Below are 57671 nucleotides of genomic sequence, written 5' to 3'. Positions count from 1 at the left end.
ACAATAACGGAAGCATTGCTTTCTTCCATTCCGTTTTCATGGAAAAAGTAAGTAGCGGCAGCAGCCCAAATAAGAGCAACAATGCCCTCGGTAATCATTGCACCGTAAAACACCGGACGTCCATGCCGTTCCGAGGTCATACAACGTGCCATCAACGGGCTTTGCGTAGCATGAAAACCCGAAATGGCACCACATGCAATACTCACAAACATAATCGGAAAAATAGGAAGCTCACTTGCTTCGGGATTTGTATTTTGCAAACCATCCCAAAGTTCAGGCAAAGCCGGATGGTTAACGTAGAGCATCACCAAAATGCCTACTGCCATAAACAACAAGGCAACCGCAAATATAGGATATATTTTACCTATTATTTTATCAACAGGAAGTAGGGTCGCCAAAATATAATAGAGGAATACAACCACAATCCAAAACGTAGCATCCAAACTTTCCGGAGTGAGTTTTGCCAACAGTCCGGCAGGCCCCGCAACGAAAACCGACCCCACCAGAATCATTAAAATGACAGTGAATCCTCTCATCACCTGCTTGGTAGTCAGTCCCAAATAACGTCCTATTATTTCCGGCAGACTTTCACCTCCATTACGCAAAGAAAGCATTCCGGCAAAATAATCATGCACTGCACCCGCAAAAATACTTCCCAACACAATCCACAAGTATGAAGAGCTACCAAATTTCGCTCCCATGATTGCTCCGAAAATAGGACCTAATCCGGCAATATTAAGAAATTGAATCATGAAAATCTTCCAAGTGGGCAATGGAATATAGTCCACTCCATCAGCCTTTGTAAGAGCCGGTGTTTTACGGTCATCAGGACCAAAGACGCGTTCCATCAGGCGTCCGTACGTAAAATAGCCTACTATCAGTGCCAGCAGGCATAGAGTAAATGTAATCATAGCGTGTCGTTTTTTAGCTTGGCAAATGTAACATAATCTCACGAAACAGCCCAACAATACCGACACTTTTACTAACTTTGCAGGGATTTAAAACAAAAAATAAAGAATATGCGTCGATATATTTTCATTCTTTCACTTTTGTTTCCTTTCCTCTCAATGGTTGCGCAACCCAAACATGAAGTTCGTGCCGCATGGGTCACAGCGGTGTACGGACTGGATTGGCCTCGTACACGTGCAACAACTCCCCAAACAATTCGCAAACAGAAAGAAGAGTTAATAGATATTCTTGATAAGTTGAAGGCTGCCAACTTCAACACTGTCCTATTTCAAACCCGTACACGTGGAGATGTATTATATCCTTCAGCAATCGAACCATTCAATTCAATCTTAACTGGAAAGACAGGAGGAAACCCCGGCTATGATCCACTGGCTTTCGCCGTTGAGGAATGTCATAAACGGGGAATGGAATGTCACGCCTGGATGGTAACTATTCCGCTGGGGAATAAGAAACATGTTGCTTCGCTCGGAAGTCAGTCCGTCACCAAGCGGATGAAAGATATCTGCGTCCCTTACAAAAGTGAATATTTCCTCAACCCAGGGCATCCGGCTACGAAAGAGTATTTGATGAAACTGGTACGGGAAGTCGTAAGCGGTTATGATGTGGACGGAGTACATTTTGACTATCTGCGTTATCCGGAGAATGCTCCCCTTTTCCCCGATAAATATGATTTCCGCCGATATAATAAAGGACGTACGCTGGATCAGTGGCGCCGGGATAATATCTCCGAGATTGTACGTTATATATATAAAGGTGTAAAAGCGATGAAGCCTTGGGTAAAGGTAAGTACCTGTCCGGTAGGAAAATACCGGGATACATCACGTTATCCTTCCCGTGGATGGAATGCTTTCTTTACCGTTTATCAGGACCCACAAGGCTGGATGGGAGAAGGGATTATGGACCAGATTTATCCGATGATGTATTTCCAAGGAAACAATTTCTATCCTTTTGCTCTCGACTGGCAGGAACAAAGTAACGGACGACAGGTGGTTCCGGGACTTGGCATTTATTTTCTTCATCCTGATGAGGGTAAATGGACACGTGACGAAATTGATCGTCAGATGAACTTCATCCGCAGTCAGAAAATGGCAGGTGAAGGACATTACCGGGTGAAATATCTTATGGAAAATACACAAGGTATCTACGATGAATTGGCTGAGAATTTCTATGCATATCCAGCTTTACAGCTTCCTATGCCTTGGCTGGACAATGTTCCGCCTACGGCTCCGTCCGAACTAAAGGTTACTGATATCAACAATGGATATACGGAATTAAAGTGGCAGGCTGCTACCGACAATGATTCGCGTAATAATCCGATGTATGTCATTTATGCATCAAATGAATTTCCAGTAGATACTAATCGCCCGGAGAACATTGTTGCACAAGGCGTTCGGGAGACAAGTTATATCTATGCTCCTATCCTACCCTGGAATGCTAAGAAACATTTCGCAGTTACGGCTATTGACCGTTGCGGAAACGAAAGTGCGGCGGTACAGAAGTAAAATAAACATGCCTATACTGGTACGAACTTCCCAGCAAAATAATCTAGTCCTACTTCATTCCAGTTTTCCGGAATGGAGTGATTAACAATAACAAGTAAGGTGAACGATAGTCACATGGCGTGTGATTACTTGTTTCACACCGAGAAACCATAACTTCGATATAATATCACAAAAACACGCTTTTTGAGATAAACACCCACGCCCGATAACTACTCTTTTTATGAGCCGGCACCAATGACAAATAGCCTGATTTTATTCTTCCTTGTTCTATTTCCAAAGGATAAGCCTCCTCCATTTCTTTGTGTGCTCTCCAGGCTGTTCCTTCCGTAGGGTAATAGCTTATTTGAAAAGCTCCTGTTGAAGTAGGATAGATATAATGGTCATAAATATGACGCGCTACTACTCCCATATTCATCCTCAAATTGATTTCCACGCAAGGATGAATCCGATAAACAGGAGATTCTGGAAAGCGACAGATCATCATATCCACTCCCAAATAACCATTATAAATGGTTCCGAAACGGAGGGATAATTCTTGTTCAAGGCGGTCGCGCAATTTATAAATTTCTTCGACAAGGATATATTCCGAAAGATTCCGTTCGATGGCTGCATCTGAAATCAGCAGATTACCTTCGTACGCCCCACTTCCACCCGTACGGAATTGAGAGTATCCGGCAAAGCCAAATCGACCATTACCCAAAGAACGAAATTCCATAGCAAAATCTTCCACCTTATTATATAGAGGTTCGCCAATAACACCTCCTTGCTGGTTGCCAATGCGTGAGCACCAACCGGAAATGGAAGGAGTATATACACCTTTGCACCAATTCAACCCTTTTCCGCTACCGGATAAAGGAGCTTTCAGCAAACAAGTATCATGTGATTCTACAAATGACTTCCATTCTTCGGGAAACGTCAAGTAAAAAGACTCTCCACAAAAACAGGCTCCCAGTTGTAGCTGTGGTAATAATTCCACAGCGTAGGAACGATGGGAACAGAAACGCAGTTTATCCAATTGCTCAATAGAAGGAAGCTCGCTTTCTTCCACTCCCAAATCCAACAGTCGTTTTCTTATTGCTATATCCCAGCCCCAGGGACGAATATCCAAATTCCGCTCCGAAGCAAGTTCAGGTTCTGTCATCAAATCAACCGAAAGTCCTAATAATTCCTGTATCTGCTTCACATAGTCGAGATTATAAGCGGAAGGAGCCAATACAACACTTCCCTCTTCTGCATACCACATCGGCAACAAAGCCAATTCGGATGCCATCTGCCGGGCGGAAGCCGGTGCCATATAGTTTGTTTCACCGCTGGCTAACGCCAAATCATGTTCCGGATTGAATATATAAAGAGCCTTTTTTGTCATTTTAAACGAATTCAAAACTTTATTCTGCAAATATATACAGGAAATAGTCAGGAATGGCTACAATAAACAGAAAGTTGGAATTAAACACACAATTTTGCCATCTCTACTTTGCAAATCCTAAAAAAAGCAGTATATTTGCCACCCGAAAAACAAAGAACTGAAATGGAATCATTCTACCGCACACACGCCTACCTCGTTGAGCACACCAATGCCCCCGTTCGCCGCGATCTCATGGACGAGATCGACTGGAGCGACCGCCTGATTGGTATCAAAGGGACACGTGGCGTAGGAAAAACCACTTTCCTTCTCCAATACGCCAAAGAGAAATTCGGGAACGACCGTTCCTGTTTGTTCATCAACATGAACAACTTCTATTTCTCGGGTCACAGTATTGTAGACTTCGCCAACGAATTTCAGAAACGTGGCGGAAAAGTATTGTTGATCGACCAAGTGTTCAAACACCCAGAATGGAGCAAAGAGCTACGCATGTGTTACGACCGTTTTCCTAATCTGAAGATTGTCTTTACCGGCTCATCCGTGATGCGACTGAAGGAGGAAAACCTTGAACTGCGTGATATCGCGAAGAGCTATAACCTGCGCGGATTCTCTTTCCGTGAATACCTGAACTTACAGACAGGCATGAAATTCAGGGCATACAGCCTCGAAGAAATTCTTAGCACTCACGAACAGATTGCCAAAGGAGTACTCTCTAAAGTTCGTCCGCTGGATTACTTCCAGGATTACCTGCATCATGGGTTCTATCCGTTCTTCCTCGAGAAGCGTAACTTCTCGGAGAATTTGCTAAAAACGATGAACATGATGGTGGAAGTAGATATCCTGCTCATCAAACAAATTGAACTGAAATATCTTTCAAAGATAAAAAAATTACTATATTTGCTCGCTGTCGACGGACCGAAGGCTCCAAATGTAAGTCAACTGGCAAGCGACATACAGACATCTCGCGCCACAGTGATGAACTATATCAAGTATCTGGCAGATGCGCGACTCATTAATCTGGTTTATCCGAAAGGGGAAGAATTCCCTAAAAAACCGTCAAAGATAATGATGCACAACTCCAATCTGATGTACTCCATCTATCCGGTGAAAGTGGAGGAGCAGGATGTACTCGACACATTCTTTGCAAATTCTTTATGGAAAGACCATAAGGTACATAAAGGAGATAAAAACGTTTCTTTTATGGTGGACGAAGTAATGCCGTTCAAAATTTGCCAGGAAGGCGCAAAGATCAAGAACAATCCGAATGTGACGTACGCGTTGCATAAGGCTGAAATAGGTCGGGGCAACCAGATACCTCTCTGGATGTTCGGCTTTTTATATTAAAAGATTTATTTACTTAAATATTTAATTTAGTTATGACTAAACAGAAGAAATTCATCACTTGTGATGGTAACCAGGCTGCAGCGCATATCTCGTATATGTTCTCTGAAGTAGCAGCTATCTACCCCATCACTCCTTCTTCGACTATGGCTGAGTACGTAGACGAATGGGCTGCCGCAGGACGTAAGAACATCTTCGGCGAAACAGTATTGGTACAGGAAATGCAATCTGAAGGTGGTGCTGCCGGTGCAGTTCACGGTTCTCTTCAGGCTGGTGCGTTGACTACTACTTACACTGCTTCCCAGGGTCTTCTCCTGATGATCCCTAACATGTACAAAATTGCCGGTGAGTTCTTGCCTTGCGTATTCCATGTATCTGCTCGTACATTGGCTTCTCACGCATTGTGTATCTTCGGTGACCACCAAGACGTAATGTCAGCTCGTCAGACTGGCTTTGCTATGTTGGCTGAAGGCTCTGTACAGGAAGTTATGGATTTGGCTGGTGTTGCTCACTTGGCTACCATCAAATCTCGCGTTCCGTTCATGAACTTCTTCGATGGTTTCCGTACATCTCACGAAATCCAAAAGATTGAAATGTTGGAAAATGATGATCTTGCTCCGCTGATCGACCAGGAAGCTTTGGCTGAATTCCGTGCCCGCGCACTGAACCCGATGAAACCGGTAGCTCGTGGTATGGCTGAAAATCCTGACCATTTCTTTCAACATCGTGAATCATGCAACAACTACTATGAAGCAGTTCCTGCTATCGTAGAAGAATACATGAATGAAATTTCTAAGATCACAGGTCGTAAATACGGTTTGTTCGATTACTATGGTGCAGAAGATGCAGAACGCGTAATTATCGCTATGGGTTCTGTAACAGAAGCTGCCCGCGAAGCTATCGACTACCTGGTAGCAAACGGCGAAAAAGTGGGTATGGTTGCCGTACACCTGTATCGTCCGTTCTCTGCTAAACACTTCCTGGCTGCTGTACCTAAGACTGCTAAGACTATCGCAGTTCTTGACCGTACTAAAGAACCGGGTGCTAACGGCGAACCTCTTTACCTTGACGTTAAAGACTGCTTCTACGGTGCAGAAAATGCTCCGGTTATCGTTGGCGGTCGCTACGGTTTGGGTTCAAAAGATACTACTCCTGCTCAAATCCTTTCAGTATTCGAAAACTTGGCTATGCCAATGCCGAAGAACCACTTCACTATCGGTATCGTAGACGACGTTACTTTCACTTCTCTTCCTCAAAAAGAAGAAATTGCTTTAGGCGGCGAAGGTATGTTCGAAGCTAAATTCTACGGTTTGGGTGCTGACGGTACAGTAGGTGCTAACAAGAACTCTGTAAAGATTATCGGTGACAACACTGACAAACACTGCCAGGCTTACTTCTCTTATGACTCTAAGAAGTCAGGTGGTTTCACTTGTTCTCACTTGCGTTTCGGTGATAATCCGATCCGTTCTACTTATTTGGTAAACACTCCGAACTTCGTTGCTTGTCACGTTCAGGCTTACCTGCACATGTACGATGTAACTCGTGGTTTGCGTAAGAACGGTTCTTTCTTATTGAACACAATCTGGGAAGGTGAAGAACTGGCTAAAAACCTGCCTAACAAGGTTAAGAAATATTTCGCACAGAACAACATTTCTGTATACTATATCAACGCAACACAGATTGCACTGGAAATTGGTTTGGGTAACCGTACCAACACGATCCTTCAATCTGCATTCTTCCGTATCACAGGCGTTATTCCTGTAGAACAAGCTGTTGAACAGATGAAGAAATTCATCGTTAAGTCTTACGGCAAGAAAGGTGAAGACGTTGTAAACAAGAACTATGCTGCCGTTGACCGTGGTGGTGAATACAAGACTTTAGCTGTTGATCCTGCTTGGGCTAACCTGCCGGATGATGCAAAAGCTGAAAACAACGATCCTGCATTCATCAACGAAGTAGTTCGTCCGATCAATGCACAAGATGGTGACTTGTTGCCTGTATCTGCATTCAAGGGTATCGAAGACGGTACTTGGTATCAAGGTACTTCTAAATACGAAAAACGTGGTGTAGCTGCATTCGTTCCTGAATGGAATCCAGAAAACTGTATCCAGTGTAACAAGTGTGCATACGTTTGTCCTCACGCTTCTATCCGTCCGTTCGTACTCGATGCTGAAGAGCAGAAGGGTGCTAAGTTCGAACAACTGAAAGCAGTAGGTAAAGTATTCGACGGTATGACATTCCGTATCCAGGTTGACGTTCTCGACTGTCTGGGTTGCGGTAACTGTGCTGACATCTGTCCGGGTAATCCGAAGAAGGGTGGCAAAGCATTGACAATGAAACACCTCGAAAGCCAATTGGCTGAAGCTGACAACTGGACTTACTGTGCTGAAAACGTGAAGACTAAACAACATCTTGTTGATATCAAGTCTAACGTGAAGAACTCACAGTTCGCTACTCCGTTGTTTGAGTTCTCCGGCGCTTGCTCTGGTTGTGGTGAAACTCCGTACGTGAAATTGATTTCTCAATTGTTCGGTGACCGTGAAATGGTTGCTAACGCTACCGGATGTTCTTCTATCTACTCTGGTTCTGTTCCTTCTACTCCGTATACTACAAACGAAAACGGACACGGTCCTGCTTGGGCTAACTCACTGTTCGAAGACTTCTGTGAATTCGGTTTGGGTATGGAATTGGCTAACGAAAAGATGCGTGCTCGTCTCGTGAAAGTGATGAACGAGGCTATTGCTGCTGATTGCACTCCTGCTGAAGTGAAAGAATTGTTTGCTGAATGGATCAACAATATGCTGGATGCGGACAAGACTAAGGAATTGGCTGCTAAGATCATTCCGGTTGTTGAAGCTAACAAGGATAAATGTAACCACTGCAAACAAATCGCTGAATTGCAACAATATCTTGTAAAACGCAGCCAGTGGATCATTGGTGGTGACGGTGCTTCTTACGATATCGGTTACGGTGGTCTTGACCATGTAATCGCTTCCGGTAAGGACGTTAACATCCTCGTTCTGGATACTGAAGTTTACTCTAACACAGGTGGTCAGTCTTCTAAAGCTACTCCGGTAGGTGCTATCGCTAAGTTCGCTGCTGCTGGTAAGCGCGTACGTAAGAAAGACCTCGGTCTGATGGCTACTACTTACGGTTATGTATATGTTGCACAGATCGCTATGGGTGCTGACCAAGCTCAAACTCTGAAAGCTATCCGTGAAGCTGAAGCATATCCGGGACCATCTTTGATTATCGCTTATGCTCCATGTATCAACCACGGTCTGAAAGCAGGTATGGGTAAGAGCCAAGAAGAAGAAGAAAAAGCTGTTAAGTGCGGTTACTGGCACTTGTGGCGTTACAACCCGGCTTTGGAAGAAGAAGGCAAGAACCCATTCCAATTAGATAGCAAAGAACCGAACTGGGAAGATTTCCAAGGTTTCTTGAAGGGTGAAGTTCGTTACGCTTCTGTAATGAAACAATATCCTGCTGAAGCTGAAGAACTGTTCAAAGCTGCTGAAGAAAATGCTAAATGGCGTTACAACAGCTACAAACGTTTGGCTAGAGAAAACTGGGGTGCTGAATAATAGTAATACCCTATAAATATAAAACGGTAATCTTGTAGAAGATTACCGTTTTTTTATTGTATGAACTCTGTCCAACATAAACAGTACTCCCTTTTTCCCACTAGAGTTCATGTCTATTTTATATTTAAAATTAAAAATAACAATGCTCCAATCTATTTATTCTCTGACTTCGGAATCCAACTATCCACCAACTGCCGATATTCATCCCTCCATTTGCGGGCTATTTCTTCTTCATCCATCCGGGCATCCTTCATAGCTGTCATAAAAGAGCTAAGTTCTTCTGTCGTTAGTTTGATGTTGCCAAAGAATTCGGCAGCAAACGGATCTTTCTCACTGAATCCTTTCCATGCAATAGCATGTATTTCTTCCAAGTCTCCATATACTTTCTTCGGATCATCCAAGAATTTCAAATCAAACTGGTCGAACATCCAATGTGGTGTCCACCCCGTGATGACAATCCATTCTCCTTTGTCCATCGCTTTTTTCAAAGAAGCCAGCATGGTGGAACTACTTGAAGTCATGAGGGTATACCCATCAAGTCCGTAAGCAGCAATGGCCTTATCGGTCGTCTTCATTATCCCTGCTCCCGCATCAATTCCTACTATTTCAGAAGAGAAACGGTCTTTATTAGCTTCCAGCTCACTAATAGACTGGATCGTAACATATTGAGGAACAACCAGTCCTACACGGGCTTCTCCATACACCTCACCCAGAAATTCGATGCTGTCTCCATACTGATCCATATAATCTTTCATCGTTATTGGTAACCAGGCATCCAAAAAGACATCAGATTTCTTTCCGGACATAGATACAAAGATGGGGGCAAGGTCAGCATTTTGCAGTTCAACCTCATATCCATGTTCTTCCAATACCACCTTAGCCAAATGACTCATGGCAATACCTTCCAGCCAATTGGCATAGGCTATTTTTACTTTCTTTTTCTCTAAGTCTGAATTAGTACAGGAAGCCAGCAAAAGCATAACTGACAATGCTATTCCTACTATTTTATATATTCTCATACGTATTTTATCCTTTCCGTTTAGTTCTTATTTTTTCGTCCTGCCATTCCTTGTGTGATACGGTCTAAGATGATAGCTAAAATAACAACTGCGATACCACCTTCAAACCCAAGTCCGATTTTCATTTGGGTAATACCTTTCAATACAATTTCTCCCAGACCACCGGCAGCAATCATGGCAGCAATGACAACCATAGAAAGCGACATCATTATTGTCTGATTGACACCTGTCAGGATGGTTGGCAACGCCAAAGGAAGCTGCACTTTATACAATAACTGCCAACGGGTAGCCCCGAACGAACGGGAAGCTTCCACTACATTTTTAGGAACTTGCCGAATTCCCAATCCGGTAAGGCGGACCACAGGAGGCATAGCAAAGATAATGGTGGCAAACACTCCCGGCACTGCTCCCAATCCGAAAAACAAAACGGCAGGAATCAGATAAACAAAAGCAGGCATCGTCTGCATCAAGTCGAGAACAGGACGGAGTATTTTCTCTGCACGCGGACTGTTTGCCGTCCACACTCCTAAAGGTACACCAACAATCAGAGCCAGACAGGTAGATGAAAAAACGAGAGCCAGGGTTTGCATAGTAGCCTCCCAAAATCCCATTTCATAAATCAGTAATAATCCCAATGCGGTGAAAATTGCCGTACCACGTCCTGCCTTCATCCATGCGAGTGCAGCAAGCACTAGAATGGTTATATAAAAAGGTATTCCAAAAAGTACGTGTTGGAATCCTATAATAAAACTACCGATGCCTGCATTTATGGCATCAAAGAAAGTGGAAAAATGTACCATCATCCAATTGATGACCATCTCTATATATTGTCCTATATTTATCATAAATCTATTGCGTTTTGAATTATTTCGTTTATTTCTGCTTTATCTTTTCCGGTCACTTCGATGATTAAGGAGGAAAGCGGGATTGTTCCTAAAAACTCATGCGTCTCATCAATCACCCATACCGGCGAATTGCTCTTTGTCATTAAAGGAAGTATATCCTCCAACACTGTATCCTCCAATACAGAATGTACTTCGGTACGCACAATCGTTTCAATGGATTTTTCCTGTCTGCTACGTAACTTAAGCAGGTCGTTCAGACGTACTTCTCCGACCAGTTTATCATCGGCGTCTATGACAGGTAATACGGTGATATTCTTCGCACGCATCTTACGAATCAATACTTCAGGTCCCTCTTTCTTCAGACGGGCCACCAGTGGTTTGTCAATCATTAAAGAAGAAGCGGTGATAATTTTACTCCTGTCCACGTTTTCAACAAAACGAGCTACATAATCGTTAGCCGGTTCGGTCAGTATTTCTTCTGAAGTACCTACCTGCACCACCTCTCCGTCTTTCATAATAGCAATACGGTCGCCCAGTTTAATCGCTTCACTCAAGTCATGGGTAATAAAGACAATTGTTTTTTTCATCTTCGACTGCAAAGCCAGCAGTTCATCCTGCATTTGCACACGAATCAGAGGATCGAGCGCAGAGAAAGCCTCATCCATTAAAAGCACTTCGGGATTATTAGCCAGAGCGCGGGCCAGTCCGACACGCTGTTGCATTCCACCAGAAAGTTCGCCTACCATCTGATTTTCATATCCTTTCAATCCGACAAGCTTCATACTTTCCATCGCTTTCTTTTCACGTTCCTCTTTCTTCACTCCCTGAAGTTCGAGGCCGAACGCGATATTGCTCAATACAGAACGGTGAGGCAACAGACCAAAATTCTGAAAAACCATCGCCAGCTCTTTCCGGCGAACCTGCAATAATTCTTTTTCGGATATTTTAGATATATCTACTCCGTTTACAAGCACTTGCCCGGCAGTAGGACGTATCAGACGATTGATACAACGCAGTAATGTCGATTTTCCACTTCCCGAAAGTCCCATTATCACAAAAAACTCTCCTTCATTAATTGAAAGATTGGCATCTTTCACTCCTACCGTACAACCGGTATCTTTCAGAATTTCCTCTTTACTCTTATCTTTTTTCAACATCTTGAGGGCTTTCTGCTTCTCGTTACCAAAGATAAGGTACAAATCCTTTATTTCTATTTTACTCATATAATATATTGGTTTAGATTATAATATTTGTTTTGTTTTCAACTGCCGCGTTCCTCATTCTCACTTACGATAAACAAGTTGAATGTTCGCATGGTTCAGTCATGTCACATGGTAACATGACGATCCGACGTTTTTTAAATGGTTAAAAAAACAGACTGAGTAGTTTAAAAGGAATAGAATTTGATAAGATTATCCTCTCAATGAACAGTAGAAAACAGTATTTTCATAAATAAATAACAGTCTGTTCTTGCATATTGTTGGCACAAAGGTAAGGAAAATAGATTAAATATGCAAATTTCATTCAGATACGGAGTAATTCCAAAGATGCTTTTTCAAGTCTACGCATCCATTTTGCTTGAAAGAGATCCCTTCTTCCAGCAAGAGTCGTTTCTGCTCTGTCCAACCGGGAACAAGGCGTCCCGACGCATTGACAACCCGGTGACAAGGCGCAGATAAACCATCCGGAACCTGCTTCAATGCACGCCCCACCATACGGGAACATTGAGGTATTCCCAATAATGCGGCAATTCCCCCATAGGTAGAAACTTTACCTACTGGAATTTCCCGAACAACCTGATACACCTCTTGACAAAAGGATGCGGAAAGGCTCGCCTTATCTACTTTATAATCTTTCATCACTCAAACATTACTTTATTTCAGTCCCAAAACTAGATAAAAAGAAAAGAATTTGCAAATAATAAAAGCAATTCTAATAAAATATGCAACTTTATTTGCTTTATTTACAAATAATCCCGACCTTTGTCCCTATTAAAAGCACCCCTATTATTAACAAAACAAGCACTGCTGTTATGAAAAAGAAGACTGTCCTGTTCGTTTCTTGTTTATTGGGAGCACTGACTTTCAGCTCCTGTGAGAAGAACCTTTATGATGAAAGCAAGCAACCTGAAAAAGAAATTCAAGTAAAAGACCTGGATATACCCGCAGGCTTTCAATGGAAATTAACTCAAGTAGCCACAGGAACAGTAGCTGCTACTACCCCCATTATAGTTTCCTTCTTTTTGGATGAAGCATGTAGTAAAGAAGAGAAAATAGCCGACATTCCTGTAGATACAGAAATTTCAAGTCTCCCTTTGAGCATCCCAACCTACGTAAATACATTGTATGCCCAGTACAAAACCAGCACCAATGAAACAAAAAAAGTAGCCATACCTGTAAATGCAGATAGAAGTTTCTCACTGAACATTGCTAATGATGCCAAATCCAAATCTAACACCACCCGGTCAATCACTCGTGGGCATGATATAGAAGATGACATCCAATTGTCAAAAGGAGTCATTTTTCATCCCAAAGATGGTTGGGGAACAATCATGTTTGAAGACCAATTCCCATCATTAGGAGATTATGACTTTAATGATTTTGTAGTCAATTATAAGGTGCAGTTCCAAGGTATTAAAAAGGTTGACAAAAAATACACTGCGCAGTATATACAAATAGGATTACGTCTAAAAGCCATCGGAGGAATATTCCCTTATTCTCCTTATTTAAGACTGAAAGAAATAGATTCTGACGAAGTGGAAAGTATAGAAGTTTATGAAACTAAAAACGTGATTCCTGCGATCAACGGAGTAGATCTTGTCCCCAATAAACATCTTATCATTGATTACAGCCCTTTAATTAAGAATCTGGCTAAACCTGCAGGCAGCCAATATTATAATACAGAAAAGAATGCTTTGGTAGCAACAAGTGATTTACCGGAGATCAATATTCTGATCACCCTAAAGAAGAGAAAAGAAGTAAAGGAAATATTAGAAGGCGATGAATTCGACTTGTATTTAAAACGTAATGATAGCGGAACAGAAATCCATATGAATGGTATTGAACCGATCACTTACCAATATCCATTCAATGATAAAAATCTGCTACCGATATATACAAACGGGGACGAAGAAGATGATAATTATTATTTTAGTGCAGGACGCCTGATTTGGGGATTAAGAGTACCAGGCAACGCAGCGCATGCTATTGAAAAAGCTAATTTCTTGGAAGCCTATAAAGGATTTGCAAAATGGGCGCAAAGTAGTGGCAAAAACGAACAAAACTGGTATAATCAAGGAAACGCAGATAAAAGTTTATTGATTCATAACTAACACATATCAATAAATCCCGGTAAACATTGAAAATTCAAGTTACCGGGATTTATTGTATTCTGACGTGAATAGTTTTGATTCTATCCTTTCCTCTTCAGCAAATCTGTCGGACTTTCTCCAAACTGTTCCCGATAGCATTTGGTAAAATAAGAGGGAGAACTGAACCCAACCTCATAACCAATCTCCGCCACTGTCATATCCGACGAAGCAAGCAAGGAAGCAGCTTTCTTTAAACGAGCGATACGAAGCAATTCATTCGGAGAATAATTAGTCAGGGATTTTATTTTGCGATAGAGTTGCACACGACTTAATCCCATATCCTTACCCAAATCCTCTACATTCAAATTTGAATCTCCCATCTTTGCTTCAATCAAAGCCTTGAATTTTTCCACAAAGTCTTTATCCATATCGCAAACATCCTCTTTCGCCAACGTTTGTCCGTCACCAAAGAACTGTTTCAGGCGGCGATGTGAATCTATCAGATTACGAACGCGTGCCAACAGCAATTGCGAACTGAAGGGCTTGGAGATATAAGAATCCGCACCTCCGTCATACCCCTGAATCCGTTGTTCATCCAAAGAACAAGCTGTCAATAGGATGACAGGAATATGGCAGGTTTGCAGTTCGCTTTTCAGACGACGGCAACACTCTATTCCATCAATACCAGGCATCATCACATCAGAGATTATCAAGTCCGGGACATATTTCATTGCTTTGCGGATGCCCTCCGAACCGTCTGCTGCTTCAATAACAGTATAATCGGTATGGAGTAATCCGCGTACATACGAACGGATATCCGCATTATCATCAATTACCAAAACGGAAGGTTTGGAAGAATCATAGCCTTTTCCCAGTTCCTCTTCTTCGACAGCTAAAGTTTCATTCAGGTTGGAAGAGGCGGGAGAACCGGGAGAAGCAGAATTTAAAGGAACTGCAGAGATTGATGACTTTAGAGAGTCTTCGGCCAGAATAGTCTCACAAGTCTGTACCGGTAAATCAACGGTAAAGACAGTACCCTGCTTTTCATCACTTTCCACAGAAATTGTACCTTTATGCAATTCAACGAAAGCTTTGACCAATGCAAGTCCGATTCCCGAACCGGCATGGTGCATGTCTATTTTATAAAAACGATCGAAAATGCTCCGGATATGTTCGGTGGAAATCATTGAACCGGTATTGGCTACAGTAAAACGAATCCAGCGAGTATCCTCTTTCGTTAAGGAAGATAAACGAACCGTTATCTTTCCATTTTCCGGTGTGAACTTGAACGCATTGGAAAGAAGATTAAAATAAATACGTTCCAACTTTTCCATATCCGCCAATGTATGGTAATCCGTATCCGGCATATTATCAAAAGAGAAATGAATGTGTTTCTTCCGGGCCGCTGTAAGGAATGATTCGTTCCAGCCCTCAAAAGAGGAAAGAACATCTACCTGAACAGGTGTATATTCCATCTTACCGTTCTCGTATTTACGGAAATCCAGAATCTGATTGACAAGACGCAAAAGGATATTCACGTTTCGTTGAATCAGCATCAACATTCGATGCTGATCTCCACTTAGTGTATGATCGGCCAATAAATGTTCTACCGGATCGGCAACCAATGTAAGCGGAGTACGGAAATCGTGAGATATATTTGTGAAGAAAACCAGTTTGGCATGCGTTGCCTCTTCCAGTTGATGAGAAAGCTGGATGAGCTGGTCCCGTTGCTCTTCCAGTTTGTCCCGCTGCTCTTCCAACTGTTTCTTCTGCTCGGAAAGTTCCTTATTCAGACGATTTTTAGCACGGAGAGATTTATAGACTACCAATAATAAACCTGCCACCAATAGAAGAATAACCAAACCACCATACATCACCACCTGCTGTGTAGCAACCCGAGACAGATATCCGCCGATACGTCCGTTCAATGTTTCAATCTTCTGATCCAGTTCCGAGATATGAGTCGTCTGAAGTTGCATGACATGCGCATTTGTACGGTCGACCACCGCAGTGTTCATGACCGTTTCCCGGGGATAAGGCTTTTTCTCAAGGATATTCATTGCCAGTTGCATCACTTTGTCGCCATTGGTCGGATAAATAAAAGTAGCATTCAACACACTGTCGAGCACCATTTCCAATCCGTTACCTTTGCCGGGGAGAGCATCGATACCGACAAAAATCATTTCCTTCTCCCGTCCCACTTTCTTTGCAGCCTGATAAGCTCCCGGAGCAATACGGTCATTATGCGCATACACGGCGTCTATCTTCGGATGCCGACGGAGCATACTATCCATTTCCACTTCCGCCGGTTCACGCTCCCACGCAGCATCCGCTTTATCAATCAGTTTGATATCCGGAAAGTTACTGATAGCAGCCATAAATCCTTGATGGCGTTCCATGGCAGGAGTTGAGCCACCCAGTCCGGTAAGTTCCACCACATTCCCTTTTCCTTTCAGGCTCGATGCAATATAATTACCTACCGCACGTCCTATTTCATAATTGTCGGCACCGATATAGGCAGTATATTTATCAGAAAGAATCTTCCGGTCTACCAGGATGACAGGTATTCCCTTTTGATAGGCTTCCTCTACAATCGGAGTCATGGGGGCCGCTTCGTTGGCAGAGATAATCAATAAGTCAACCCCTTCATCTATAAAATAATGAACGTCTTCCGCCTGTTTACGATTATCATCCGCAGCCGACCGGATTTCAACCGATACTCCATCATAAAACATTGCTTCGCGGAGAATTTCATCATTCATCTTATGCCGCCAGGAGTCATCACTACATTGCGCCACCCCGATACGGAAACGCGGTGCATCCTGCCGACAAGCCGTCATGCCAAGAAGACAGAGCAAGACTGCTATCCACTTCGTATATCCCATCATTCTAATCATTCTCATTTTTTTCGTATTTCTTTCTATGACCTAAATAGACGATTGAGAACAAAAATAAGAAATAAAACTGTGAGTATGCTATCTATCACCCAATTATTCTAATCATTACCCTCCAAAGAAATGCAAAACAGTTCCCAATATTCAACCGGAAACTATTAACAAAAGTATAAAGCGTAAGACAAACACTCAATAAATGTTATAAAACATCTCTTTTTATTTGCATTATTTGCAGATTTAGCAGAAGTCCGTATCTTTGCAATGTGTTTTTCATAGTATTAGATTTAAGGTTAACAAAGGTTGGAGCAAGGCGTTGCTCCTTTTTTTATGCCCCTACCTCTCATATCATACGAATCATGCAAAAAGAACAAGAGGTATATTCCCACGGATGAGATATACCTCTATACTTACTTTCCATCAAACAATTACATCAGTCTGTCTTTCAAAACCTGCGGAAGTTCGGGCATTGCACCGCTTTGCGTGCAGACATAAGCAGAAACTTCAACAGCAAGTTTGTGAGCTTCGGGAACCGGTTTTCCATTCAAAATGGAAGCACAGAAAGCAGCCGTAAAGGAATCACCTGCCCCCACCGTATCGGCAACCGGAACTCTCGGTGTCTCCTGGAAAGAGACAACACCCGGGGTAAACACATAACTGCCATTAATTCCGCAAGTCAGAATCAACATCTTCAGGTTGTATTTTGCCAACAGAATCCAACATTTATCCTGTAAGTCGATGCCGGGATAGCCAAACATACGGCTGATGGTCACCAGTTCTTCGTCGTTTATCTTCAGAATGTTGCAACGGCGGAAAGATTCGCGCAATACCTCTTTGGTGTAGAAGTCCTGGCGGAGATTAATATCAAAGATTTTCAGTTGTCCGTCTATGTCGGGCATCGTATCCAGAAAACGGTTGATAGTGGCACGGCTCACTTCATTACGTTGAGCCAGGGAACCGAAGCAAACGGCACGCGTACTCAATGCCAAACGTTTCAGTTCATCCGTAAAAGGTATGTTATCCCATGCCACGCCTTCTTTGATTTCGTAACAAGGCACTCCCTCGTTATCCAGTGTCACCTGTACCGTACCGGTAGGATAATCCACTTGTTCAATCTGCGTTTTCAGTTTCTTCTCGTTGAATACGTTCAGAATCTCGTCTCCCAACTCATCCTTGCCTACGGCACTCACCACGCGACTGTCAAAACCAAACTGTGATACATGATAGGCAAAGTTTGCCGGAGCACCACCTATTTTCTTTCCTTCGGGCAACACATCCCAAAGTGCCTCGCCCATTCCTACGATTATATTATTCATGATCTACGGATTTTATTGTTTCCAAAGTTATAAAATTATTTTTTAATACGGAATGTATAGAACAAGAGATAAAGCACGCCCACTGTCATTACGGCTACTGCCCCACTCTGTCCCATGGCATCGGATGCTACTCCCATAGCCAACGGAAATACCGTGCCGCCGAACAGTCCCATAATCATCAGACCGGAAACTTCATTTTTCTTACCCGGCAGGTAAAGCAATGCCTGCGAGAAGACTACGGAGAACACATTGGAGTTGCCGAAACCAATCAGACCGATGCATACATAAATCATTGTCTTGTCATGGAATATAAACAAACCTGCCATCGCTATCAGCATCATCACAACGCTAATGCCGAAGAAAGACTTCGGTGACATTTTGCGTAAAATGAAAGAACCGAGAAAGCAGCCTGCCGTACGGAAGATGAAATAAAGGCTTGTTGCAAAAGCCGCATCATCAAGGCCCATGCCGAGACGTTCCATCAAAATCTTGGGGGCAGTGGTATTTGTTCCCACATCAATTCCAACGTGACACATGATACCGATAAAAGAAAGCAGGATAAACGGTTTGCCAAGCAAAGCGAGACATTGTCCGAAAGTAGATGGTTTGCCTTCTTCTTTTTCCTCTTTAATCTGTGTGACATTGAGCAACAGGATAGCAATGACGGCTACAATCATGTAAATCGGGAACAGGATGCGCCAGCCCAAATCGAAAGTCGGGATGGCTTGTGTCGCTCCCCACATGGCAATATAAGGAGCAAGGAAAGAGGCAATGGCTTTCACAAACTGGCCGAAAGTCAGGCTACTTGCCAAACGGTCGCCACGTACGATGTTAGAAAGCAACGGATTCAGGGAAGTCTGCATCAACGCATTTCCGATGCCCAGAAGGGAGAAAGAAATCAACATCAGCATATAGCTGTCTCCGAAAACCGGCAATAACAAAGAAGCAAAAGTCACAAGCAAACTAAGCAATACGGTTTTCTTCTGACCGATGCGGCTCATCAACATGCCTGTGGGTACGGAGAAGATGAGGAACCAGAAGAATACCAGTGAAGGGAAGATATTCGCCTGCGAGTCCGACAGACCGAGGTCTGCCTTTACATAATTGGAGGCAATGCCTACCAGATCAACAAATCCCATGGCAAAGAAGCAAAGCATCACCGGGATTAGTTTGGAAAGGGAAGAGTTTTTACTGTTTTCCATTGTTTTTTTTATCTAAATATGTTATCATCATTTGTTTATATCATAAATCTAGGCACGGATTAGGCGGATTACACGGCTTCTCGAATGATGGCTGTCAGATAGCAACCCTGTAATCCGCGTAATCCGTGCCTAATAATATAAAATTATATTTTGCATGAGTACTTATTCTATTTATATCATGCAGTTATATGATTCAATTTACAATCTGCTGTTAGTCGTGTGGGTACTTACCGTTAGTTATCTGTTCGTCGCCTATATGAATCACGCTCTCCTTACTGCATCAATACCTCAAGCCTACGGTATTTTTATCTTAAACCTACGGTATAGTAACCTTGAAGCTACGGTATTATTAACTTCCCACGGCCGTGGTAGGAATTCGTCATGGCTGTGGGAAGATCTTTCCACGGCCATGGTAGGAACTCGTCACGGCCGTGACGAATCAGCAATACCGTAGGTTTAACACAAGTATATCCCTACTATCCACCTACTATCCCTTAAGGAAAGACGTATTCATCCATAGGGAAACAAATAAAGAGCACATAGGGCGAACAAGAGATATTTATGGCTTCAACTTATGAACCACAAACGAATCTACTTTATAAGCTCCTCCTTTACTGTAAAAGTTGATATGATTGTAAGGTTCCGAAGGGAATACCTGATTGGTCATCACAAAACGTCCACCATCTCCAAAGGCTTCCACACTGGATTTATCCACAAACAGACGGAGTTTCAATGCCTCTTTGCCGCCTTGTTCCTCGTTTCCACCTTGTTCAATTGCTGTCCAGGTCAACATCGGGAAATTCTCATTGAAGCTGACCTCTCCGCTCTTGCGACGATCCATCGAGAATTTCTTTTCTTTCATGTCATACTGCATATCCACTTCTTCGCCTTTGTCATTGTAGAGACGGAAGCCGATTACGTCTGCACGTTGATTTTCAATTGTCAATTCTATTTCGTATGCACCGTCATTGCCGGGAATCATTTCTTTAATTGTGCGTGTTCCGTTTACTTTGAACGAGCGTTTCTTGGAAGCATCACGCAAAGCCAGCAGTTCGGGAGAGGGAGCTGATTGGAGGTAAGTCTCACCATCTACGGTAAACAGGCTCAAGTCGCGGGGAACGGAGTTCGGACTACGGTATTGGGAGGTAGGAACATCGTTTGCATATTGCCAGTTGCTCATCCATGCGATAGCGATACGGCGGTTGTCAGGAGCATCGCTCCAAGTCACGGTGGCATAATGGTCTTTTCCCCAGTCCATCCATTTGGTTTTGGAGGGTGATTCGTTTACAAACTCTTTTCCGTTGAAGGAGCCTACAAAATATTGAGTAGCCGAGTCACCGAAAGGACCGTCGCCGAGGCTGCAAAGCAGTACCCATTTCTTTTCATTTGTTCCTTCTACCGGGAGTTCGAACAAGTCGGGACATTCCCAAACGTTTCCGTGTGCGCCGTGTCCTTTGCCGAAGCTGCTTTCAAATGTCCAGTCTTTCAGGTTGGGGGAAGAGAAGAATTGCATTTCCTGCCCTACTGCTAATACCATGATCCAGCGTTTGGTGCCTTCGTACCAGAATACTTTCGGGTCGCGGAAGTCACGGGCTTCAGATACTAATACGGGATTGTTTTCGTATTTGGTAAAGGTACGTCCGTTGTCGGTGCTGTAAGCAATACTTTGCACCTGACGGTCGCCGTTTTGTGTATAGATGGCGACGATGGCGCCTGCACCAAAGCCGGCGGTATTATAATGATCTATCACGGCGGAGCCACTGAAGATAGTGCCGAATGCATCCGGGGCGATTGCCACGGGGCGATGTTCCCAGTTTACGAGGTCTTTGCTGATGGCATGTCCCCAGTTCATATTTCCCCATTTGGAACCGTAAGGGTTGTATTGGTAGAAAAGGTGGTATTCGCCGTCTTTATATACCATTCCGTTCGGGTCGTTCATCCATCCGTAGAGGGGAGAAAAGTGATAGGTGGGACGGAACTTTTCACGGTTGCTTGTATCGAACGTGTCGGACAATTTCATTTCCTTGCAGCAAGCGGTGTTGTCCGGCGAAAGGTTGACACGAACCGGGTCGTTGGAGTTCATTTTAAATTTGAAAGAAATTAGTTTGCCGGAATAGTCGGAAAGGTCTACCGGAACAAAGTAATCGACTTTATGGATAGCCAGACGGACATCGAAGTTCTTTACCTCTTTATTATTAACAATCATGCTGATACGCACATCGGGCGATGCATCTTCTACGGGCAACAACAGATACTTCTGGTTAGTGTTGACACGTACGAGGCAATGTCCTTCTCCTAAATCTTTAATTAATAGAGGAGAGTTGTCCGCACGGGCGGATAGAGAGATATTCATCACAATCATACAAAATAAAACCGCGAAGGTTTGAATTTGTTTGGAAGAGAGTCTTAAATTCATGCTTTATGGTATTAAGGTTGTTACAGTGCAAAGATAGGCGCTCCGGGATGAAACGCCTATCACTTTTGTTTCAAACACTGTAAAAGATGTTACTTTTCTATTAATAGGTGCTCACTTGAATATCTGATACAGTGATTTCGCCTTTATAACAGCAGAGTGACCACGGATTCTTCTGCATTTGATAGATGCGGTTCGTGAAAGATAACTGATCGTTGATGTAAGTCACACAAACCGACTGGTCACTGTAAATCGTCACCCGGTATTCATTATCGGACGGGATATTGAATTTGTTATCAAACAAGTATTTGGCATTGTCACCGTCTTTCTCGAAGTTGGCTTTACCCTCGTCAGCGTTGACGTGGATGCTATACCATGATTTGGAGTCCGTTCCACGGACGAAAGAGATTCCAAAACGATCTGTATTCGAGGATGCTTTTACGGTAAAGGAAATCTTGTTGTGCACTTTCAACCGGTTGAAGATGACGGAAGCTCCTTCGGCCAACGTATAGGTTTTACCGCTTTCTGTTACGTTTCCGTCTTTTGCCATCACTTTTACTTCTTGTGCAGAAGTGTATTTACGGTCGATTGCATCCGGAACTCCAAGGGTTAACGTACCGTCTTCGTGCTGAATCAGACGTTGTGCCACCAGGTTGCCAGCCCATTCGGGTTCTACATCTCCTACGTTTCCGTTATCATTACCGGCACGGGTGGGACACCAGCCCCAGATGTAACGGTTGGTTCCATCGGAAGCAGTCTTGCCTGCATAGAATGCACGGCTATCCAGCATACCTTCCCGATTGTCCGGCCATATTCCGGCATCATTGGCGGTGGTTGCTTTCAGTTCTTCAAGTGTTCTGCCTTTGAAGTATTGTACCTTGCGCATGAAGGAAGCTTGTTCCGAATAGACCAAATACCACCAGTCTCCCATCTTGAATACATCCGGACATTCATAGAAACGGTCCCACATCATGGTCATAAATGTGCCGGCAGACGCCCACTCTTTCAGGTCAGTAGAGGTGAATTCGGCAATGTGTCCTTTTCCGTTTTTACGGGTGGCAATCAGCATGTGATAAACGCCGTCTTCGGTCTGGAACAGGAACGGGTCGCGGAAGTCATTCTTGTCATAGCCGTACGTATCTCCTTTCAGATAGAAAGTGCGGTTCTTGGTCCATGTTTTAAAGTCGGGAGAGGTGGCTACCATGACTACCTGTGCATTCTGGTCGGAAGAAGGTTTGAATTTATTGCCGGTGTAGAAGGTATAATAGAGTTTATCAGTCGGATTGTAGATCGTACCTCCTGTACCGATGGCAGCATCCTGTTCGTCACGACCTCCACAGGGAATCAGTTCGCCGAGAGATTCATAAGTAGCACCGTCTTTGGTGGCCACCCCGAAAATGGGGTGGTAAGTAGCTTCGGGGTTCGGACGGTAGTCTTGCAGGTACATCACTTTAAAGTCTTTGGCAACCGGATCATAGAATGGCATCGGGTCACCGATAAAACCTACCTGCGGTTTATAGTACATCGAGAAGTCATGTTCGTCGGCCGATTGGAAGTAAGTGACTGTACCATCCCAGTCTCTTTGAGTCAATACGGGATCCATCTCATCACTGCAAGCAGTCATTGAGGCCAACAGCATGGTGATTGCTATATGTAAGATCATATTTTTCATAATTATTGCTTATTCTTTTATTTACATAAGTAGTTGATTGCATTCAGAGTCATTTGCTCTACGTTGCAGTGGTAGTAGTCGGCAGAGGCGTCTACCCCTTTAGCATACCAGTCGTAACCACCGTAGCCGATACAGATCGTACGTCCGCTATTGGCGCGTGGTTCGAATTCGGCAATGACTACCGCACCGTCGTCTCCACATGCTACATTGATTCCTCCTGTCAAGCTACGCCATGCGTTCAGATCCTCATAACCTCCCCAGTCTGTTCCGATATGCCATTGTGCCGTACTATTGGTAGTCGCATAACCAGCATCAAAGGTATAGACTCTTGTTTTGTCACCATCTTTCCATCTTAAATCCTGAAATAACGGATGCGACTCGTTGCCGACAATTGGAAAGCTCCATGCCCCATCAACGACTTCGGGTGAGTCTTCACTTATTCCCCAACTGTTGTTTGGTACACGCTCGTCTTTTGCAATGCTAAGGTCCTTAATATAGAAAGTTGCATAGCGGGTCAGCAACAGGTTACCACCGTTTTGATAGTAGACTTTAAATTTCTCTACGGCAGCTTTTGCATCATCCGGCAAAGGAGGATTGTTGCCATTATCTGCGTGGAAGTGCCACCAGATTGCGGTATATTTACCTAAATCAACCTTTCCATCTACTATATCTTTGAACGAGATATATTCGGACATTGATATATTATCCATCATCCATTGGGCAGCGGTTTTTTCTTCAGGACTTGTCAGCTGGCTCACGGAAGAAGCTGTACCGACAAAGGCAGTCGGAATCACATTTCCTTGAGTGACTGTCACTACATAAGGAGTCACTGCCGAACGGTAAGTTGCCGTATAGATGACAGGATTTGTAAAGTCCTGGATACTTCCGGATGCCGGAGTCACGGTGGCTCCATCTGATACGGTAAATGTACCTTTCAGCTGGGTGATGTCCACCGTCAGCGGCACAACCACGGATATCGTTTTGGATAACTGATCTACCTTACCCACATAAGTATCATTCAGCTTGAAGGTCAGAATCTTCGCCTCATCTCTCTTCACGGTAATCGTGTAGCTCATTTGTACATCACCATTCTTCACTGTCAAAGATACGGGAAGAGAAAAGTCGATGGTCTCACCGATAGCGATGCTGGCCGTAGCTCCTTCGGAAAGATTCATTTCTGTGACTGCCATCCGGGTTACGTCATAATCGTAAGGAACTCCTACTACGATTGTTTTATTCTGATAATCGATCGTTCCCGCGTGTGCATCCAGCTTGATAGCGTTCACCCATACATCCCCGTCCAGACGAAGATTGGATTTGAAGTCATCACTACATCCCGTGGCTGTCAGACATGCTACAGTCACCAACAGGATTGTATAAAGTTGTTTTATGATTGATTTCATGTTATTCTTTGTTTTAAGATTGATGGTTACCAACCGAAATTCTGTGTATAATTTCCATTACTAGCACTGATCTGTTCGAATGGAACAGGGAGGTATTCGTTCTTATTTTCTGTGAAACCTGCATTCTTGTAGACAGAGCAACGGGATGCTTCGGTCACATAATAAGCATTGATGACGTCTTTGGCTTCTCCCCATCTTACGAGGTCGAAGAAACGTGAGCTTTCCATTCCGAACTCTACACGACGCTCCCATTTCAGCATTTTCATCGCTTCGTCCTGTGCATAGGCTTTCAGTTCATAAGGAGTTACTTTAAAGTTTACTCCGTACTCTTCTTTGTAATTGAAAATCAGCATGGTACTTCCGGCTGCACGACTGCGGACATCATTGATAAGTGAGATAGCGTCAGCGATACGTCCATCGTTCAACTGTATCAGGGCTTCGGCACGCATCAGCAATACGTCTGCATAACGAATGACGATATGGTTCAGAGAACTTGCCCAATAAGAACCTTTCTTCAAACAGTCACAATCCGGGTCTACATTCTCTTTGAGAGAAACATAATATCCGTAAAGTCCCTTGCTACGGCTCCAGTCATCATTCTTCTGAATCATGTAGCCTTCGTTGTATTTATAAGGGAAGCCCGGCATACCTACCGTGTGGAATAAACGGGGGTCTACATTGTCTGACGTAACCTCGTAGTTCTCATTATCATAAGTGCTGAACAGCGGTTTTCCCTGCGAATCAGTTTTGAAAGCATTCACCAGATTCTGGCTTGGCTTATGGAAATCACAGCAACCGAGTATTTGCGGAGTTGTCAATCCCATTCCCCAGTTCAGGTTACCGTTGTAGGTTCCGTCGTTGATAGAATACTGAATGGCCCATACAGATTCTGAACCATTTTCGTATTGCGGCAGGAAGTTCATGCTATAATCAGTTTCCAGTCCGTAACCGGCTTTGGCCATGATAAGGGGATCGGTATATTTCACCACCTGTTTCAAGTCTTCCTCGTTGATACCGGTAAGGTTGTTGTTCACTCCGTCCTGGCGGTAAGCCTTATACAGGTAGGTCTTTGCCAGATAAGCGGCAGCGGCAGCCTGGGTAGGACGTCCTTTTTCCATTTGTATCTCCGGCAGATTGTCGTAAGCAAACTGGAAGTCGTCTGCTATCTTTTGCCATTGTTCGTTATTGGTATAAGTGGTATTCGAAAGCTCGTTGTAAGCATCCGGGTCCATGTTTTCATCGTTCACGATAACAATCTTCTTGAACAGTTGCTTCAACATAAAGTGAGCATGACCGCGCAGGAATCTCATTTCAGCAATGCGCTGGTTCTTCAGCGGATAAGTTTTTTCATCCATCAGGTCGAGTGACTGTAAGGCTGTGTTGGCACGAGTGATGCATTGATACAGTCTTTTCCATATATCGTTGATGTTCCAGTCTGTAGTGTTGATACCTTTGGAAATCTCCAGTGCGTTGAACACACCACCGTCTTCTGTTCCGGAACCACCTTTATAACAATCGTCGGAACGTACATCATAATTCCAAAGAGAGAAAGAAGAGTTGATATCGTCACCTGTCGCCCAAATGGCGTAGGCTGAAATCACGAGGTTGTCCACGTATTCGGGAGAAGCGATCTGATCTCCGGTCACAATGCCCTGCGGAACCTGACGATCCAAGAAATCGTCACAACTGCTTGTCAGCAAGGTAAATCCGATGGTTGCTATATATAATATCTTTTTCATAATCGTTCGTTTTATAAATGAGGTGAATTAAAATCCGATGTTAAGTCCGAATGTGATATTCACAGGGATCGGATAAGAGAAGTTCGGATTCTCCGGATCTTCTCCCGTAAAGTCCTTACTTTTGATAGTCAGCAGGTTTTGTGCACTGCAATAGAAACGCAAGCGTTCCATTCTCAACTTCTTGGAGATGACTGCCGGAACTGTATATCCTAACTGGATATTGCGCAGTTTCAGGAAAGAACCGTTTTCTACAAAATAAGTGGAGACGCGCTGTTCATTGTTTGTATCGCTACGAGTCAATGCCGGGATATTGGAATTCGGATTGGTAGGCGACCAGGCATTGAGCAAACGGGTTCCTTTGTTCAGGAAGCCGACATTGGCTGCACTCCAGAAATCGCTTTTCTTCTTTACGTCACTAATGATATCCACTCCCTGCACGCCTTGCCAGAACATAGTCAGATCGAAGTTCTTATATTCCAGATAGATATTCAAGCCGTAGCTGAAAGAAGGAGTAGGATCGTAAATCCATTCCTGGTCTTTTTCATCAATCACACCGTTGTGGTCGATGTCACGATAGCGAATACGACCGACAGCTGCTCCTTCCTGGGTAGCATGATTGTCAACTTCTTCCTGTGATTTGAAAATACCATCGGCAATGTAACCCACTTGTGCATTGTAAGTATGTCCGACTACACTCTTTACTCCATTACCACCAAACTTACCATTAGCGGCTACCGTTTCCGGTAATTCAAGAATTTCATTCCGGTAGGTGGAGATGTTTCCATTCAGGTCGTAAGTCAGTCCGAAAGCAGTCTTGTTACGATAACCCAGATTGAATTCAAAGCCTTGGTTTTTCATCGCACCCGAATTAATCCAACGGCTGCCACCTTCTCCCAATACTCCTACACCGGCCATTTCGGTCAGGATGTCGGTTGTTTTCTTATAATAGTATTCCAATGAACCATAGAGGGATTGTTTGAACAGGCTGAAGTCGATACCGACATTGGTCTGTGTGGTTGTCTCCCACTTGATATTATCATTTCCGATCTGGTTACGTTTGAATCCGGAAGGTAGAGTGCTGCCTCCATTGGAACCGGTAATATCGTATGCTGTACCATAGCTCTGACCTCCGAAGGAATCTGTCGTACCATAGTTAGGCGCGTAAATCGTGTAACGGGCAAGGTTGGAAATTTCCTGATTACCGGTCTGTCCCCATGAAGCACGCAGTTTCAAATCGTCCAGCCAAGTCAACTCTTTCATAAAATTTTCCTGCGTGATGCGCCATCCCAAAGATACGGAAGGGAAAGTGGCGTAACGATGATTTTTACCGAAGCGGGAAGAACCGTCACGACGAATAGTCAATGAAAGCAGATATCTGTCAGCATAAGAATAGTTCATTTTACCGAAGAAAGAGACAAGTGAATAACCTTCACCGGCACCGTAAGCCTGTGCCGTACCACTACCTGCATCGGGCCACATATAATCCGGGGTAAGGATAGAGAAGTCTTCTTTATATCCGGAGAAATGGCTGTCATCTTCACGGTTCAACTCCATACCTGCCATCACGTCTCCACGATGTTTGCCTATCTCCAACTGATAAGTGGCAATGGCATTCCACATCCATTTGGTCCAGTGTTCCTGTTTGGCTTCTACTGCACTCTTGCCGTTGTTGGTCTGTGTTCCTTCCTGATAAGGATAAGTGAAGTAACGGGCTTGTTTGTTAGCATAGTCCAGACCGAAAGTAGACCGTACATTCAATCCTTTGAAAAGGCTTAAATTCACATAAGCATCACCGAACATACGCCAGTACGTGTATCGATTGTCTTTATTGTATTCGAGTACGGCACGAGGATTACGACGGTCCGGCCATCCTCCTACCGGTCCTCCCCATGAACCATCCGAAGCATAAACGGGAATGGCGGAAGGAATATCCAAAGCAGTTTCGATAATTCCGCCGGGAGCTTGCACTTCCGAAGTACGGTTTAATGTGAAATGCTGACCGATGGTCAATATATCATCAATCAATTTATAATCGCTGTTCATACGGGCCGAGAAACGGTCGAAGTCTGTATCTTTAATAACGCCCAGGTTTTTATAGTAGCCCAATGAGAAGAAGGAAGAACCTTTTTCCGAACCGTTGCTGACAGACAGATTGTATTGCTGGATAACACCTGTACGGGTGATTTCATCAAACCAGTCGGTATCTGCCACAGGCATCGTATTCTTCGAATCCAGATATTTGGAAAGACTCATACCATATAATACCGGATTTCCATCGGCATTGTATCCCCAGTTGTAGTTATATCCCAAGGCATTACCATTCGGATTCTCGCCATCGTTTACATAGGCCTGCCACATGGCACGTCCGTACTGTTCCGTATTGAGCACATCCATCTTGCTTTGGTACATGGAGGCAGAAACCGAAGCGTCAAAGTTTACTTTGATTTGTCCTTTTTTGCCTTGTTTGGTAGTAATGATGATAACACCATTTGCGGCACGCGAGCCATAGATAGAGGCCGAAGCTGCATCTTTCAGCACTTGAATGGATTCAATATCATTACCGTTCAATTCGTGCATACCAGCTTTGGTAGGAACACCGTCGATGATATAAAGCGGATCGTTGTTGTTCAACGTACCGATACCACGAATACGCACGGTAGCCGATCCGCTCGGATTACCATCGGCAGTAATATTCATGCCGGGAACACGTCCTTGAAGGGCTTTTACCGGATTGTTCTCACCTTGTTTCTGAATTTCATCTACTTTTACTACGGAAACAGCACCGGTCAAGTCAGCTTTTCGCTGGGTAGTATAGCCTGTCACAACAACTTCATCCACCATTTGAGTGTCTTCTTCCAATAGTACATTAACGATTGTAGCCGATTTTACGGTCACCGGTTTATAACCAATATACGTAATCTTTAAAGTAGAGTTAGCCGGAACCGAAAGGGTGAAATTACCATCTAAATCAGTAATTGTTCCATTAGTAGTAGCTGAAGCTTCAACAACAGAGGCACCGATAACCGGCTGTCCATCCGTTTTAGAAGTTACGTTTCCCTTCACCGTTATGTTTTGTCCCCAAAGGACTGACATGAAAGTAAACAGGAAACAAACGCTGCAAAGAAGTTTTTTGTTCTTCATAATACTAAGCATTAGTTTGATGTTATTAAATTAAAAGTACGAATTTTATCTTTATCGATGATGCAAATTACGGTTGATTTATATCAATCGACTGAAAGAAATGTTTCAAAGGCTGTAACATTTGTTGCATAGAACGCTATTTTATAGGGTTTTATACATTATTTTTCTCATCACAAGAATTATGAAGAAGATATTCTCTAGTCAGTGCGGAAAATATTACCTTTGCGTAGTAATATAAGCTTTTAAAAAGTAGTTATTATTAAAACGATTAATAAAAAAAGTCAGTTACCGATTGTAACCAACTGAAAATTGAACGATATGAAAACAATCTCCAACGAACAACTTACCATTCAAGTATCTCCTCATGGAGCTGAACTTTGCAGTATCTTTGCCAATGGAAAAGAATATCTGTGGCAAGCGGATCCTGCTTTTTGGAAACGTCACTCTCCTGTCCTATTCCCTATTGTCGGAAGTGTATGGGAAAATGAATATCGCAATGAAGGAATTCCTTATACGCTTACCCAACATGGATTTGCCCGCGACATGGAATTTACGCTTGTTTCTGAAAAAAAAGATGAAATACATTACCGCCTTATCAGTAATGGAGAGACTTTGCAGAAATATCCGTTTCCATTCTGTCTGGAAATAGGTTATCGCATTCAGGGAAAGCAGATTGAGGTGATATGGAAAGTAAAGAATACCGGCGACAAAGAAATGCATTTTCAGATTGGAGCACATCCTGCTTTCTACTGGCCGGAGTTTGATGCGAACAGTTTAGAAAGAGGGTTCTTCGGATTCGACAGGAAAGACGGTTTGAAATATATTCTTATTTCTGAAAAGGGATGCGCTGATCCTTCTGTTGAGTATTCCTTAGAGATGACAGACGGATTGTTTCCATTGGATACTCATACTTTTGATAAAGATGCTTTGATCCTGGAAAATGAACAGGTTCGCAAAGTTACCTTATATAATAAAGAGAAACGGGCTTATTTAAGTTTACACTTTAATGCTCCGGTAGTCGGTCTTTGGTCGCCACCTACAAAGAATGCTCCTTTTGTCTGCATCGAGCCTTGGTATGGACGTTGCGACCGTGCACACTATACTGGTGAATATAAAGATAAGGACTGGATGCAACATTTGCAACCAAGTGAGATATTCCAAGGAGGATACACGATTGAAATTAATGAGTAATCAATAAAGTAGCTGCCAGATTTCACATCTGACAGCTACCAACACCTAATTCTAATCTACAAAAACCTAACTTATAAACCTAACCGATACACATTGAATGAATTGACATTAAACGTACCTCCCTTGCTATAAAAACACATACGGTTGTATGGTTCCGACGGAAAAATGAGATTGGTCATTGCTATCTTTCCTCCGTTCAGGAATATTTCTACAGAACATTTATCAACAAAAACATCCAAAGCATATTTATTTTCTTTCTTTATCGGTGCCCAGGTAGCTAATGCGAAATCATCGATATAATTGATGGAAGTCGTCTTTCTGCGATCATGTGCTTCTATTTCATGAGGTACGCTGTTCTTTCCGAAATCTACGATACCGCTTTTCGTCCGGTCCATTACTAGTTTCTTTTCCGGAAGATTGAAATAGATGTCCACCTTTTCACCTTTATCATTAAAGAGACTGAATCCCATAATTTCTGCTTCGCCGGTAGTAATCTCCAATGCTAATTCATAAGCTCCGTCATTATCAGCCAATAAAGAATCAATATGATAATCATTCACAACCGTAAATGCAGCAATCTCTTTACTTTCTTTTCGTAAAGCTTTTATCTCTGTTACCGGAGCTGCCGAAAGATAGAGTTCGCCATCCTGCGTATAAAGCCCCAACTCGCGCGGCAACGCATTGGCACTACGGAACTGTTTTGTCGGAACGATATTGCAATATTGCCAATTACTCATCCAAGGTACAGCAATCACACGATCACCGGTATTCGAGAAACAAACGGTGGCATAGTGATCTTTGCCCCAATCCAACCATTTCGTGACATTTGGCTGATTGTCACAAATAAATTTCGTTCCATCAAAGTCTCCTACAAAATATTGAGTTGCGCTACCACCAAAATAGCACCCCGGATTTACATTCACTATCAACGCCCATTTCTTGCGGTTCGCATCTCCATTTACCGGAAGTTCCACCATGTCCGGACATTCAAACTGACAAGGTTGCACTCCGTACCCTTCTCCGAAACTGCTCATATAATTCCAGTCTTTCAAATTCTTAGAATCATAGAAACGCATTTCTTTATCAGCAGAAACAATCATCACCCATTTATCTTCCGGTTCATATCGGAAAACTTTCGGGTCACGGAAATCTTTCAAACCGCCAGAAGGGCGCAGGACAGGATTATTTTCATATTTCGTAAAGGTGCGACCGTTGTCATTACTGTAGGCCAGACATTGAATCTGCCCATTCTTATCACTGGCAGAAGTGTAAAAAGCCAGGATAGAGCCTTCCCCATAACCGGCTGTATTCTCTTGGTCGACAATAGAACTTCCGGAAAAGATATGCCCCAATGTATCGCGGGCAATGGCAGGAGCCAGATGCTCCCAATGCATAAGGTCTTTACTGATAGAATGTCCCCAATGCATATTTCCCCATTTGGAGCCATAAGGATTATATTGATAATACAAATGATATTCTCCATCTTTATACACCAATCCGTTAGCATCATTCATCCAGCCATAGAGGGGAGTATGGTGATAAACAGGACGAAACTTTTCCGTATTGGTTGTATCAAACGTATCGGATAACTTAATTTCTTTCCAGCAAAGTGCATCCTTTGATTTATTACGAACACGTACGGTTGCAGTCTTCGCTCCAACAGGTAAAGCAAATGGAACGAAATAGTCCACTTGGCTCTGTGCCAGACGAATATCCATATCAGTATCCGTAGCCATTCCTGTATCCAGGAGAACCTGACTTTCGGCAGCTTCCTCTTCTATAGGCAGCAATATATAATGAGTCGGGTTGGTGATATGGATGGTAGTCAGGCTATCGCCCTCCTGTTCCAAAGTAAACTTGCTTTTACTTGTATGGCAATAAGTCAGCCCGTAAGAGACTGCTAAAGCAAGTACTGCACCTCTACATAGTTTCATCCAAGGGTTTGTTTTCATAGCAATAAAGTATTCCTAGTTTATATAAGCATTTAATTAAAAAGATGCTGGCAAAGATAAGGCGTATCTTCACTAGCGTCTATAAACATTGTTTCATAGGGTATCAAATTTGATACAAATCTTAAAAATATTCTTTCTATCAGGCAAGAAGAGTCGAATAAAGACCGATAACCTCTTTGTTTTCCTGAATTAATTTTTCTACTTTTGAAGCAAATCTTTATTCTTCTACTTTATGCCAGCAAATAGAAATGCCTTAATCCGCTATAAAACGATTGATAACTGTCTGCGTAATCCGTATCGACGCTGGACGTTGGAAGACTTGGTAGACGCCTGTTCGGATGCTCTTTATGAATATGAAGGTATTGATAAAGGGATAAGCAAACGGACGGTACAAATGGATATACAGATGATGCGTAGCGAAAAGTTAGGTTATAATGCTCCGATTGTGGTGTACGAGAATAAATACTATAAATATGAAAATCCCGAATACAGTATCACACAAACCCCACTGAACGAACAAGACCTGAAAATGATGTCGGAAGCAGTGGAAGTGTTGCGACAATTTAAGGGTTTTTCCTATTTCACGGAAATGAGCGAGATTATCAATCGCCTGGAAGATCATGTTGCTTCTGCCCGAATGAAAACTACTCCTGTCATTGACTTTGAAAAGAATGAATCACTGAAAGGACTGGATTATCTGGATACCATCTATCATGCCATTGTGAACGAGCACCCGATACAACTCAAATATCGTTCGTTCAAAGCACGTTCGGCAAACAGCTTTATTTTCTATCCTTATCTATTAAAAGAATATCGCAACCGGTGGTTCGTTTATGGAGTCAGAGGAAACGGACGAATATTGCAAAATTTAGCTTTGGACAGAATACAATCATTGGAAGTTCTGCCACAAGAACACTATATCAAAAATACATTCTTCGATCCGAATACGTTCTTCGACGACTTGGTAGGTGTCACCAAAAACTCCGGAAGCGTAGCAGAGAAAGTTGGTTTCAAAGTAGCGGCAGCCGAAGCACCTTACATCATAACCAAGCCTATACATCGCAGTCAACAACTGGTGGAAAGGCTACCCGACGGAAGCGTCATACTGGAAATTGAAGTCGTAATCAACCACGAGCTAGAACGGGTATTCTTCGGATATGTCGACGGAATAGAAATTCTTTATCCCAAGACATTGGTAGAATTAATGAGTCGGAAATTGGAAAAGGCTGCCAAGCAATATACAAAGTCAAAATGAAAATAAAGCTTTCGCACATTCGTACCCTTCCTTATAAAACTCTGTCAGCTTTTGCACATCTTTCTCTATACGGTCTACAGCTACAGGTTTCAAAGGACGGATAACGACAATCTTTCCCTCATCCTCCATGCGTTCCACCATTTCCAGCTGTTCATTATAAACAGCACACCGGCAACTTAACGCTTCACGCAACTTCGGATATTTCCGGTATACAAACGAAGGTATACGAATATCTTTCGAATCTTTCCGATATCCCCGGTTACGGGTAAGTACCACGACATTTCTCGTACAGCCATCCGCAATAGCTCTTTGCAGAGGAATGGAATCTACGATTCCCCCATCAAGCATAGGAATCTCATCCACATAAGTGATAGGACACACAAAAGGGAGACTGCTGGATGCACGGACAATATCGATCACCCTGCGCCTGTCTTTTTTCTCTTCGAAATAATTGGCTTCTCCCGTAATGCAATTAGTAGTCACCATCACGAAACGTTCCGGTGAAGCAAAATATGTTTCATAATCATAAGGAAGAATGTGTTCGGGGAACTCATTGAACAATAGATCGAAATCCAAAATATTACGCTTTTTGAGCAAATGTTTCAGACCGATATAATTGTACTTCTCCAATAAGTCGATATTGCTGTACTTGGCACGTCCCCGTTGCCGTGATGCATACGACAATCCGTTGCACGCACCGGCAGACACTCCTATCGCATAGGGAAACCGGATATCATGATCCATAAAATAATCAAGTACGCCGCAGGTGAATACTCCACGCATTCCCCCGCCTTCCAACACTAAACCGGTAGATCCATCTATCTGTAAGTTCTTCATTTTTTCTCCTATCTTCTAATTTCCATTCTCTTTTATACATGCTCTCTCTGTATTTACTATTCATGCATATTTATAACAAAAACAAACGGAAAAGGTAGTTCATTCAGCAAAAATAGTAAATATTTCAACAAAATCTTGTTTTTTTGCTTCAATCTATGTAACTTTAGGCTAACTTAATTGTTTAAGGAGGAAAAAATTAAAAAGTCCTGCCCGCAGGCAAGCACCATGAGAATACAGTTTGAGATTAAAGAAAATTTGCCGGAAATTATCGAAGAAATCTTACACTCTGATAAGTGGCAAACTTCCGTGAAGGAAGAACTTAGCGGTCGGACGACCGTTGTGATCCGTGACCAAGCGTATGGTTCAGAAGCTACCATTGAAATTTATGCTACATCTATTGAAATCAAAACTGCCTGGTCTAAGTACTCCTATCGTATATTTGTAGCCAACGATATCGTATGGTGCGAATATAACGGTGCCTATCGTGGTCTGTTGGAACAAGTGCTCCTACCTACTATCACTCCTAAAGAAAACCTGCTCAATTCTGACGTAACTGAAAGTTCGCTTTATGGAAATGAGCATAAGAAATTGAGGGAGTATGCAGAAGATAATTTGAAACTGAAACAATTCCGCCGGGAAAACTTCAATGAGCAGAAGAATGGAACCGCACCATTCGATCATCCCAAGCGGGTGTATGATGAGTTTATCAAAGAAGATTATGTAGTTGCACCCAAAGAAGAAGAGAAGAAATAATCTGTACTTAATGCTTTAGTTTGTGCCATCGTATTGGCACAACAGTACCACCATGTTGACACTATCGTGCCAATGAGGTGGCATGACTGTGCCAACATGGTGGCATTAATACACTACTCCCAAGTTATCTAGGTCAGCCTTTGATATGGCAAATTCATTTCCGGCTTTAATCCGTTCCAGCACTAAATTTCCGATACATTGGGCATCCTGCACCGATTGAAAAGGCCTTTTCCCGGATACAACCGGGATAAAAGGCTGAACGATTATCAAACGCTCTCTCTCATAAATCTTATAACCGTATCCACTACCTTCAATCTGGGTTACTTCCAGCCGATATATGTTTATCGAATGCATATACCCATATATGATTCCCACTAAAAGCAGCAAGACAAAGCAACTAATACCTATTGTTTTTTTATTTCTCTTCATATTCATAAGGCTTCAACTCCCAAGTATCATCGTAATAATAAGTAGAAGCTCCTCCCGTAGCTATAATTCCCCGTTTTCCAGTAGAAAAGCATACGGCTTTCGAGCGTGTACTTCCTTCGAAATCTGTCAAATCTTCCCCATCCCAGAGGTCTGTCAGAGGATCGTAAATCCAATAATTGGAACGATAACTACCACCAGCAGTCTGCCCCGCAGCAATGTATCCTTTACCGTCGATCACGAAAGCACAAGCATAAGAACGGACGATAGAAGTGTAATCGTCGTCATAATCATCATCACTCTTATCGTAAAGTTCGCGCAATTCTTTCCAAGTACCCGTTGCCGGATTAAAACACCAGAAATCCGTCACATCCGAACCGTTATTTTCACCGCCGCAGATATAAGCTATATCATCTATGACGAAGGCCATACCGCCCATTCTCTTCTGTCCGCCAAATCCACTCATGGCTGTCCATTCTCCTTTATCTCCCACCGACGGGTCGAACTTCCAGAAATCCTTTTGATAATTATCGTTGTAACCTGTACCCAGATACCCATACTGACCAATGCCGAAAGAAAGCGCATAATACCGTTTACCATAGATATTAGTCCCATCAGTTCCATCCGGAATAGAAGCCATCTCCTTCCAGGAATTCGTGGCAGGATCATACTGCCAGCAATCATTCAGATAATCCTTTTTTGTCGCATCGTAACCGGTAGCAATATATCCTTTGGTACCTACTGCAAAACCTGTAGCTGCATTCCGGGCTGGAGCTGCATCGGGCATTGATGTACACTGTGTCCACGAATTAGCCTCAATGTCATACGCCCAACAATCTTTCAAACGGTCTTTGGTACTCCCCCGGTATCCGGTGCAGAGGTACCCTATGTTACCAATCGTAAAACCAGCTGCGTCCGTACGCGCCACACCATCAAAATCAGAACGGCGATACCACACACCTGCCGTATATTCAGTATCATCCGTACATGCCGCCAATGAAAGCAGCACCACCATCATGCAAAGTAATTTATTCATTTTCGTATTCATAAATATGTCGTTGATTACAACCGCAAATGTAGGCGGCAACGGGCACGCATAAAAAAACTATCGACAAATAAAGACATTCTATCTACCAACAAAATTCAGGTCGACAAATACAGAGATTTAGTCGATAGTTTTTTGGAGGACTGTTTAAAACCTCTTCTTTTGCCGCTACAAAACCAATTTCATTTTTACTACATGAAGTCAATCATACTACTTTTTTCATTCTTTATATCTCTTTCTTTTTTCGCTTGTGTAGACGATTCATCGTCCATAGGAGCGAAATGGGTACAAAGTTCATTCCTCAACGAACAGATGGACACTTGTACGGTATTACTTAGTACAGTATTAAGCGACTCCATAGCCACTTCGGGAGATACGGTTTGTCAGATAGGATACCGTGACGACAACTTATGGGGGAAAATTACCGCTTCTTTTTACGCAGAGTATGAAGTACCTTCCTATTCTTTTGATGAAAACATCCAATATGAGTTCGACTCGATCACCATACGCCTGTATTCTTCGGGCAATTATCTGGGAGATACACTAAAAAACCAACGCATTCATCTGCATGAACTGACAAAGAATATAGAACTGGACGATAGAGGGTACCTATACAACACTACTACTGCCTATTACAACGAAACTCCACTGGCATCTTTCGACTTTCGTCCTACCCCGGGCTCACCGAGCGAGGAACTGGAAATACGATTGCCGGATGCATGGGGAGAAGAATGGTTCAACTTGATGCTGAATGATGGCCGATGGGTACAATCCCAGGATTTCTTCCATGATTATTTCAAGGGAATTGCTTTTATACCCGATGCAAATGACGCTTGTATCAGCGGATTTCAAGTCAACGACTCCAGTATGTGCATCACGGTCTACTATCACCAGATTACGGAAACACTGAACGAAAAAACACTGGTTTTCAATACAAGCAGCACGCTGACTTACAACAAAATAGAACAAGACCGCTCAAACATCCCGATAGCCAACCTGCAAAGTGGGGACGGCAATGAATACTCTTCCGGAAAAAGCGAGCATCAGGTCTACCTGCAGGGAATGACAGGTATGTATGTCACCATCGACTTCCCACATTTAAATAATCTCTGCGAAAAAGGAGAGCTTGTGACTATCGAGAGCGCAACGTTACAGTTATATCCGGTAAAAGGAACTTATGACGGCATGTACCCGTTGCCCAAAAGCCTGGCTCTCTACACCGCCAACAATGAAAATGTGACGCAAAGTGTAATCACCGACCTCACCGGGAGTTCCGTACAAAGCGGAAATCTAGTAGTCGACGAGATGTCTTATGAGGAGACTTATTACTCTTTTGACATCACCTCTTTCCTGCAAACAAACCTGGGAACTACCGGATATGATCGTCAGAAACTACAATTATTTCTTCCGGACAACTTGTTCTATACCACACTTCAAGGCGTTATTTTCGGCGACGGAGAACATACCGCCAATAAAAAGAATACCAAACTTATCATACTTTACAAAACTTATCAACAATGAAAAAGATTTTGTTTTGCCTTCTGGCATTCTATACTCCTGTCTCTATAGTTATTGCACAAAATACAACGAACTCCCCTACTTCCATGTTCGGACTGGGAGAGCTTTCTACCGGGGAAGGCGGGCAATATGCCGGACTGGGCGGCACAGGCATTGCATTGCGAGGAAATAATTTCCTTAACAATGCCAATCCGGCTTCACTCACAGAGTTGACCGAACAACGCTTCCAGATCGATGCCGGTATCATGGGAGCATACCAGATTTATTCGCAACGAGGAGCAAGTAACCGTTCCGTCACCGGAAATCTGAATAACCTAAGTATCGGCTGCCGGATTATGCCACGCTGGTATGGAGCAATTTTCATGGCTCCCGTCAGCAGTGTGGGATATGCCATCACGCTGGATGAAGAAGTGGCAGGCACCAATGGAGGTACTATCTCTTCTCTCTTTCAGGGTGAAGGAGGACTTTCCAAGATGGGTATCAGCACGGCTTACCTTTTCGGAAAAAGATTTTCTGTCGGCACCAATCTTTCTTATGTGACGGGGACCATCACACAAACGGAGACGCAAGGTACTGCCACAGAAGAAACCAGCTCCTACAAACATACTTTTTATGCGGATTTCGGTGTACAGTATAAATGGGCTATAGACCGCGAACGTTCTTTCGTTGCCGGTGCCGTATATGGTTACTCGCAGGATTTTAAACAGGATAATAACTTATACGTTAGTAGCAGTTCGGGAGGAGATGATATTGAAAAAAGCCTGAAACGCTATCGCCAATGTCTTCCTCAATTCTTTGGGCTCGGAGCTTCCTACAACACTCTACGTTGGATGGCAACCATCGACTACAAATATGTGGACTGGAGCCGGATGCAATCTTCCCAATCCAATGTCAGTTTTGAGAATCAACACCGGTTATCAGTCGGTGGAAGATATACATTGGGCAATGTCTATCGTAATCCGGTCAGCATCCTATTGGGAACAGGTATTAATAATTCCTATATCGTCATTCAAAAGAAAAAGGCAACCGAATATTACGTCAGTACCGGACTTAACTTCGGATTGCGCAATAACAACGTCCTTTCTATCGGATTGAAATATAAAGGCCAGATGAAAATTCCTAACGGTATGCAAAAAGAAAACAGCCTTTCCCTGTTCCTGAATATTACTTTCTCCGAGCGAACTTACCGCGCCAAGATACAATAAAATGTCATAAAACGGAAGTCATTAAGATAGCTGTCCATTTGAAAAAAGAGAAAACTTTGTGAAACTCTGTGTTACTCTGTGGTGAAACTTTCCTATATTTGTAGCCAAAACAATTTAATATTAATTTCATAGGAATGAAAAAGACAATCCTTATTGCTGCTTTAGGCCTGTTCAGCCTAAGTGTTATGGCACAAGATGCAAAACCTGAAGAAGGTTTTGTTTTCACGACAGTGAAAGAAAATCCGATAACTTCTATCAAGAACCAAAATCGTTCGAGTACTTGCTGGAGTTTCTCAACTCTCGGATTTGTTGAATCAGAACTACTTCGTTTAGGTAAAGGTGAATACGACCTGTCTGAAATGTTTGTTGTACACAAAACGATGCAGGATCGCGGAGTAAACTATGTACGTTATCACGGTGACAGTTCTTTCTCTCCGGGTGGAAGTTTTTATGATGTAATGTATTGCATCAAGAATTATGGTATCGTTCCGCAAGAAGTGATGCCGGGTATTATGTATGGTGATACGCTGCCGGTACATAATGAGCTGGATGCTGTTGCTTCCGGTTATATCAATGCGATTGCAAAAGGTAAATTAAGCAAACTGACTCCGGTATGGAAAAACGGACTAAGTGCCATTTATGACACTTACCTAGGAGCATGTCCGGAGAAGTTCACCTACAAAGGCAAAGAATATACTCCGAAGACTTTTGCCGAATCACTGGGATTGAACTATAACGACTATGTATCACTGACTTCTTATACACACCATCCGTTCTATTCTCAATTCGCCATCGAAATTCAGGATAACTGGCGTAATGGTCTGTCTTACAACCTGCCTATCGAAGAACTGATGGCTGTTATGGACAATGCTGTAAAGAAAGGCTATACCTTTGCATGGGGTAGCGATGTCAGCGAACAAGGATTCTCACGTGACGGTATCGCCGTAATGCCAGATGCAGCCAAAGAATCTGAACTGTCCGGTTCAGACATGGCCCGTTGGACAGGACTGACTGCCGCCGACAAACGCAGAGAACTATTCACCAAACCTTTCCCTGAAAAGGATATTACCCAGGAAATGCGTCAAGTTGCTTTTGACAACTGGGAAACAACAGACGACCACGGAATGGTAATCTACGGCATCGCTAAAGACCAGAACGGAAAAGAATACTTCATGGTGAAAAACTCTTGGGGTAAATCAGGCAAATATGATGGTATCTGGTATGCTTCCAAAGCATTCGTTGCCTACAAGACAATGAATATCCTGGTGCATAAAGATGCACTTCCTAAAGAAATTGCCAAAAAACTGGGAATTAAATAATTATTTAAGAAAGGCTTAATTTCCCAATGTATTCCGTAAATTTCTCCTTATAATTATCACCGACAGGAATATAAGTATTCTTATCAAAGATAATGCGAAGACGGGAAACTTCGGTAATCTTGCGAAGATTGACAATATAAGAACGGTGGACCCGCATGAAATGCGTGGGAAGCCGTTCTTCCATTTTCTGGAGGCTGGCAAGAGTTATAACCGGCTTGTCCTCTCCTTCCACAAAGATACGCACATACTCACTCATCCCCTCAATATAGCGGATATTCTTCACATCGATGCGAACCACTCTGTAATCGCTCTTCACGAATAATGAATCTCCTTTTATCTGCGAAGCATTTCCTATTTCACCCTGTTGTTCCAACAAACGATATTCAAATTGCCTGCGGGCTTTATCCGCCGCTTTCAATAAATCCTGGAATTCAAACGGTTTCAGCAAATAATCTACAGCATCCAGTTTGAAACCCTCTACCGCATATTCAGAATAAGCAGTAGTGAAAATTACCAACGGACGGTTCACCAAAGAACGTATGAAATCCAATCCGTTCAAATCGGGCATATTAATATCCACAAAGATCAGATCAACCTCCTCTTCGGACAATATCTTCATTGCCTCGAACGCATCCTGGCATGACTTTACCAAAGACAAAAAAGGTACCTGGGATATATAATCCGACAACTGCGTTAATGCTAACGGCTCATCATCTATTGCTATACATTTCATTCTAATAAAGGTATAATAAGTAAGACATCAAATTTATGTTCCTCTTCGGTAATGGAAAGCGTATAATCATTGCCAAATAAAAGTCTCAACCGCTTACGGATATTCTCGAGTCCGATGCCATGATGCTGTTCGTCAGCCGAACCATTATTGCTGTTGGAACAACGGAATGAAAGCCGGTTGCCCTCATCCAACTGCATCAAGACATGAATAAAAGACTCGCTCCGATAACTGACTCCATGCTTAAAAGCATTTTCCACAAAAGAGACAAAAAGCAAAGGAGGAATCTGCACTTCGGGCACTTCGGCCGGAAAATCCATCTGAATAGACACTTTGTTGGTATAGCGCAAACTCATCAGGGCAATGTAATTTTTAAGAAACTGAACCTCACGTGAAAGCAAAATCGTTTTATTACTCGCTTCATAAAGCACATAACGCATCAGTTTAGAGAGTTCCACAATCGTACTTTTCGCTTTCCCCGTATCAATATCCACCAACGCATGAATATTATTGAGCGTATTCATGAAGAAATGAGGATTAATCTGATATTTCAAATATTGCAGTTCCGAGTGCAAACGTTGATGTTCCAGTTCCTTCAGCATTTCTTCATCACGGAAAGATTTAAAGAAAAGTTTGATGGCGATATTGAATCCTACCATCAAAAAGGCAATAATGAAATGAATGAGATAGCGGAGCACAAAAGGAGGATAAGGAAAAGGAGTCGGTTTTGGAAATCCTCCGAGGCCATTTGGATCTCCCATTCCCCTAGGACGTTGTTCGGGACTGGACTCATTCCAATGTACATCCCCTTCCTCCCTCGCTTTTTCTCTCATCTTAATAATCTGGTCTCTCCGGTTCTCCTTCATACGAAGAGGCAACTCTCCTCGCTTGAAATCTTTGGGGAAATGATTGGCAGAAGGAAACGGAGAAAGCCAACAAATCATTCCTATTACAAAAATCAACGAAACAGTATATTGCCAGTACCTTTTCTTAAAAAGGAAATAGGGAACCAGCCCATAATTGTTTAACAGGAAAAGCACGAAAAAAGGAAGGATACTCAACCATGATTCTCGGATCACCATACGAGTTTCCTCCCGTTCAAGTCCTCCACTCATGGCAAAGTATCCGCCTATCAGCGGAAGAAGAAATATTACGATCCAGATAGCTCCGTAAATACTCTGCTCCAGCACGTGTTGTTTACGCAGTCTTTTCATGCCTCATTGCTTCTGATTATCGAAACAAAGATAAAACCGAACCTGTTTTATCACAAATAGAATCGACCAAAGAACGGATTTCGACGGTAAACTGCTGTTTACCATCCCCATCCACCAGGTCCATGTCCGCCACCTCCACCACCGGGCTGGCCACCGCCAGAAGTGCTGCCGACTTGTGTCACCATCGAACTGGCAGTAAATGTTGCCGCCTGTGTGCCACCGGAATAAGTGGCTCCCGAATATAACCCGAAGAACTCGGAACCACCGGAAACCGTTCCTCCTTTTGAGATAGTATAACTACCGCCCGAGGTCAGATTCGGACTACTGAACAATACCGTCATTTGAGAATAAGCACGGGGAATCTGACAGGTCAGTATGCTGGTTCCGTCAGCCGACTGGATATTCAGTAATTCGCCGTTACTTCCCGAACCGCCATAGATCACAGTGCGTTGCGTACATACACTTGATGTAGGGGTACTTGTTCCTCCTCCAATACCCAGAACAATCCCCCCGGTAATCTTAAAGGTATTCTGATCGCAATCGAATCCGTCTTCGGGAGAAGTAGTACCCGACGATACGATCACTCCCCCCGTAATGGTCAACGTACCATTAGAGTCAATGCCATCATTTCCAGAACTATAACAATAAATATTGCCACCATTAAGAACAATACTGTTACTTGCATTCATACAGTCATCGCAACAAAGCGCGGCAACTGTACCCTCATTGACAGTCAACACACTTTTACTCTCGATACCCTCACTGCCTTCCCCACCGGTAGCCTTCACAAGCACCGTTCCTCCATTGATTGTCAACGCACCGTCCGCTTTGATTCCTTTTGCCGACGAATCGAGCTTGCCATATACACACTGCGTACCGGTAGTTATCACTTTCACCGTGCCGTCATTGATGGTAATCGAACCGTCACAGTTGATACCTTTACCGGCTCCACCTGTACTCTGAATAGCGATTTCCCCTCCTGTAATCAGGATATTTCCGTCACATTTAATTCCTGCACACGAACTTAAATCATTATCTTCATAAAGTGCGGTTTGAGAAGTGAATGCAGTCAGCTTTCCTCCGGAGATAGTCAGGTTACCATCACAGGATATTCCTTTGGAGGCTGATCCCGCCACTTGTGCCTGAATAGCACCGCCACTAATTACCACATCCAGACAGGATTTCAACCCATGCGCTTTATTATCCGTTGTAGAAAGTTTTGCAAAGCCTCCGGTCATCGTAATTCCTCCCTTTTCACACTGAATAGCATCGCTGTCTGAAGATATATTCAGTATTCCACCGCCGATAATCACAGATTCATTGGTATGGATTCCATCTTTTTTGGCCGAAGCTACCGTAATATTACACCCGCTACGGAAACGCACATAATCATCACTTGTGATGGCATGTTTATAATTTCCGGTAACTGTGAGTGAACCGCCCCCACTGAAAATGAGCTGCCCCTCACTGAACAGACAGGCTTTCATATCCTCTCCATCAGTAGTTGCCGTATAAGAATACCCATCTGTCAATATATTCGTTGTTTCATCCACGCATACCACAAACACACGTTTGGAAGACTGGATATTAATGGCAGCACCTACCGAAAACTTAAATGAATATCCTGCACCGATTACATGCCCGTTTGCCTCATTGTCGTCTGCCTTATTCTGATACAGATAATAAAAATCGAGAGCATGTTTCTTACTTAGTTTCCATTCCGTCCCCAATGTCCATCGCAACTTTTCAAAAGCACCGATCTCATTCAACGAATATGAAAGTTCACATGAAGTATAAGGCGTAAAAGCACATTTACGTATATTATATTCCACCTGAAGACAGGAACGAAGCACATTTTTTCCTTTTCCACTGATATATTCATCATTCTTCACACTCCCGTCATTACCATCGAATTTGGGGACCGACTGACTGGGACGATAAGTATATTACCACCGTTCACGAAGGGAAAACGTGAAGCGCCGCCAGTCCACCTTTCCTGTTAATGACAAGTTTACACGATGTTTCGGCTGCCAATATTCGGGAATATAGTTTCCTTTTTTAGTGACTTCCATCGGATGGTAATAATGAATAAACGTATATCCTGCGGACGCTTTCAGCCAACGAAATATCTTATAGGAAACACCTGCCGAACCCGACCAGCGTTCCACCGTCTGCAATCCGTCTCTTGTACGGAATTCACCTTCTAGAGAAGCATCGAAACCGGAGAATATTTTTTTCTTCACTTCCGCACTGGTCCACACGCCGAAATCATCTCCCTGTGCATAACTCTTCCCTGCCATACACAACAATAACAGGCAACCAACCAGGTATCTGCCTGTATCCCAGAGTCTCTTCTTACTTTCTCTACCTGACTTATCTTCCATTTCCTTATTCATTTTCTTTAGGTAAGCGGGTCAACGTATCAATCGTATTTATCTCATCTTTCAGCGGTTCATAGTAGATTTTCAGCATGGCTGTATCCCGTAAAAAATCGATATGTCCCACTTCCACACGAACAATGTCAAGTCCTGTCCGTTCGCGGAGATCGCGCAATAAGTCCAATTCTCTTTCGGGTTTTATCAGTTCTATCCTGTCATATTGAATCAATTTACAGGAGAAAACAGATGAATAATGCAGGATACCACCAGTAAATTGAAGCAGAATCGCAACAACAATTCCAGGAAACCCGCACTATCCATCAATGGTGTTTCTATTAATGTAATATCACTTAGTTCATCAAACATATTATTCAGGCTTTATATTAAATATTCATTAGTTGCTTCTTTGCTATCTTCTGTGCCATTCTCAACTTGGGTTTAAACCGATTATATTTTAAGTTCCCGGCTGTGAGTACGGTTCCCACACAATATTTACTAATTCCCGAAGGCTGCACATGTAGTTCGCGCAGTATTTCACCGATGGGTGAATAAGTTCTCCCGTCGCGCTTCAGTTCTATGATAGCAAGATTTTCCAGTCTTGCTTCTGTTCCGGTTATGAGATGATGGAAATGCACACCGGTATCGATGGTCAGCCGTTCTGTCATTGACTTATTCACCAATGTAATACGATGAAAATGATTTTCCAGTAGAAGTTTCAAGGTAGACAACTCATACCAGGCATAATTGCGAAGAAACTCTTCTCCTCCATCCTGACGCAACGAGTTTACTCCCTGTACCCGGATCCGCTTTTTATCTGTCCGCCCTTTATTATTCTTATTTTTCACTTCCAGGAAAGTCAGACCGGAAGAGACATACGTCCTTACACGGATTTTCTCACGGATCACTCTTCCGTTTTGATGAGCCAGATACATGGCGTAATCGGGAGTATCGAGATAGGTAGTGTGATAAACTATATTCCGCTCTCCCTGCACCTCCTGCACACGATAACGGTTACTTGACCGCTGCAATACGTCCATCAGAGCAGAGAGTGAAACGATATACTTTGTGTCGGTACGGTTCATCAAACGGATGGTACTCATCTCTTCCAAAGAAATGGAGGAGAAAGCGGAAAGTGCGGTGGTTACATTACATGTCTCGTTCATATTCATAGGGGATTAGAGTAGCAAGTGTTACAATACTGTAACAAATGTATGACAGAGAAGCAGAAAAAGGAAAAAAAATCAATGAACGGGGGATTCTTATCGGTGAATCGACTGTATTACAGCAATAAACAGTTCTGTTCTATTTTTAAGATTCTATTATTCAGCAATGGCCATGAATCGAATCAAATAGAAAATAAAATGCATAATTTAGTGCAAGAATATGCACATCACACCCCTTATTATGCATAAATAAAGGATAAACAGACCGTTTTTCATTGTATGAAAACGTCCGTTCTTTTAATGAAAGGTATCCTTGGTCGGTAAGGAACGCATCCTTGCTCACCGACCAAGCCAGCTTTCATCGGTGGGAAAGGATTTTTGGGCTAAAATAAGAGCCATTTCCAAGTTATTTCACTTCAGAATCCATTAATTCTTTATATAGCAAATAGCTATATAATAGGAAAAGAATCATTCATTTACTCCGACTCTGAAAGCAAATAAGTACCAAAAGAATCTTCCATCAGCAAAGCGCTGTCTTTTCGCATTTCCCTGATACACATTTAAGCGATTTTTTATCAACCTCTTGCATACCGGCTCTGATTGACAGCAGGGAGAATGTATAAAACATCCCATTTTTATGTATAGTCCAATTTTAAGTATAGTCCAATTTTAAGCAGACGCAGATTTATTTCTCGCGATATTCCAGCGGAGTCATCTTCACCTTTTTACGGAAGTATTTATTGAAAAAAGAATGATTGTTAAAGCCTAACGAGAAAGCTATTTCTTTCACCGGCAACCGGGTGGTTTTCAATTGGGCCTTCGCATTCATTATAATTATCTCTGTAATGATTGCCAACGGACTGTATCCGGTTGCCCTGCGAATGGCACTTGAGAAATGTGCCGCAGTAACTCCACACTTCTTCGCATAAAACGCCACTTCATGTTCATTGGTATAATGAGCCATCAGCAACTGTATGAACTGCCTGTACAACTCCTGCTCTCTTCGCAAAGGTTCATCGAACTTTTTGCCATAGCGTTTATACAGTTCTTTCGTCCCCTGCAAAAAAATAGCCAGTACGGAACGGATGATCTCTTTATTTTCTAATGAATGTGGGAGTGTATAAGCACGAATCAATAAAAGATATACATTCCGGTATAAGCCGGCAACATCGTCTTGCAGAGAAATGACCGGACTGTTCAATATCATAGGCATAGAGTCCAGCAGGATTTCCACATAATTGCCCGAAAGCATAAAATCGGACGAGAAACCGGCAAAAGAAATACGGGTATCAGACGAAACTTCGTGTATCTGAATGAATGAATTAGGAAGAACAACGATGAAATCATTCTTACGAATGACAATCTCCAGCAAATTAATGGTAGCTCTGACCATCCCTTCCGTACAAAGCACAAAGACACCGGCTTTTATTTTACAGGGGAAATTACCATAGTAGTTTAAGATATCTCCGGTGATACTGTCATCTGCTATAAAGTCAACCGGAAGGTCAAATTTAGGAAAGGATTCGTTCGTTGTCATCGTCAGTTCTTTTTTAGTTTACCAAAAATATCCATTCCATCCGGATTCCGGACAACAAGTTCAAAAATGGTATATTATATCTTACAAATAGAACATTGTTTTCTTCTTTATTAGGATTGTATTTAAGAAAATAGCAAATATAGAATATTGAATCCCAAGAATGGAGCTTGACGGCAGTCACCTATTAGCCGTACTTTGCATTGTTTTAATAAATATGTTGAAATAAAACCTAGAAGAGAATGAGAACTTTAAAAAGACTTTTTTATGTAGCTTGTACGGCTTTCCTCCTTACATCTTGCGAGGAAACCTATAATGACAAGCTATTCTGGCCGGGTGAACTCTGCCAGGAGTATGGCTCATACATCAAACCGGCGAACTTAAACCTGACCTACAGCGGGGAAAAACTCGTTGGAAAAACTGTCGACTTTAAAACAGAAGACAGTGAAAAAGGAACCTTGACACTGAATGACATTATCCCGGGAGAGAAACAAACTCCTCTTCCAATCAGTCTGTGCGAACAGGAAGACTCTTATACATTTAGCGGCAAGAACATCACGATGGGAGGAGCAACCGTGACATACAGCGGTGCCATCACTCCAAAAACAATGAAACTGGACCTGGACGTGGTAATGCCGCAAAGTAAATGGGAGAAAAGTTATGGCGTATCCAATTTCACTAAAGGAAAGAAAATGACTGTCACCTACAGCGGAGGGCAGTATATATGGAAAGAAACGAATGAAATCTTAACCGGAGGATTCTATGTCCATCTGGATGACGTGGAACTAACCAAAGCGGGCAGTACACTGTTTTTAAGGATGAAACTGATTCAAAATGCACTTTGCTATTTCATACCGCAACTTCTTCAAACAATCACCCTACAACCCGACGGTAACCTTGTAGCCAATTATACGACGAGTCCGGTCTACATCGGCAGCGTACCGATCAATAACATAGATCCGGATAAAGATGTCGGTACCATCGCAACATTTGTCACCAAGTTTATGATCGGCTTACTGACAGAAAAAGATATCAATAATGCATTGACAGACCGTACATGGACCACTTCACCTATTAATCTAATCACTTGGACAGAGGAGAGCGGTAAACTTAAAATAAACCTGAACTTACCGGCAATTATCAGTCTGGCAACCAAGGACGGTGAAACTCCTATCGATTCAGGACTGGTTTCCGGAATTATGGAAGCTCTTGCCCAATCCAATCCTGTGCAACTGAAACTGTTGCTCGGAATCGTGAACTCCATGATCGACAATCCACTGCTCGGTATCATAACCAGTATGGATACGGCGAGCTTCCAACAGGTATTCTACTTACTGACTGAAGGAATTATCTTTCATATAGAAGAGGAAGACGGACATACCCATCTTTACTTAACCAAAGAGTCGACAACTGCTTTCATTCAATTATTGCCCGGGCTGCAACCGATAGTGGAAGGAATGTTGCCGGAAAGCATGGCTAACAATACTGTATTTAAAAACCTGCTCGGACTTCTCATGGGAAATGACGAAAACGGTCTGCCGGTTTTATGGAATGCAGCCAATACTATTGACCTAGGATTGGATCTTCTGCCACAAGAATAAACATCAACTATGAATATCAAAAAAGAAAACAATGAAGAAAATATATATTCTAACTTTGCTACTATGCTTCACCAGCCTTGGGAGTAGTTTTGCCCAAACGCTGAAAGGACATATATATGATGCAAATACCAATGAGCCATTGGTGGGAGCAGCCGTTACGTATAAGTTACAGGGTAATCAAGGAGTAGTGTCCGACATTCATGGGGCTTATGAAATCAAGCTGCCCGAAGGGGGTGTCGATCTCGTATTCAGTTATGTGGGCTACGAAGATGTACTGATGCCGATCGTAATCGACAGACGTGAGGTAATCACCAAAAACGTCTACATGAAAGAAAGCACCAAACTATTGGAGGAAGTCGTGGTCAGCGCCGGACGCTTTGAACAGAAATTGAGTAATGTCACTGTTTCCATGGATGTAGTGAAAGCCGGTGACATTGCCCGCCAGGCACCAACAGATATATCGTCTACCCTCCGCACTCTTCCGGGAGTGGATATTGTAGACAAACAACCTTCCATACGTGGTGGTAGCGGATGGACATACGGAGTAGGTGCACGCAGTCAGATTCTGGTGGATGGTATGAGTACCCTGAATCCCAAGACAGGCGAAATCAACTGGAACACCGTACCTTTGGAGAATATCGAGCAGATTGAAGTAATCAAAGGAGCCTCTTCTGTTTTATATGGTTCATCGGCTTTGAATGGTATCATCAATATCCGCACCGCACGTCCGGGGTTAGCTCCGAAAACACGTTTCAGCGCATATCTCGGTATCTATGGTGATGCGGAGAATGACGAATACCAATGGAGTGACAAGAATTTCTGGAAAGAAGATAAATATTCGGTCAAACCGATTCTGCGCGGAAATCTTCTTAGTGGTGTGCGTAATCCGATTTACGAAGGATTCGATCTCTCCCATGCCCGTCGTATCGGTAATTTCGACGTCAGTGGCAGCCTCAATCTTTTCACCGATGAAGGATACCGCCAGCAAGGATATAACAAACGTTTCCGCATGGGAGGTAACCTAACCTATCACCAACCGGACATGGGAATGAAACTGTTGAACTATGGTTTTAATATCGATTTCCTGTCTAATCAATATGGTGACTTTTTTATCTGGCGTTCACCGACAGAGGTGTACAAGCCCTCTCCTTTCACCAACATGGGCAGGGAAGATAATAATTTCCATATCGACCCGTTTGTCAACTACGTGAATCCGGAAAACGGTACGTCACATAAGATCAAGGGACGTTTCTATTATAGTGCCGACAATATCGTACGTCCTACCCAGGGAGCATCCATCATGGATATTCTGGGCAATATGGGGACAGATGCCCAAACGATACAGAATATTGCAGGCGGTGATTACAGCTCGCTCTATCCGGCATTGGTGGGAATCGGTTCAGGACTAATCAATGGTAATCTGGAAGACGCCATGAATGGAGTATTCACTTCATTAGGCAATATCTTCCCTAACGCGACAACTGCCGATTATTGTGATCTGATTTCCTGGGTGATGGACAACGGACTACCCAGTGATTTGGGAGGACTGACGAACGGACAATTGCCTGGTGACCTGATTCCCTGGGTGTCCGACGTACTCAATCCTTCACGAAACACTCCTAAGACGCAGACTGATAAAAGCACTAACTATTATCTCGATTATCAGTTCAACAAGAAATGGGACAATGGTGCACAAATCACTACCGGAGCCACTTATGAGCATGTACGGTATAATTCGGCCATCATGGACGAAGTCTACAAAAGCGATAACATAGCTGCTTTCTTCCAGTACGACCAACGTTTTTGGGATCGTCTAAGCGTATCTGCCGGCGTACGTGCCGAATACTATCGTGTAAACAATCACCATCGTGAAGCAGAAACAAAGATATTCGGAACTAAAGTTCCATTCCGCCCCGTGTTCCGTGCCGGACTGAACTATCAGTTGGCTGATTACAGTTTTATCCGTGCCAGCTTCGGACAAGGTTACCGTAACCCGTCCATCAACGAGAAATACCTGCGCAAGGATATTGGAGGAGTCGGCGTTTACCCGAATCTGGATATCAAACCGGAAAAAGGGTTTAATGCGGAATTGGGATTCAAGCAAGGGTATAAGATTGGCAATTTCCAGGGATTTGTAGATGTTGCAGGATTCTATACACAATATAAGGATATGGTCGAATTCCAGTTCGGACTATTCAATAATTCGGACTATACGATGATTAACAGCATCAGTGATGCCATCCGGATGATAACCGGCGGTCAAGGTTTCGGAATCGGAGCACAGTTTCATAACGTATCGAAAGCACAAATCTACGGAGTGGAAATATCAACAAACGGTGTTTATAACTTCAATAAGAACACAAAGTTGTTCTATAACTTAGGATATGTATACACCGAACCCCGCGACGCGGATTATAAGGAACGCAATGATGCGGAAGATCTTTATACCGATCCCCTTCAAATGAAAGAAAAATCGAACACCGGAAAGTATTTGAAGTATCGTCCGAAACACAGTTTTAAAGCGACGGTAGATTTCCAGTGGAAACGTATCAATCTGGGTGCAAACGTTGCTTGGAAGAGTAAAATCCTCGCAGTGGATTACCTGATGATGGATGAACGTCCGAAAGCACAACTCGACTTGATGGATTACGTTCGCGGCATCGCTTTCGGTTATTCTAAAGGAGAGACTTTGGCTACTTATTGGAAAAAACATAATACGGACTACGCCACTGTGGATATGCGCCTTGGAGTAAAAGCGTCCAAAGAGGTAGCTTTTCAGTTTATGGTCAACAACTTGTTAAATAAAGAATACAGCTACCGCCCGATGGCAGTTGCCGCTCCACGCACGTTTGTAGTTAAGATGGATATTACATTCTAAATAACTTCTAGAATTTACAACCGATTCAGAAGCGGCTGCACGATGCAGCCGCTTTCTTTTTTCCCTCATCTGTCATCATTTATCTATATATTGCGTATCTTTACCCCGCGAAAACGAGAAAAAACAGTCGATAAAATGAAAAAACAAATCCTACTTATTGCCATCTTATTATGTTCAGCCTTTGCACAGGCACAAGAAGTTTTTGTAACCGCAGATTTTGTAAGTAGCTACATCTGGCGTGGTATGGACAGCGGCAACGCAAGTGTGCAACCCTCACTCGGCCTCAACTGGAAAGGCCTGACCGTCTATGCATGGGGTTCTACCGAATTTCGTAAAAAGAATAATGAGATAGACTTGTCACTGGAGTACGAATACAAAAACCTGACTCTCTACGCCAACAACTATTTTACCCAAACAGAAGAAGAACCTTTCAAATACTTCAATTACAATTCACATTCCACCGGACATACTTTTGAAGTAGGAGCCGGATATATGCTTAGTGAGAAATTTCCATTATCAGTCAGCTGGTACACCACCTTTGCCGGAAACGACTACCGTGAAAACGGAAAACGTGCCTGGTCCAGCTATTGCGAATTGAGTTATCCGTTCAGCGTGAAAGATGTAAACATGAGTGTCGAAGCAGGTTTTACCCCTTGGGAAAGTATGTACTCCGACAAATTCAATGTAGTCAATATCGGATTATCCGCAACGAAAGAAATCAAAATAACGTCCAACTTCTCTCTGCCCATATTCGGAAAGCTAATAGCCAACCCCTATGAAGAGCAACTTTATTTTGTATTCGGAATTACGTTGTAGATGATTCTTACACTCAATTATTAACTAATAAATTACCCCCATGAAAAAACACATTCTTATTTTCGGAGCAGGCCTCCTTCTATTAAGTGCCTGTAATTCGGTCAAAGCACCGGAAGCTATCCTGCCCATTCCCGAAGCCAAGCAGGTAGAATGGCAAAAAATGGAAACATACGCTTTCGTACACTTCGGACTTAACACATTCAACGACCGCGAATGGGGATACGGTGATTCCGATCCTAAAACATTCAATCCTACCCGCCTGGATTGCGAGCAATGGGTACAAACCTTTGTGAAATCCGGAATGAAAGGAGTAATCCTGACAGCCAAACATCACGACGGATTCTGCCTGTGGCCTACTCACCTGACAGAATATTGTATCCGCAACACCCCGTATAAAGACGGAAAAGGCGACATCGTTCGCGAACTATCGGATGCCTGCAAGAAGTACGGCATTAAATTCGCAGTTTATCTGTCTCCCTGGGACAGGCATCAAGCCAACTACGGTTCTCCCGAATACGTAGAATACTTCTATAAACAACTCAACGAGCTATTAACCAACTATGGTGATGTTTTTGAAATCTGGTTTGACGGTGCCAATGGCGGAGACGGCTGGTATGGCGGAGCAAAAGACAGCCGTACTATCGACCGCAAAACTTATTACGATTATCCGCGAGCCTATAAGTTGATCGACGAGTTGCAACCACAGGCTGTTATCTTCTCGGATGGAGGTCCGGGCTGCCGTTGGGTAGGTAACGAAAACGGATTTGCAGGAGCTACCAACTGGTCTTTTCTCCGTGCCGGAGAAGTTTATCCAGGTTACCCCAAATATCGTGAATTGCAATATGGCCATGCCGACGGCAACCAATGGGTAGCCGCAGAATGTGATGTATCCATCCGTCCGGGATGGTTCTATCATCCGGAAGAAGACGACCGTGTGAAAACAGCAGATGCATTGACTGATCTGTATTACCGTAGCGTAGGTCATAACGCAACATTGTTACTCAACTTCCCCGTCGATCGTGACGGACTGATTCATCCGACAGACTCAGCCAACGCCGTAAACTTCCACCAGAACGTACAAAAGCAACTGGCACACAACCTATTGGCCGGACTTTCTCCCAAAGCATCGGACGAACGGGGAAAAACATTCTCTGCAAAAGCGGTGACCGATGGTGAGTATGATACTTATTGGGCTACCAATGACGGTGTCAACTCTGCCACCATCGAGTTTGCCCTGCCTCAAACGGAAAAGATTAACCGCATGATGTTACAGGAATATATACCTCTGGGGCAACGTGTCAAATCATTCGTTGTAGAATACAACCAGGAAGGCGAATGGCTTCCGGTAAAATTGAATGAAGAAACGACCACTATCGGATATAAACGCCTTCTTCGTTTCGAGACAGTCACCACAGATAAGATCCGTGTCCGTTTTACAGATTCGCGAGCTTGCCTCTGTATCAATAACATAGAAGCCTATTATGCAGGAGAGACTTCCGATACATATACTGCAAAAGCAGAAGAGTTGAAGAGTTATCCGTTCACGCTCGTTGGAGTAGATGCGGAGGAAGCACAGAAATGTATGGATAAAAACAATCAGACCACCTGCTTCATCAACGGAAATACATTATTGATTGATTTGGGAGAGGAACGCACAATTACCTCCTTCCATTATCTCCCCGACCAGAGTGAATATAATAAAGGGGTGATTGCGGCCTACGAAATATCTGTAGGTACGGACAACAATGCTGTCAACCAGCTAGTAGCCAAAGATGAATTTTCCAATATAAAGAGCAATCCGATTTTGCAATCGGTTTACTTTACTCCGGTAAACGCCCGCTATGTCCAACTGAAAGCAACACGGATGATACATGACGGTGAACCGATGGGGTTAGCAGAAATTGGTATACAATAAAAGAATAGAGACTCTCTCCATAAAATTAGAATAAGGTGCAATTATGAACTAAATCATTTGCTTTATTACAGTAAATGATTCCTATAGGCATTTTTATTTCGCCGTTTGCCTGCCAGGATATAGTTCGTTAGGCAATCTTATTTCGTATAACTATAGTTTCTCTTGCGTATGACTATAGTTATACGAAAGGGAGACTATAGTTATCCTTACGAATAACTATAGTCATACGAAAAGATAATAGGCAATCAAGATAGTCTTATCAGGCTATGGAGAAAATCTAATTAGTAACATAAAATAATAGATAATATGGTACAGCAAACAGAGATTATCGTGCAGAAGAAAAACTATACTCTCCGTACTTGGCAAACCGAAGATGCAGCATCATTAGCCCAATATCTCAATAACAAGAATATTTGGAATAACTGTCGTGACGGTCTCCCCTATCCTTATAGCCAGGAAGATGCTAACGTTTTTCTCGCTATGGTACAAGCAAAAGAAAACATTCATGATTTCTGCATTGAGGTAAACGGAGAAGCAGTCGGAAATATCGGTTTTATACCCGCTACGGATGTAGAACGTTTTAGTGCAGAAGTGGGCTACTGGATTGGAGAACCTTTCTGGAACCAGGGAATCGTTACTGACGCCCTGAAAAAAGCTATCAACTATTATTTCGAACACACTGATAAAATACGTGTATTCGCAGTCGTATTTGAGCATAACTCCCCATCCATGCGGGTATTAGAGAAAGTGGGATTCACGAAAGTAGGAATTATGCAAAAGGCTATTTTCAAGAATGATAATTTCATGAACGCACATTATTATGAACTTATCAAATAATCCGGAATTCATCAAGGGATCCTTTTCGGACACCCCTCCTCATAAACGCCTTGTCAACCCTGAATTAAATCTATAAAAACCCTCCTATTTTGCTCAAAATTCTTAAACCTGTGCATTTTTTACTCGGATTTCTTGTCAGAACCAAGTGTTTGAGTAAATTTGCACGCTGATAGTTAACCGGATAGTTTGGATAGCAAGAGATTACTACTTGACTACTGGCTGCTAACTTGTAGAAATACTAATACTAAAATTTATAGCATGAGTTTGAAAATTGTTGTATTGGCAAAACAAGTTCCCGACACACGTAACGTTGGGAAAGATGCCATGAAAGCCGACGGAACGATTAACCGCGCGGCACTCCCCGCCATCTTCAACCCCGAAGACCTGAATGCTCTCGAGCAAGCTCTCCGATTGAAAGATGCTCATCCAGGCTCTACCGTAACCGTTCTGACAATGGGACCGGGACGGGCAGCCGACATTATTCGTGAAGGACTTTTCCGTGGTGCAGATAACGGTTACTTATTAACTGACCGTGCTTTCGCTGGTGCAGACACACTGGCTACGTCTTACGCACTTGCCACTGCCATCCGCAAAATCGGTGAGTATGACATTATTATCGGTGGCCGTCAGGCAATCGACGGTGACACGGCACAGGTAGGTCCGCAGGTAGCAGAAAAGCTGGGATTGACGCAAATCACATACGCAGAAGAAATTCTGGAAGTGGGCGATGGTAAGATTAAGGTGAAACGTCACATCGACGGTGGTGTTGAAACTGTAGAAGGCCCGCTGCCTATCGTGATTACTGTCAACGGTTCTGCAGCTCCTTGCCGTCCGCGTAACGCTAAATTGGTTCAGAAATACAAACATGCCAAAACTGTGACTGAAAAACAGCAAGGCAATCTTGACTATACAGACCTGTACGACAAGCGCGATTATCTGAATCTGGCAGAATGGAGCGTAGCCGACGTAAACGGTGACCTCGCACAATGCGGTCTGTCCGGTTCGCCGACAAAAGTGAAAGCCATCCAGAACATCGTGTTCCAGGCTAAAGAGAGCAAAACCATCAGCGGCAGCGACCGTGACGTGGAAGACCTGATTGTTGAACTATTAGCTAACCACACCATCGGATAATCATGAATAACTTATTTGTATATTGCGAAATAGAAGAAGGTAACGTTTTAGACGTTAGCCTCGAACTTCTGACCAAAGGTCGTTCGTTAGCCAACCAGTTGAACTGTCAGCTCGAAGCAGTGGTTGCCGGAACCGGCCTCAAAGATATTGAAAAACAAATCCTTCCTTACGGAGTAGACAAACTTCACGTTTTCGACGGCGAAGGACTTTACCCTTATACTTCACTTCCTCACACAGCTATCCTGGTGAACCTTTTCAAAGAG

General features: G+C 43.0%; 42 protein-coding genes and 1 pseudogene (2 of these 43 cut by a window edge). 17 read left to right on the top strand and 26 right to left on the bottom strand.

Features of this window, described 5'->3' with window-relative positions:
- Positions 1–911, bottom strand: the 5' portion of a protein-coding gene (locus tag ACT8YW_RS01105) for a carbon starvation CstA family protein (RefSeq protein ID WP_004327039.1). It extends 520 nt beyond the left edge of the window; the window shows 911 of its 1431 coding nt (coding positions 1–911); its start codon is at positions 909–911; the stop codon falls past the left edge of the window.
- A gap of 108 nt (positions 912–1019) precedes the next feature.
- On the opposite strand from ACT8YW_RS01105, the gene ACT8YW_RS01100 reads away from it, so the two are divergent.
- Positions 1020–2471, top strand: a complete 1452-nt coding sequence (locus tag ACT8YW_RS01100) for a glycoside hydrolase family 10 protein (protein ID WP_444103711.1) — start codon at positions 1020–1022, stop codon at positions 2469–2471.
- A 166-nt stretch (positions 2472–2637) separates the two neighbouring features.
- Here ACT8YW_RS01100 and ACT8YW_RS01095 read toward each other — a convergent pair whose 3' ends face one another.
- Positions 2638–3837, bottom strand: a complete 1200-nt coding sequence (locus tag ACT8YW_RS01095) for a hypothetical protein (RefSeq protein WP_444103710.1) — start codon at positions 3835–3837, stop codon at positions 2638–2640.
- Positions 3838–3999: 162 nt separating this feature from the next.
- Here ACT8YW_RS01095 and ACT8YW_RS01090 point away from each other — a divergent pair, with 162 nt between their 5' ends.
- Both ACT8YW_RS01090 and nifJ read left to right on the top strand, forming a co-directional pair.
- Positions 4000–5178, top strand: coding sequence for an ATP-binding protein (locus ACT8YW_RS01090; protein WP_444103709.1), 1179 nt, complete (start codon positions 4000–4002; stop codon positions 5176–5178).
- 32 nt (positions 5179–5210) lie between these two features.
- A complete protein-coding gene (gene nifJ, locus ACT8YW_RS01085; RefSeq protein WP_444103708.1) occupies positions 5211–8759 on the top strand; it encodes a pyruvate:ferredoxin (flavodoxin) oxidoreductase in 3549 nt (1182 codons plus the stop codon).
- A gap of 152 nt (positions 8760–8911) precedes the next feature.
- Here nifJ and ACT8YW_RS01080 read toward each other — a convergent pair whose 3' ends face one another.
- The 4 genes from ACT8YW_RS01080 to ACT8YW_RS01065 all read right to left on the bottom strand — a co-directional run bounded on the left by ACT8YW_RS01080 (position 8912) and on the right by ACT8YW_RS01065 (position 12482).
- On the bottom strand, positions 8912–9778 hold the full coding sequence (locus ACT8YW_RS01080) for a glycine betaine ABC transporter substrate-binding protein (protein ID WP_444103707.1): 867 nt from the start codon (positions 9776–9778) through the stop codon (positions 8912–8914).
- A 20-nt stretch (positions 9779–9798) separates the two neighbouring features.
- Complete coding sequence (locus tag ACT8YW_RS01075; protein ID WP_444103706.1) at positions 9799–10623, bottom strand: ABC transporter permease; 825 nt, start codon at positions 10621–10623, stop codon at positions 9799–9801.
- On the bottom strand, positions 10620–11846 hold the full coding sequence (locus ACT8YW_RS01070) for a quaternary amine ABC transporter ATP-binding protein (RefSeq protein ID WP_444103705.1): 1227 nt from the start codon (positions 11844–11846) through the stop codon (positions 10620–10622). The genes ACT8YW_RS01075 and ACT8YW_RS01070 overlap by 4 nt, the downstream gene beginning before the upstream one ends.
- A gap of 297 nt (positions 11847–12143) precedes the next feature.
- Entirely contained in the window at positions 12144–12482 is a 339-nt protein-coding gene (locus ACT8YW_RS01065; RefSeq protein WP_444103704.1) for an MGMT family protein, read from the bottom strand.
- A gap of 83 nt (positions 12483–12565) precedes the next feature.
- Here ACT8YW_RS01065 and ACT8YW_RS01060 point away from each other — a divergent pair, with 83 nt between their 5' ends.
- Positions 12566–13954 (top strand): LruC domain-containing protein, encoded by a 1389-nt coding sequence (locus ACT8YW_RS01060; RefSeq protein WP_444103703.1) that lies wholly within the window; start codon positions 12566–12568, stop codon positions 13952–13954.
- An 80-nt stretch (positions 13955–14034) separates the two neighbouring features.
- Here the strand turns inward: ACT8YW_RS01060 and ACT8YW_RS01055 are convergent, their stop codons facing one another.
- The 8 genes from ACT8YW_RS01055 to ACT8YW_RS01020 all read right to left on the bottom strand — a co-directional run bounded on the left by ACT8YW_RS01055 (position 14035) and on the right by ACT8YW_RS01020 (position 29710).
- On the bottom strand, positions 14035–16818 hold the full coding sequence (locus ACT8YW_RS01055) for a substrate-binding domain-containing protein (protein WP_444103736.1): 2784 nt from the start codon (positions 16816–16818) through the stop codon (positions 14035–14037).
- A gap of 434 nt (positions 16819–17252) precedes the next feature.
- Positions 17253–18140: a carbohydrate kinase family protein gene (locus ACT8YW_RS01050; RefSeq protein WP_008025948.1), complete on the bottom strand. Its 888-nt coding sequence runs from the start codon at positions 18138–18140 to the stop codon at positions 17253–17255.
- Between the two features lie 35 nt (positions 18141–18175).
- Positions 18176–19342 carry an MFS transporter gene (locus tag ACT8YW_RS01045; RefSeq protein ID WP_004300990.1) on the bottom strand — a complete coding sequence of 389 codons (1167 nt, stop codon included), beginning with the start codon at positions 19340–19342 and terminating at the stop codon, positions 18176–18178.
- A gap of 559 nt (positions 19343–19901) precedes the next feature.
- The gene (locus ACT8YW_RS01040; protein ID WP_444103702.1) at positions 19902–21758 is read right to left on the bottom strand and encodes a DUF4980 domain-containing protein; all 1857 of its coding nucleotides are present in this window, start codon (positions 21756–21758) and stop codon (positions 19902–19904) included.
- Between the two features lie 100 nt (positions 21759–21858).
- Positions 21859–23427, bottom strand: coding sequence for a glycoside hydrolase domain-containing protein (locus tag ACT8YW_RS01035; RefSeq protein ID WP_444103701.1), 1569 nt, complete (start codon positions 23425–23427; stop codon positions 21859–21861).
- A gap of 17 nt (positions 23428–23444) precedes the next feature.
- A complete protein-coding gene (locus ACT8YW_RS01030; protein ID WP_444103700.1) occupies positions 23445–24830 on the bottom strand; it encodes a DUF4960 domain-containing protein in 1386 nt (461 codons plus the stop codon).
- A 26-nt stretch (positions 24831–24856) separates the two neighbouring features.
- Positions 24857–26569: a RagB/SusD family nutrient uptake outer membrane protein gene (locus tag ACT8YW_RS01025; RefSeq protein WP_008651889.1), complete on the bottom strand. Its 1713-nt coding sequence runs from the start codon at positions 26567–26569 to the stop codon at positions 24857–24859.
- A 27-nt stretch (positions 26570–26596) separates the two neighbouring features.
- On the bottom strand, positions 26597–29710 hold the full coding sequence (locus ACT8YW_RS01020) for a SusC/RagA family TonB-linked outer membrane protein (RefSeq protein WP_195649706.1): 3114 nt from the start codon (positions 29708–29710) through the stop codon (positions 26597–26599).
- Between the two features lie 318 nt (positions 29711–30028).
- On the opposite strand from ACT8YW_RS01020, the gene ACT8YW_RS01015 reads away from it, so the two are divergent.
- The gene (locus ACT8YW_RS01015) at positions 30029–30901 is read left to right on the top strand and encodes an aldose 1-epimerase family protein (protein ID WP_444103699.1); all 873 of its coding nucleotides are present in this window, start codon (positions 30029–30031) and stop codon (positions 30899–30901) included.
- 71 nt (positions 30902–30972) lie between these two features.
- Here the strand turns inward: ACT8YW_RS01015 and ACT8YW_RS01010 are convergent, their stop codons facing one another.
- The gene (locus ACT8YW_RS01010) at positions 30973–32853 is read right to left on the bottom strand and encodes a GH32 C-terminal domain-containing protein (RefSeq protein ID WP_444103698.1); all 1881 of its coding nucleotides are present in this window, start codon (positions 32851–32853) and stop codon (positions 30973–30975) included.
- Between the two features lie 232 nt (positions 32854–33085).
- Here ACT8YW_RS01010 and ACT8YW_RS01005 point away from each other — a divergent pair, with 232 nt between their 5' ends.
- Positions 33086–34108, top strand: coding sequence for a helix-turn-helix transcriptional regulator (locus tag ACT8YW_RS01005; RefSeq protein WP_444103697.1), 1023 nt, complete (start codon positions 33086–33088; stop codon positions 34106–34108).
- Here the strand turns inward: ACT8YW_RS01005 and ACT8YW_RS01000 are convergent.
- Positions 34100–34945, bottom strand: a complete 846-nt coding sequence (locus tag ACT8YW_RS01000) for a patatin-like phospholipase family protein (RefSeq protein ID WP_074637822.1) — start codon at positions 34943–34945, stop codon at positions 34100–34102. The genes ACT8YW_RS01005 and ACT8YW_RS01000 overlap by 9 nt on opposite strands.
- A gap of 225 nt (positions 34946–35170) precedes the next feature.
- On the opposite strand from ACT8YW_RS01000, the gene ACT8YW_RS00995 reads away from it, so the two are divergent.
- Entirely contained in the window at positions 35171–35698 is a 528-nt protein-coding gene (locus tag ACT8YW_RS00995) for a hypothetical protein (protein WP_004307123.1), read from the top strand.
- Between the two features lie 105 nt (positions 35699–35803).
- On the opposite strand, the gene ACT8YW_RS00990 is transcribed toward ACT8YW_RS00995, so the two are convergent.
- Together ACT8YW_RS00990 and ACT8YW_RS00985 are read right to left on the bottom strand one after the other, a co-directional pair.
- A complete protein-coding gene (locus tag ACT8YW_RS00990) occupies positions 35804–36133 on the bottom strand; it encodes a DUF4907 domain-containing protein (protein ID WP_309574187.1) in 330 nt (109 codons plus the stop codon).
- Positions 36114–37172, bottom strand: coding sequence for a Kelch repeat-containing protein (locus ACT8YW_RS00985; protein ID WP_008651935.1), 1059 nt, complete (start codon positions 37170–37172; stop codon positions 36114–36116). The genes ACT8YW_RS00990 and ACT8YW_RS00985 overlap by 20 nt, the downstream gene beginning before the upstream one ends.
- 192 nt (positions 37173–37364) lie before the next feature.
- Between ACT8YW_RS00985 and ACT8YW_RS00980 the strand changes: the two genes are divergently transcribed.
- From ACT8YW_RS00980 to ACT8YW_RS00970, 3 genes are all read left to right on the top strand, one after another.
- Positions 37365–38690, top strand: coding sequence for a DUF4270 family protein (locus tag ACT8YW_RS00980; protein ID WP_444103696.1), 1326 nt, complete (start codon positions 37365–37367; stop codon positions 38688–38690).
- Positions 38687–39892, top strand: a complete 1206-nt coding sequence (locus ACT8YW_RS00975; RefSeq protein ID WP_004307127.1) for a hypothetical protein — start codon at positions 38687–38689, stop codon at positions 39890–39892. Before ACT8YW_RS00980 ends, ACT8YW_RS00975 begins: the two co-directional genes overlap by 4 nt.
- Positions 39893–40026: 134 nt before the next feature.
- Positions 40027–41211 carry a C1 family peptidase gene (locus tag ACT8YW_RS00970; protein ID WP_004301007.1) on the top strand — a complete coding sequence of 395 codons (1185 nt, stop codon included), beginning with the start codon at positions 40027–40029 and terminating at the stop codon, positions 41209–41211.
- Positions 41212–41215: 4 nt separating this feature from the next.
- On the opposite strand, the gene ACT8YW_RS00965 is transcribed toward ACT8YW_RS00970, so the two are convergent.
- The 8 genes and pseudogenes from ACT8YW_RS00965 to ACT8YW_RS00930 all read right to left on the bottom strand — a co-directional run bounded on the left by ACT8YW_RS00965 (position 41216) and on the right by ACT8YW_RS00930 (position 48233).
- The gene (locus ACT8YW_RS00965; protein WP_004301008.1) at positions 41216–41944 is read right to left on the bottom strand and encodes a LytR/AlgR family response regulator transcription factor; all 729 of its coding nucleotides are present in this window, start codon (positions 41942–41944) and stop codon (positions 41216–41218) included.
- Positions 41941–43155 (bottom strand): sensor histidine kinase, encoded by a 1215-nt coding sequence (locus tag ACT8YW_RS00960; protein ID WP_444103695.1) that lies wholly within the window; start codon positions 43153–43155, stop codon positions 41941–41943. The genes ACT8YW_RS00965 and ACT8YW_RS00960 overlap by 4 nt, the downstream gene beginning before the upstream one ends.
- A gap of 98 nt (positions 43156–43253) precedes the next feature.
- Positions 43254–44291 carry a carbohydrate-binding domain-containing protein gene (locus tag ACT8YW_RS00955; protein ID WP_444103735.1) on the bottom strand — a complete coding sequence of 346 codons (1038 nt, stop codon included), beginning with the start codon at positions 44289–44291 and terminating at the stop codon, positions 43254–43256.
- A gap of 39 nt (positions 44292–44330) precedes the next feature.
- A pseudogene (locus tag ACT8YW_RS00950) lies at positions 44331–45539 on the bottom strand (DUF2490 domain-containing protein); the annotation flags it as partial.
- Between the two features lie 4 nt (positions 45540–45543).
- Positions 45544–45717 carry a DUF4956 domain-containing protein gene (locus ACT8YW_RS00945; RefSeq protein WP_444103694.1) on the bottom strand — a complete coding sequence of 58 codons (174 nt, stop codon included), beginning with the start codon at positions 45715–45717 and terminating at the stop codon, positions 45544–45546.
- A gap of 41 nt (positions 45718–45758) precedes the next feature.
- The gene (locus ACT8YW_RS00940) at positions 45759–45899 is read right to left on the bottom strand and encodes a hypothetical protein (RefSeq protein ID WP_444103693.1); all 141 of its coding nucleotides are present in this window, start codon (positions 45897–45899) and stop codon (positions 45759–45761) included.
- Between the two features lie 17 nt (positions 45900–45916).
- Positions 45917–46696: a polyphosphate polymerase domain-containing protein gene (locus ACT8YW_RS00935; RefSeq protein WP_444103692.1), complete on the bottom strand. Its 780-nt coding sequence runs from the start codon at positions 46694–46696 to the stop codon at positions 45917–45919.
- Between the two features lie 685 nt (positions 46697–47381).
- Positions 47382–48233, bottom strand: coding sequence for a helix-turn-helix domain-containing protein (locus ACT8YW_RS00930; RefSeq protein ID WP_117683565.1), 852 nt, complete (start codon positions 48231–48233; stop codon positions 47382–47384).
- 239 nt (positions 48234–48472) lie between these two features.
- Here ACT8YW_RS00930 and ACT8YW_RS00925 point away from each other — a divergent pair, with 239 nt between their 5' ends.
- The 7 genes from ACT8YW_RS00925 to ACT8YW_RS00895 all read left to right on the top strand — a co-directional run.
- The gene (locus ACT8YW_RS00925; protein ID WP_444103691.1) at positions 48473–49831 is read left to right on the top strand and encodes a DUF4925 domain-containing protein; all 1359 of its coding nucleotides are present in this window, start codon (positions 48473–48475) and stop codon (positions 49829–49831) included.
- Between the two features lie 31 nt (positions 49832–49862).
- A complete protein-coding gene (locus tag ACT8YW_RS00920) occupies positions 49863–52709 on the top strand; it encodes a TonB-dependent receptor (RefSeq protein WP_444103690.1) in 2847 nt (948 codons plus the stop codon).
- Between the two features lie 135 nt (positions 52710–52844).
- Entirely contained in the window at positions 52845–53525 is a 681-nt protein-coding gene (locus tag ACT8YW_RS00915) for a hypothetical protein (RefSeq protein ID WP_444103689.1), read from the top strand.
- Between the two features lie 40 nt (positions 53526–53565).
- A complete protein-coding gene (locus ACT8YW_RS00910; RefSeq protein ID WP_444103688.1) occupies positions 53566–55440 on the top strand; it encodes an alpha-L-fucosidase in 1875 nt (624 codons plus the stop codon).
- A gap of 306 nt (positions 55441–55746) precedes the next feature.
- Positions 55747–56277: a GNAT family N-acetyltransferase gene (locus ACT8YW_RS00905; protein WP_008025917.1), complete on the top strand. Its 531-nt coding sequence runs from the start codon at positions 55747–55749 to the stop codon at positions 56275–56277.
- Between the two features lie 258 nt (positions 56278–56535).
- Positions 56536–57408: an electron transfer flavoprotein subunit beta/FixA family protein gene (locus ACT8YW_RS00900; RefSeq protein WP_004314244.1), complete on the top strand. Its 873-nt coding sequence runs from the start codon at positions 56536–56538 to the stop codon at positions 57406–57408.
- A 2-nt stretch (positions 57409–57410) separates the two neighbouring features.
- Positions 57411–57671, top strand: the 5' end (the start) of a protein-coding gene (locus tag ACT8YW_RS00895; protein WP_074705344.1) for an electron transfer flavoprotein subunit alpha/FixB family protein. The gene runs 759 nt beyond the window's last position; the window shows 261 of its 1020 coding nt (coding positions 1–261); its start codon is at positions 57411–57413; its stop codon lies beyond the right edge, outside the window.

This window comes from Bacteroides sp. (genome assembly GCF_052357945.1).
Classification (GTDB): Bacteria; Bacteroidota; Bacteroidia; order Bacteroidales; family Bacteroidaceae; genus Bacteroides.
Note: the sequence above shows the minus strand (reverse complement) of the source record. Positions and strands in the feature narration are given on the sequence as shown.

What these genes read in the sequence shown, in the direction of transcription:
- ACT8YW_RS01100 (WP_444103711.1), top strand. Translation starts at nt 1,020, where the DNA reads ATGCGTCGATATATTTTCATTCTTTCACTTTTGTTTCCTTTCCTCTCA.
- ACT8YW_RS01095 (WP_444103710.1), bottom strand. Translation starts at nt 3,837, where the DNA reads ATGACAAAAAAGGCTCTTTATATATTCAATCCGGAACATGATTTGGCG.
- ACT8YW_RS01090 (WP_444103709.1), top strand. Translation starts at nt 4,000, where the DNA reads ATGGAATCATTCTACCGCACACACGCCTACCTCGTTGAGCACACCAAT.
- nifJ (WP_444103708.1), top strand. Translation starts at nt 5,211, where the DNA reads ATGACTAAACAGAAGAAATTCATCACTTGTGATGGTAACCAGGCTGCA.
- ACT8YW_RS01080 (WP_444103707.1), bottom strand. Translation starts at nt 9,778, where the DNA reads ATGAGAATATATAAAATAGTAGGAATAGCATTGTCAGTTATGCTTTTG.
- ACT8YW_RS01075 (WP_444103706.1), bottom strand. Translation starts at nt 10,623, where the DNA reads ATGATAAATATAGGACAATATATAGAGATGGTCATCAATTGGATGATG.
- ACT8YW_RS01070 (WP_444103705.1), bottom strand. Translation starts at nt 11,846, where the DNA reads ATGAGTAAAATAGAAATAAAGGATTTGTACCTTATCTTTGGTAACGAG.
- ACT8YW_RS01065 (WP_444103704.1), bottom strand. Translation starts at nt 12,482, where the DNA reads ATGAAAGATTATAAAGTAGATAAGGCGAGCCTTTCCGCATCCTTTTGT.
- ACT8YW_RS01060 (WP_444103703.1), top strand. Translation starts at nt 12,566, where the DNA reads ATGCAACTTTATTTGCTTTATTTACAAATAATCCCGACCTTTGTCCCT.
- ACT8YW_RS01055 (WP_444103736.1), bottom strand. Translation starts at nt 16,818, where the DNA reads ATGGGATATACGAAGTGGATAGCAGTCTTGCTCTGTCTTCTTGGCATG.
- ACT8YW_RS01050 (WP_008025948.1), bottom strand. Translation starts at nt 18,140, where the DNA reads ATGAATAATATAATCGTAGGAATGGGCGAGGCACTTTGGGATGTGTTG.
- ACT8YW_RS01045 (WP_004300990.1), bottom strand. Translation starts at nt 19,342, where the DNA reads ATGGAAAACAGTAAAAACTCTTCCCTTTCCAAACTAATCCCGGTGATG.
- ACT8YW_RS01040 (WP_444103702.1), bottom strand. Translation starts at nt 21,758, where the DNA reads ATGAATTTAAGACTCTCTTCCAAACAAATTCAAACCTTCGCGGTTTTA.
- ACT8YW_RS01035 (WP_444103701.1), bottom strand. Translation starts at nt 23,427, where the DNA reads ATGAAAAATATGATCTTACATATAGCAATCACCATGCTGTTGGCCTCA.
- ACT8YW_RS01030 (WP_444103700.1), bottom strand. Translation starts at nt 24,830, where the DNA reads ATGAAATCAATCATAAAACAACTTTATACAATCCTGTTGGTGACTGTA.
- ACT8YW_RS01025 (WP_008651889.1), bottom strand. Translation starts at nt 26,569, where the DNA reads ATGAAAAAGATATTATATATAGCAACCATCGGATTTACCTTGCTGACA.
- ACT8YW_RS01020 (WP_195649706.1), bottom strand. Translation starts at nt 29,710, where the DNA reads ATGAAGAACAAAAAACTTCTTTGCAGCGTTTGTTTCCTGTTTACTTTC.
- ACT8YW_RS01015 (WP_444103699.1), top strand. Translation starts at nt 30,029, where the DNA reads ATGAAAACAATCTCCAACGAACAACTTACCATTCAAGTATCTCCTCAT.
- ACT8YW_RS01010 (WP_444103698.1), bottom strand. Translation starts at nt 32,853, where the DNA reads ATGAAAACAAACCCTTGGATGAAACTATGTAGAGGTGCAGTACTTGCT.
- ACT8YW_RS01005 (WP_444103697.1), top strand. Translation starts at nt 33,086, where the DNA reads ATGCCAGCAAATAGAAATGCCTTAATCCGCTATAAAACGATTGATAAC.
- ACT8YW_RS01000 (WP_074637822.1), bottom strand. Translation starts at nt 34,945, where the DNA reads ATGAAGAACTTACAGATAGATGGATCTACCGGTTTAGTGTTGGAAGGC.
- ACT8YW_RS00995 (WP_004307123.1), top strand. Translation starts at nt 35,171, where the DNA reads ATGAGAATACAGTTTGAGATTAAAGAAAATTTGCCGGAAATTATCGAA.
- ACT8YW_RS00990 (WP_309574187.1), bottom strand. Translation starts at nt 36,133, where the DNA reads ATGAATATGAAGAGAAATAAAAAAACAATAGGTATTAGTTGCTTTGTC.
- ACT8YW_RS00985 (WP_008651935.1), bottom strand. Translation starts at nt 37,172, where the DNA reads ATGAATACGAAAATGAATAAATTACTTTGCATGATGGTGGTGCTGCTT.
- ACT8YW_RS00980 (WP_444103696.1), top strand. Translation starts at nt 37,365, where the DNA reads ATGAAGTCAATCATACTACTTTTTTCATTCTTTATATCTCTTTCTTTT.
- ACT8YW_RS00975 (WP_004307127.1), top strand. Translation starts at nt 38,687, where the DNA reads ATGAAAAAGATTTTGTTTTGCCTTCTGGCATTCTATACTCCTGTCTCT.
- ACT8YW_RS00970 (WP_004301007.1), top strand. Translation starts at nt 40,027, where the DNA reads ATGAAAAAGACAATCCTTATTGCTGCTTTAGGCCTGTTCAGCCTAAGT.
- ACT8YW_RS00965 (WP_004301008.1), bottom strand. Translation starts at nt 41,944, where the DNA reads ATGAAATGTATAGCAATAGATGATGAGCCGTTAGCATTAACGCAGTTG.
- ACT8YW_RS00960 (WP_444103695.1), bottom strand. Translation starts at nt 43,155, where the DNA reads ATGAAAAGACTGCGTAAACAACACGTGCTGGAGCAGAGTATTTACGGA.
- ACT8YW_RS00940 (WP_444103693.1), bottom strand. Translation starts at nt 45,899, where the DNA reads ATGTTTGATGAACTAAGTGATATTACATTAATAGAAACACCATTGATG.
- ACT8YW_RS00935 (WP_444103692.1), bottom strand. Translation starts at nt 46,696, where the DNA reads ATGAACGAGACATGTAATGTAACCACCGCACTTTCCGCTTTCTCCTCC.
- ACT8YW_RS00930 (WP_117683565.1), bottom strand. Translation starts at nt 48,233, where the DNA reads ATGACAACGAACGAATCCTTTCCTAAATTTGACCTTCCGGTTGACTTT.
- ACT8YW_RS00925 (WP_444103691.1), top strand. Translation starts at nt 48,473, where the DNA reads ATGAGAACTTTAAAAAGACTTTTTTATGTAGCTTGTACGGCTTTCCTC.
- ACT8YW_RS00920 (WP_444103690.1), top strand. Translation starts at nt 49,863, where the DNA reads ATGAAGAAAATATATATTCTAACTTTGCTACTATGCTTCACCAGCCTT.
- ACT8YW_RS00915 (WP_444103689.1), top strand. Translation starts at nt 52,845, where the DNA reads ATGAAAAAACAAATCCTACTTATTGCCATCTTATTATGTTCAGCCTTT.
- ACT8YW_RS00910 (WP_444103688.1), top strand. Translation starts at nt 53,566, where the DNA reads ATGAAAAAACACATTCTTATTTTCGGAGCAGGCCTCCTTCTATTAAGT.
- ACT8YW_RS00905 (WP_008025917.1), top strand. Translation starts at nt 55,747, where the DNA reads ATGGTACAGCAAACAGAGATTATCGTGCAGAAGAAAAACTATACTCTC.
- ACT8YW_RS00900 (WP_004314244.1), top strand. Translation starts at nt 56,536, where the DNA reads ATGAGTTTGAAAATTGTTGTATTGGCAAAACAAGTTCCCGACACACGT.